The organism is Sanguibacter suarezii NBRC 16159, assembly GCF_001552735.1.
Lineage (GTDB): Bacteria > Actinomycetota > Actinomycetes > Actinomycetales > Cellulomonadaceae > Sanguibacter > Sanguibacter suarezii.
Genome location: NZ_BCRT01000010.1, coordinates 1 through 56,130 on the forward strand (window position 1 = coordinate 1; position 56,130 = coordinate 56,130).

At 69.4% G+C, this 56,130-nt stretch carries 56 protein-coding genes and 2 tRNA genes (1 of these 58 only partly in view); 38 read left to right on the forward strand and 20 right to left on the reverse strand.

Annotation, left to right across the window (positions count from 1 at the left end):
• The first annotated feature begins 58 nt into the window (after positions 1–58).
• Genes gatC through SS2_RS04615 form a run of 4 tightly spaced genes read left to right on the forward strand, consistent with a single transcriptional unit; the run spans position 59 to position 3,987 of the window.
• Positions 59–358, forward strand: a complete 300-nt coding sequence (gatC, locus tag SS2_RS04600; protein WP_066461559.1) for an Asp-tRNA(Asn)/Glu-tRNA(Gln) amidotransferase subunit GatC — start codon at positions 59–61, stop codon at positions 356–358.
• A complete protein-coding gene (gene gatA, locus SS2_RS04605) occupies positions 355–1,869 on the forward strand; it encodes an Asp-tRNA(Asn)/Glu-tRNA(Gln) amidotransferase subunit GatA (RefSeq protein ID WP_066461561.1) in 1,515 nt (504 codons plus the stop codon). The genes gatC and gatA overlap by 4 nt, the downstream gene beginning before the upstream one ends.
• Entirely contained in the window at positions 1,866–3,374 is a 1,509-nt protein-coding gene (gene gatB, locus SS2_RS04610; RefSeq protein WP_066461562.1) for an Asp-tRNA(Asn)/Glu-tRNA(Gln) amidotransferase subunit GatB, read from the forward strand. The genes gatA and gatB overlap by 4 nt, the downstream gene beginning before the upstream one ends.
• A 28-nt stretch (positions 3,375–3,402) precedes the next feature.
• The gene (locus SS2_RS04615) at positions 3,403–3,987 is read left to right on the forward strand and encodes a GNAT family N-acetyltransferase (RefSeq protein WP_066461564.1); all 585 of its coding nucleotides are present in this window, start codon (positions 3,403–3,405) and stop codon (positions 3,985–3,987) included.
• Between the two features lies 1 nt (position 3,988).
• Here SS2_RS04615 and SS2_RS04620 read toward each other — a convergent pair whose 3' ends face one another.
• Entirely contained in the window at positions 3,989–5,395 is a 1,407-nt protein-coding gene (locus SS2_RS04620) for a cryptochrome/photolyase family protein (protein WP_066461566.1), read from the reverse strand.
• Between the two features lie 116 nt (positions 5,396–5,511).
• Here SS2_RS04620 and ilvD point away from each other — a divergent pair, with 116 nt between their 5' ends.
• The 7 genes from ilvD to SS2_RS04655 all read left to right on the forward strand — a co-directional run bounded on the left by ilvD (position 5,512) and on the right by SS2_RS04655 (position 13,133).
• Positions 5,512–7,260: a dihydroxy-acid dehydratase gene (gene ilvD / locus SS2_RS04625; RefSeq protein ID WP_066461567.1), complete on the forward strand. Its 1,749-nt coding sequence runs from the start codon at positions 5,512–5,514 to the stop codon at positions 7,258–7,260.
• A gap of 134 nt (positions 7,261–7,394) precedes the next feature.
• Positions 7,395–8,057, forward strand: a complete 663-nt coding sequence (locus tag SS2_RS04630) for a 4a-hydroxytetrahydrobiopterin dehydratase (protein WP_066461568.1) — start codon at positions 7,395–7,397, stop codon at positions 8,055–8,057.
• Positions 8,058–8,429: 372 nt separating this feature from the next.
• Entirely contained in the window at positions 8,430–10,301 is a 1,872-nt protein-coding gene (locus SS2_RS04635) for an acetolactate synthase large subunit (RefSeq protein WP_066461570.1), read from the forward strand.
• Between the two features lie 18 nt (positions 10,302–10,319).
• A complete protein-coding gene (gene ilvN / locus SS2_RS04640; protein ID WP_066461572.1) occupies positions 10,320–10,844 on the forward strand; it encodes an acetolactate synthase small subunit in 525 nt (174 codons plus the stop codon).
• A gap of 45 nt (positions 10,845–10,889) precedes the next feature.
• Entirely contained in the window at positions 10,890–11,918 is a 1,029-nt protein-coding gene (ilvC, locus tag SS2_RS04645) for a ketol-acid reductoisomerase (protein WP_066461573.1), read from the forward strand.
• An 84-nt stretch (positions 11,919–12,002) separates the two neighbouring features.
• Positions 12,003–12,452 (forward strand): nitroreductase family deazaflavin-dependent oxidoreductase, encoded by a 450-nt coding sequence (locus tag SS2_RS04650; protein WP_066461578.1) that lies wholly within the window; start codon positions 12,003–12,005, stop codon positions 12,450–12,452.
• 81 nt (positions 12,453–12,533) lie between these two features.
• Positions 12,534–13,133 carry an ASCH domain-containing protein gene (locus SS2_RS04655; protein WP_083941767.1) on the forward strand — a complete coding sequence of 200 codons (600 nt, stop codon included), beginning with the start codon at positions 12,534–12,536 and terminating at the stop codon, positions 13,131–13,133.
• Positions 13,134–13,140: 7 nt separating this feature from the next.
• Here SS2_RS04655 and SS2_RS04660 read toward each other — a convergent pair whose 3' ends face one another.
• Together SS2_RS04660 and SS2_RS04665 are read right to left on the reverse strand one after the other, a co-directional pair.
• A complete protein-coding gene (locus tag SS2_RS04660) occupies positions 13,141–13,869 on the reverse strand; it encodes a TetR/AcrR family transcriptional regulator (protein WP_066461579.1) in 729 nt (242 codons plus the stop codon).
• Between the two features lie 168 nt (positions 13,870–14,037).
• Positions 14,038–14,346, reverse strand: coding sequence for an antibiotic biosynthesis monooxygenase family protein (locus tag SS2_RS04665; protein ID WP_066461581.1), 309 nt, complete (start codon positions 14,344–14,346; stop codon positions 14,038–14,040).
• Between the two features lie 131 nt (positions 14,347–14,477).
• Between SS2_RS04665 and SS2_RS04670 the strand changes: the two genes are divergently transcribed.
• The 4 genes from SS2_RS04670 to lplAB all read left to right on the forward strand — a co-directional run bounded on the left by SS2_RS04670 (position 14,478) and on the right by lplAB (position 20,100).
• Positions 14,478–15,521, forward strand: a complete 1,044-nt coding sequence (locus SS2_RS04670; protein ID WP_066461586.1) for a 3-isopropylmalate dehydrogenase — start codon at positions 14,478–14,480, stop codon at positions 15,519–15,521.
• Between the two features lie 115 nt (positions 15,522–15,636).
• Positions 15,637–16,764 (forward strand): branched-chain amino acid aminotransferase, encoded by a 1,128-nt coding sequence (locus tag SS2_RS04675; RefSeq protein WP_066461588.1) that lies wholly within the window; start codon positions 15,637–15,639, stop codon positions 16,762–16,764.
• A 625-nt stretch (positions 16,765–17,389) separates the two neighbouring features.
• Complete coding sequence (cimA, locus tag SS2_RS04680; RefSeq protein WP_066461591.1) at positions 17,390–18,979, forward strand: citramalate synthase; 1,590 nt, start codon at positions 17,390–17,392, stop codon at positions 18,977–18,979.
• Positions 18,980–19,050: 71 nt separating this feature from the next.
• Positions 19,051–20,100, forward strand: a complete 1,050-nt coding sequence (gene lplAB / locus SS2_RS04685; RefSeq protein WP_066461592.1) for a lipoate-protein ligase LplAB — start codon at positions 19,051–19,053, stop codon at positions 20,098–20,100.
• 130 nt (positions 20,101–20,230) lie between these two features.
• On the opposite strand, the gene SS2_RS04690 is transcribed toward lplAB, so the two are convergent.
• From SS2_RS04690 to SS2_RS04705, 4 genes are all read right to left on the reverse strand, one after another.
• A complete protein-coding gene (locus SS2_RS04690) occupies positions 20,231–20,746 on the reverse strand; it encodes a hypothetical protein (protein WP_066461593.1) in 516 nt (171 codons plus the stop codon).
• The gene (locus SS2_RS04695; RefSeq protein WP_066461598.1) at positions 20,733–20,927 is read right to left on the reverse strand and encodes a helix-turn-helix transcriptional regulator; all 195 of its coding nucleotides are present in this window, start codon (positions 20,925–20,927) and stop codon (positions 20,733–20,735) included. Before SS2_RS04695 ends, SS2_RS04690 begins: the two co-directional genes overlap by 14 nt.
• Positions 20,928–20,930: 3 nt before the next feature.
• Positions 20,931–21,800, reverse strand: a complete 870-nt coding sequence (locus SS2_RS04700) for a CPBP family intramembrane glutamic endopeptidase (RefSeq protein WP_066461600.1) — start codon at positions 21,798–21,800, stop codon at positions 20,931–20,933.
• 118 nt (positions 21,801–21,918) lie between these two features.
• On the reverse strand, positions 21,919–22,845 hold the full coding sequence (locus SS2_RS04705) for a hypothetical protein (RefSeq protein ID WP_066461602.1): 927 nt from the start codon (positions 22,843–22,845) through the stop codon (positions 21,919–21,921).
• Between the two features lie 146 nt (positions 22,846–22,991).
• On the opposite strand from SS2_RS04705, the gene SS2_RS04710 reads away from it, so the two are divergent.
• The 3 genes from SS2_RS04710 (at position 22,992) to SS2_RS04720 (ending at position 25,649) form a co-directional block, all read left to right on the forward strand.
• Positions 22,992–23,711 (forward strand): MIP/aquaporin family protein, encoded by a 720-nt coding sequence (locus SS2_RS04710; protein ID WP_245643356.1) that lies wholly within the window; start codon positions 22,992–22,994, stop codon positions 23,709–23,711.
• A gap of 106 nt (positions 23,712–23,817) precedes the next feature.
• On the forward strand, positions 23,818–24,837 hold the full coding sequence (locus SS2_RS04715) for an ATP-binding cassette domain-containing protein (RefSeq protein ID WP_066461606.1): 1,020 nt from the start codon (positions 23,818–23,820) through the stop codon (positions 24,835–24,837).
• The gene (locus tag SS2_RS04720) at positions 24,834–25,649 is read left to right on the forward strand and encodes an ABC transporter permease (protein ID WP_066461607.1); all 816 of its coding nucleotides are present in this window, start codon (positions 24,834–24,836) and stop codon (positions 25,647–25,649) included. The genes SS2_RS04715 and SS2_RS04720 overlap by 4 nt, the downstream gene beginning before the upstream one ends.
• A 23-nt stretch (positions 25,650–25,672) precedes the next feature.
• Here SS2_RS04720 and map read toward each other — a convergent pair whose 3' ends face one another.
• Positions 25,673–26,440, reverse strand: coding sequence for a type I methionyl aminopeptidase (map, locus tag SS2_RS04725; protein WP_066461609.1), 768 nt, complete (start codon positions 26,438–26,440; stop codon positions 25,673–25,675).
• Positions 26,441–26,508: 68 nt separating this feature from the next.
• Positions 26,509–27,237 (reverse strand): YggS family pyridoxal phosphate-dependent enzyme, encoded by a 729-nt coding sequence (locus SS2_RS04730; RefSeq protein WP_066462402.1) that lies wholly within the window; start codon positions 27,235–27,237, stop codon positions 26,509–26,511.
• A 43-nt stretch (positions 27,238–27,280) separates the two neighbouring features.
• Between SS2_RS04730 and SS2_RS04735 the strand changes: the two genes are divergently transcribed.
• Positions 27,281–28,672 carry a DUF2079 domain-containing protein gene (locus SS2_RS04735; RefSeq protein ID WP_169796256.1) on the forward strand — a complete coding sequence of 464 codons (1,392 nt, stop codon included), beginning with the start codon at positions 27,281–27,283 and terminating at the stop codon, positions 28,670–28,672.
• A 17-nt stretch (positions 28,673–28,689) separates the two neighbouring features.
• The gene (locus SS2_RS04740) at positions 28,690–29,091 is read left to right on the forward strand and encodes a YccF domain-containing protein (RefSeq protein ID WP_066461613.1); all 402 of its coding nucleotides are present in this window, start codon (positions 28,690–28,692) and stop codon (positions 29,089–29,091) included.
• Between the two features lie 54 nt (positions 29,092–29,145).
• Here the strand turns inward: SS2_RS04740 and ybaK are convergent, their stop codons facing one another.
• Positions 29,146–29,658, reverse strand: a complete 513-nt coding sequence (gene ybaK, locus SS2_RS04745; RefSeq protein WP_066461615.1) for a Cys-tRNA(Pro) deacylase — start codon at positions 29,656–29,658, stop codon at positions 29,146–29,148.
• A 9-nt stretch (positions 29,659–29,667) separates the two neighbouring features.
• The gene (locus SS2_RS04750; protein ID WP_066461618.1) at positions 29,668–30,111 is read right to left on the reverse strand and encodes a MarR family winged helix-turn-helix transcriptional regulator; all 444 of its coding nucleotides are present in this window, start codon (positions 30,109–30,111) and stop codon (positions 29,668–29,670) included.
• Positions 30,112–30,182: 71 nt separating this feature from the next.
• On the opposite strand from SS2_RS04750, the gene SS2_RS04755 reads away from it, so the two are divergent.
• On the forward strand, positions 30,183–30,551 hold the full coding sequence (locus SS2_RS04755) for a VOC family protein (protein ID WP_066461622.1): 369 nt from the start codon (positions 30,183–30,185) through the stop codon (positions 30,549–30,551).
• Between the two features lie 6 nt (positions 30,552–30,557).
• Here SS2_RS04755 and SS2_RS04760 read toward each other — a convergent pair whose 3' ends face one another.
• The gene (locus SS2_RS04760) at positions 30,558–33,176 is read right to left on the reverse strand and encodes a DEAD/DEAH box helicase (protein ID WP_083941771.1); all 2,619 of its coding nucleotides are present in this window, start codon (positions 33,174–33,176) and stop codon (positions 30,558–30,560) included.
• A gap of 46 nt (positions 33,177–33,222) precedes the next feature.
• Positions 33,223–33,693: a DUF3817 domain-containing protein gene (locus SS2_RS04765; RefSeq protein WP_066461624.1), complete on the reverse strand. Its 471-nt coding sequence runs from the start codon at positions 33,691–33,693 to the stop codon at positions 33,223–33,225.
• A 168-nt stretch (positions 33,694–33,861) separates the two neighbouring features.
• Here SS2_RS04765 and SS2_RS04770 point away from each other — a divergent pair, with 168 nt between their 5' ends.
• Positions 33,862–35,334, forward strand: a complete 1,473-nt coding sequence (locus SS2_RS04770; RefSeq protein WP_066461625.1) for an alanine/glycine:cation symporter family protein — start codon at positions 33,862–33,864, stop codon at positions 35,332–35,334.
• On the opposite strand, the gene SS2_RS04775 is transcribed toward SS2_RS04770, so the two are convergent.
• A complete protein-coding gene (locus SS2_RS04775; RefSeq protein WP_066461627.1) occupies positions 35,318–36,208 on the reverse strand; it encodes a 3-methyladenine DNA glycosylase in 891 nt (296 codons plus the stop codon). The two genes, SS2_RS04770 and SS2_RS04775, sit on opposite strands and share 17 nt — an antisense overlap.
• A 9-nt stretch (positions 36,209–36,217) precedes the next feature.
• On the reverse strand, positions 36,218–37,201 hold the full coding sequence (locus tag SS2_RS04780; RefSeq protein WP_066461631.1) for an aldo/keto reductase: 984 nt from the start codon (positions 37,199–37,201) through the stop codon (positions 36,218–36,220).
• A 370-nt stretch (positions 37,202–37,571) separates the two neighbouring features.
• Between SS2_RS04780 and SS2_RS04785 the strand changes: the two genes are divergently transcribed.
• From SS2_RS04785 to SS2_RS04830, 11 genes are all read left to right on the forward strand, one after another.
• Positions 37,572–37,973, forward strand: a complete 402-nt coding sequence (locus SS2_RS04785) for a hypothetical protein (protein WP_066461632.1) — start codon at positions 37,572–37,574, stop codon at positions 37,971–37,973.
• A gap of 161 nt (positions 37,974–38,134) precedes the next feature.
• Complete coding sequence (locus tag SS2_RS04790; protein WP_066461633.1) at positions 38,135–39,694, forward strand: FtsK/SpoIIIE domain-containing protein; 1,560 nt, start codon at positions 38,135–38,137, stop codon at positions 39,692–39,694.
• Between the two features lie 633 nt (positions 39,695–40,327).
• Positions 40,328–40,867: an FHA domain-containing protein gene (locus tag SS2_RS04795; protein ID WP_066461634.1), complete on the forward strand. Its 540-nt coding sequence runs from the start codon at positions 40,328–40,330 to the stop codon at positions 40,865–40,867.
• 129 nt (positions 40,868–40,996) lie between these two features.
• On the forward strand, positions 40,997–42,436 hold the full coding sequence (locus SS2_RS04800; RefSeq protein ID WP_083941773.1) for an EndoU domain-containing protein: 1,440 nt from the start codon (positions 40,997–40,999) through the stop codon (positions 42,434–42,436).
• A 13-nt stretch (positions 42,437–42,449) separates the two neighbouring features.
• Positions 42,450–42,860, forward strand: a complete 411-nt coding sequence (locus SS2_RS04805) for a hypothetical protein (RefSeq protein ID WP_066461639.1) — start codon at positions 42,450–42,452, stop codon at positions 42,858–42,860.
• Positions 42,861–42,937: 77 nt separating this feature from the next.
• On the forward strand, positions 42,938–43,183 hold the full coding sequence (locus SS2_RS17335) for a hypothetical protein (RefSeq protein ID WP_157607188.1): 246 nt from the start codon (positions 42,938–42,940) through the stop codon (positions 43,181–43,183).
• Between the two features lie 48 nt (positions 43,184–43,231).
• Positions 43,232–43,570: a hypothetical protein gene (locus SS2_RS04810; protein ID WP_066461644.1), complete on the forward strand. Its 339-nt coding sequence runs from the start codon at positions 43,232–43,234 to the stop codon at positions 43,568–43,570.
• A gap of 133 nt (positions 43,571–43,703) precedes the next feature.
• Positions 43,704–44,600, forward strand: a complete 897-nt coding sequence (locus SS2_RS04815) for a methyltransferase domain-containing protein (protein ID WP_083941775.1) — start codon at positions 43,704–43,706, stop codon at positions 44,598–44,600.
• Positions 44,601–44,665: 65 nt separating this feature from the next.
• Complete coding sequence (locus tag SS2_RS04820) at positions 44,666–45,460, forward strand: fumarylacetoacetate hydrolase family protein (RefSeq protein ID WP_066461645.1); 795 nt, start codon at positions 44,666–44,668, stop codon at positions 45,458–45,460.
• A gap of 80 nt (positions 45,461–45,540) precedes the next feature.
• Positions 45,541–47,070: a glutamate--tRNA ligase gene (gene gltX, locus SS2_RS04825; RefSeq protein WP_245643359.1), complete on the forward strand. Its 1,530-nt coding sequence runs from the start codon at positions 45,541–45,543 to the stop codon at positions 47,068–47,070.
• Entirely contained in the window at positions 47,067–47,825 is a 759-nt protein-coding gene (locus SS2_RS04830) for an HAD family hydrolase (protein ID WP_066461647.1), read from the forward strand. The genes gltX and SS2_RS04830 overlap by 4 nt, the downstream gene beginning before the upstream one ends.
• Positions 47,826–47,834: 9 nt before the next feature.
• Here the strand turns inward: SS2_RS04830 and SS2_RS04835 are convergent, their stop codons facing one another.
• Positions 47,835–48,149, reverse strand: coding sequence for a PGPGW domain-containing protein (locus SS2_RS04835; protein WP_169796257.1), 315 nt, complete (start codon positions 48,147–48,149; stop codon positions 47,835–47,837).
• Positions 48,150–48,239: 90 nt separating this feature from the next.
• The gene (locus SS2_RS04840) at positions 48,240–49,175 is read right to left on the reverse strand and encodes a LysR family transcriptional regulator (protein ID WP_066461653.1); all 936 of its coding nucleotides are present in this window, start codon (positions 49,173–49,175) and stop codon (positions 48,240–48,242) included.
• Between the two features lie 69 nt (positions 49,176–49,244).
• On the opposite strand from SS2_RS04840, the gene SS2_RS04845 reads away from it, so the two are divergent.
• Positions 49,245–50,381 (forward strand): YeiH family protein, encoded by a 1,137-nt coding sequence (locus SS2_RS04845; protein ID WP_066461655.1) that lies wholly within the window; start codon positions 49,245–49,247, stop codon positions 50,379–50,381.
• A gap of 81 nt (positions 50,382–50,462) precedes the next feature.
• Here the strand turns inward: SS2_RS04845 and SS2_RS04850 are convergent, their stop codons facing one another.
• On the reverse strand, positions 50,463–51,116 hold the full coding sequence (locus SS2_RS04850; protein WP_066461657.1) for a hypothetical protein: 654 nt from the start codon (positions 51,114–51,116) through the stop codon (positions 50,463–50,465).
• Positions 51,109–52,035, reverse strand: a complete 927-nt coding sequence (locus tag SS2_RS04855; RefSeq protein WP_083941781.1) for a class I SAM-dependent methyltransferase — start codon at positions 52,033–52,035, stop codon at positions 51,109–51,111. The genes SS2_RS04850 and SS2_RS04855 overlap by 8 nt, the downstream gene beginning before the upstream one ends.
• 253 nt (positions 52,036–52,288) lie before the next feature.
• Here SS2_RS04855 and SS2_RS04860 point away from each other — a divergent pair.
• A tRNA-Gln gene (locus tag SS2_RS04860) sits at positions 52,289–52,360 on the forward strand.
• 107 nt (positions 52,361–52,467) lie between these two features.
• Positions 52,468–52,540: transfer RNA gene (locus tag SS2_RS04865), tRNA-Glu, on the forward strand.
• A 735-nt stretch (positions 52,541–53,275) separates the two neighbouring features.
• On the opposite strand, the gene SS2_RS04870 is transcribed toward SS2_RS04865, so the two are convergent.
• Positions 53,276–53,995 (reverse strand): IclR family transcriptional regulator, encoded by a 720-nt coding sequence (locus SS2_RS04870; protein WP_066461661.1) that lies wholly within the window; start codon positions 53,993–53,995, stop codon positions 53,276–53,278.
• A gap of 126 nt (positions 53,996–54,121) precedes the next feature.
• On the opposite strand from SS2_RS04870, the gene leuC reads away from it, so the two are divergent.
• Entirely contained in the window at positions 54,122–55,555 is a 1,434-nt protein-coding gene (gene leuC / locus SS2_RS04875) for a 3-isopropylmalate dehydratase large subunit (RefSeq protein ID WP_066461663.1), read from the forward strand.
• A gap of 34 nt (positions 55,556–55,589) precedes the next feature.
• Positions 55,590–56,130, forward strand: partial view of a 3-isopropylmalate dehydratase small subunit gene (leuD, locus tag SS2_RS04880; protein ID WP_066461665.1) — the 5' portion only. The gene runs 98 nt beyond the window's last position; the window shows 541 of its 639 coding nt (coding positions 1–541); the start codon lies at positions 55,590–55,592; its stop codon lies off the right edge, out of view.

Sequence of the window (56,130 nt, forward strand, 5' to 3'; positions counted from 1 at the left end):
GGGGCGGAGGGGGTGGGGATGAGGGTGGGGAGGGGCGGGCAGGCTCTAGACTGGGGGCATGTCCACTCTCTCCCGTGACGAAGTCGCGCGCGTTGCTGCGCTTGCGCGAATCGACCTACGCCCCGAAGAGCTCGACCGGCTTGCCGGCGAGCTCGTTGTGATCGTCGACGCCATCGCTGAGGTCAGCGCTGTGGCCACGCCGGACGTGCCGGCCACCAGCCACCCGCTGCCGCTGTCGAACGTCTTCCGGGACGACGTACCCGTCGCCCCGCTCGACATCGATGCGGTCATGGCGTCCGCACCGGCCAGTGAAGACGGACGGTTCCTCGTCCCGCAGATCCTCGGGGAGGACTCATGAGCGACCTGACCCGTCTCTCCGCAGCCCAGCTGGCTGCCCACCTGACCACCGGCGAGACCTCGAGCGTGGAGGCCACCCAGGCCCACCTTGACCGGATCGCTGACGTCGACGGTGCTGTCCATGCCTTCTTGCACGTCTCGGCGGAGCAGGCGCTGACCACCGCGCGCGACGTCGACGCCCGACGCGCCGCGGGGGAGGACCTGCACCCCCTCGCCGGTGTGCCGATCGCGATCAAGGACGTCGTCGTCACCCAGGGTGTGCCGACGACGGCCGGCTCCAAGATCCTCGAAGGGTGGATCCCGCCCTACGACGCGACGCTCATCGAGAAGATCAAGGCCGCCGGGCTGCCGATCCTCGGCAAGACCAACATGGACGAGTTCGCGATGGGCTCCTCCACCGAGCACTCCGCCTATGGCAACACGCACAACCCCTGGGACCTCGACCGGATCCCCGGTGGCTCCGGTGGTGGCTCTGCCGCCGCCGTCGCAGCCTTCGAGGCCCCGCTCGCGATCGGCACGGACACCGGTGGCTCGATCCGTCAGCCTGGTGCTGTCACCGGCACCGTCGGCGTCAAGCCGACCTATGGTGGCGTCTCCCGCTACGGCCTCATCGCCATGGCGTCCTCCCTCGACCAGGCCGGCCCGGTCACGCGCACGGTGCTCGACTCCGCGCTCCTGCACGAGCTCATCGGTGGGCACGACCCGCGCGACTCGACCTCGCTCAACGAGCCGGTCCCCAACCTCGTCGACGCCGCCCGGCAGGGCGCCCTGGGCGATCTCACCGGCGTGCGCGTCGGGGTCGTCACCGAGCTCAGCGGTGAGGGCTACCAGGAGGGCGTCTCGGCGCGCTTCGCCGAGTCCCTCGAGCTGCTCAAGTCTGCCGGCGCCGAGATCGTCGAGGTCTCCTGCCCGAACTTCAAGTACGCGCTGGCCGCGTACTACCTCATCATGCCCTCGGAGGCCTCGAGCAACCTCGCCAAGTTCGACGGCATGCGCTTCGGCCTGCGGGTCGAGCCCGAGGAGGGCCCGATCACCGCGGAGCGCGTCATGGCCGCGACCCGTGGAGCCGGCTTCGGCGACGAGGTCAAGCGTCGCATCATCCTGGGCACCTACGCCCTGTCGGCCGGGTACTACGACGCCTACTACGGCAGCGCGCAGAAGGTCCGCACGCTCATCCAGCGTGACTTCGACGCGGCCTTCGCCCAGGCGGACGTGCTCGTCTCCCCGACGGCGCCGACCACGGCGTTCAAGTTCGGCGAGAAGCTCGACGACCCGTTGGCGATGTACCTCAACGACGTCGCCACCATCCCGGCGAACCTCGCCGGGGTGCCCGGCATGTCCTTGCCCAACGGTCTCTCCGACGACGGCCTGCCCGTCGGCTTCCAGATCCTTGCCCCGGCCCGTGCCGACGCCCGTCTGTACCGGGTGGGCGCGGCGCTCGAAGCGGCCCTCGAGAACACCTGGGGCGGACCGATCCTCGCCCAGGCCCCTGAACTGGAGATTGCCCGATGAGTCACGCAGCAGAGGTCGACCTGGTCGACTACGACGACGCCGTTGCGCGCTTCGACCCGGTCATCGGCATCGAGGTGCACGTCGAGCTCGGAACCCTGACCAAGATGTTCTGCGCAGCCGAGGTGGACTTCGGTGGCGCGCCCAACACCCAGGTCACGCCGGTCTCGCTCGGCCTGCCCGGCGCCCTGCCGGTCGTCAACGGCAAGGCCGTCGAGTACGCCATCAAGATCGGGCTGGCGCTCAACTGCCAGATCGCCGAGTCGTGCCGCTTCGCGCGGAAGAACTACTTCTACCCTGACGTCCCCAAGAACTTCCAGACGTCGCAGTACGACGAGCCCATCGCCTTCGACGGCTATCTCGACGTCGAGCTCGACGACGGGGAGATCTTCCGCGTGGAGATCGAGCGCGCGCACATGGAGGAGGACGCGGGCAAGAACACCCACGTCGGTGGCAGCACGGGCCGCATCCACGGCGCCGAGTACTCCCTCGTCGACTACAACCGGGCCGGGATCCCCCTCGTGGAGGTCGTCACCCGCCCGATCGAGGGCGCCGGCGCCCGCGCCCCCGAGGTGGCCCGCGCCTACGTCCAGACCCTGCGGGACATCTTCCGCGCCCTGGACGTGTCCGAGGCACGGATGGAGCGCGGCAACGTGCGCGCCGACGTCAACCTCTCGCTGCGTGCCACGCCGGAGTCCCCGCTGGGCACCCGCACGGAGACGAAGAACGTCAACTCCTTCCGCTCCATCGAGCGCGCCGTGCGCTACGAGGTCTCCCGCCAGGCCGCCGTGCTCGACGCCGGTGGCACCGTCATCCAGGAGACGCGTCACTGGCACGAGGACACCTCGACCACGACGTCGGGCCGCGTGAAGTCCGACGCCGAGGACTACCGGTACTTCCCCGAGCCGGACCTCGTCCCCGTCGAGCCGAGCCGTGACTGGGTCGAGCAGATCCGTGCGACCCTGCCGGAGATGCCCGTGCAGCGCCGTCGGCGGTTGCAGACGGAGTGGGGCTTCACCGACCCGGAGATGCGGGACGTCGTCAACGCTGGGGCCATGGAGCTCATCGAGACGACCATCGCCGCCGGGTCGAGCCCGGCCGCCGCGCGCAAGTGGTGGATGGGCGAGCTCGCCCGTACCGCCAAGACGAGCGACGTGGAGCTGGCTGACCTGCCGGTGACCCCCGAGCAGATCGGGCAGCTGCAGCGTCTGGTCGACTCCGGTCGCATCAACGACAAGATCGCCCGCCAGGTCCTCGAAGGCGTGCTCGCCGGTGAGGGCTCGCCGGAGGAGATCGTCGTGTCCCGCGGCCTCGAGGTCGTCTCCGACGACGGCCCGCTGCTCGCAGCGATCGACGTGGTCCTGTCCGCTCAGCCTGACATCGCCGAGAAGATCCGCTCCGGGAACCTCGGGCCGATCGGCGCGGTCATCGGTGCGGTCATGAAGGCCACGCGTGGTCAGGCCGACGCCGGCCGCGTGCGCGAGCTCGTGCTCGAGCGCATCGGATGACATCCGCCGCCGGGCCGCGGGTCGAGCGATGACCCGCGGCCCCGAGCTGCACGGGGAGATGGTCCGGTTGCGGCCGATGGCAGCCACCGACGCCGACCGCGTGTGGGAGTCCCTGCAGGACCCGGAGGCCATGCGGCTGACCGGGACCACGACGGACTTCACGCGCGAGCAGATCGACGAGTGGGCAGCGACCGTCGCCGACCGTCCGGGGCGGTATGACTGGGCGATCACCTCGGCCGCCGAGCGTGACGGCCGTCTGGTCAGCGACGAGATGATCGGTGAGATCGTCCTCAATGACATCGACGACCACGCGCGGTCGGCGAACATCCGCCTGGTGCTGCTGCCCAACTACCGGGGCCGCGGCTACGGGCGCGACGCGATCTTCCAGGTGCTGCGGTGGGCGTTCGCGCAGGGCGACGGCGGGCTCGACCTGCACCGGGTGTCCCTGGACGTGCTGAGCATCAACCCCCGCGCCCAGATGCTCTACGAGTCGCTGGGTTTCCAGGTCGAGGGGCGTCTGCGCGAGGTCTACTTCGACGGCGCCCACTACTCCGACGCGATCGTCATGGGGATCCTCGAGGACGAGTTCCGGGCCCTGGTCGACCAGGGCTGACCTACCGGTCCTTGCCACGGGCGTAGTCGTCGAGGGTGACGGCACGCTCGTGGGCGTGGTCGACCATCCGCTCGGGGTAGCCCGGGGGCGGTGCGGGGAGCTTCCACGGCTCGTGCACCGCCCGACCGGGCACCTCCCGCAGCTCAGGGACCCAGCGGCGCACGTAGTCGCCGTCGGGGTCGAAGCGCAGCCCTTGCGCCACCGGGTTGAAGATCCGGAAGTACGGTGCGGCGTCGTGCCCGGTGCCGGCCACCCACTGCCAGTTGAGCTGGTTCTGGGACACGTCCGCGTCGAGCAGGTGGTCCATGAAGTGCTGCGCCCCGCGCTGCCACGGCAGGTGCAGGTCTTTCACCAGGAAGGACGCCACGACCATCCGGGTGCGGCCGTGCATCCAGCCTTCGGCGAGGAGCTGACGCATGCCGGCGTCGACCATCGGGTAGCCCGTGCGGCCCTGGGCCCACCGGGTGAACCACTCCTGCGCGAGCGGCTCGGGGGTCCAGGAGTCGTCCGGCAGCACCGGGCGCAGCGAGGACCGGGCCGCCGACGGCGCGTGGAAGAGCACGTCTGCGTGGAACTCTCGCCACGCCAGCTCCGAGCGGTAGGAGGCGGCTCCCACGCCGGGCCGTTCGGCGAGGTCCGCCAGGAGGGTCCGAGGATGGATCTCGCCCCACTTGAGCGCGGTCGAGAGCCGGGAGGTCAGGTCCAGGTCGGGGCGGTCCCGGTCGCTGTCGTAGCTGTCCACCCGCTCGAGGAACTCCTGCCAGCGGGCGAGCGCTGCCTGCTCCCCGGCGGCGTCCGCAGTCTCGGAGCCGTCGTTGCCGGCCGTGGGGTCGTCCGGCAGCGCGTCAGAGCCGAGGTCGAGCCAGCGCACCCCCTGCGGCCGGGGCGCCGGGCGCCGCCACCCGTGAGCCAGCCACGCGGACCGGAACGGGGTGAACACCTTGTAGGGGTTCCCCGCCTGGGTCACGACGCGGCCGGGGGAGACCGCGTAGGGCGAGCCGAGGGGCACGAAGCGGGCACCGGCGTCGTGCAGGGCGTGGGCGGTGCGGGCGTCTCGCCAGCGGCCGTAGGGCTCGAAGGACTCGGAGACGTGCACCTCGGCCACCTCGATCTCACGGACCAGGCGAGGCACGACGACGGTCGGGTCGCCCGTGCGCACCACGAGGGCACCGCCCATGCTCGCCGAGAGCGCGGCGAGGCTGGCGCGCAGGTGACGGCGACGCGGGGGACCGGCGGCCTCCCAGAGCGCCGGGTCGAGCACGTACAGCCCGACGACGTCTGCACCCCCGCCGGCCCTGCCGCCAGTGCCGCCAGTGCCCCCAGTGCCGCCCGAGGAGCCGGCTGCGGCAGCCAGGGCGGGGTTGTCCGCCAGGCGAAGGTCGCGGCGGAACCAGTGCAGCGCGGTCATCCGCCCACCCTAGCTTCCGCAGGGCCATCGCTGACGGGCAGAGGAAACCGCCAGGTCGCGTCCGAGGACTGACCCTCTGGCTTTGTCACGGTCGGTGCAGTCATACACTCGTTGCCATGACCGCAACGACTCAGAATGTCAACGAGAACCCCGCCGGAGACGAGTCCTCCACATCCGGCGTCGACATCAAGCCCCGTTCCCGCAAGGTCACCGATGGCATCGAGGCGACGGCCTCGCGCGGAATGCTCCGCGGCGTCGGACTCGGCGACGAGGACTTCGCCAAGCCCCAGATCGGTGTTGCCAGCTCGTGGAACGAGATCACCCCCTGCAACCTGTCGCTGGACCGGTTGGCCAAGGCCGCCAAGCAGGGTGTGCACGCCGCGGGCGGGTACCCGCTCGAGTTCGGCACCATCTCCGTCTCCGACGGCATCTCGATGGGCCACGAGGGCATGCACTTCTCCCTCGTCTCCCGGGACATCATCGCTGACTCGGTCGAGACGGTCATGGAGGCCGAGCGCCTGGACGGTTCCGTCCTGCTGGCCGGCTGCGACAAGTCGCTGCCTGGCATGCTCATGGCCGCCGCGCGCCTGGACCTGTCCTCCGTCTTCCTCTACGCCGGCACGATCATGCCCGGCTGGGTCAAGCTCGAGGACGGCACCGAGAAGGACGTCACGCTGATCGACGCCTTCGAGGCCGTCGGCGCGTGCGCCAAGGGCCTCATGAGCGAGAAGGACCGCGACTCCATCGAGCGCGCGGTCTGCCCGGGAGAGGGCGCCTGCGGGGGTATGTACACCGCCAACACCATGGCCTCCGTCGCCGAGGCGATGGGCATGTCGCTGCCGGGCTCCGCCGCACCGCCCTCGGCCGACCGCCGCCGTGACGCCTTTGCGCACAAGTCCGGCGAGGCCGTCGTCGAGCTGCTCCGCAAGGGCATCACCGCCCGTCAGATCATGACGAAGAAGGCCTTCGAGAACGCCATCGCGGTGGTCATGGCCTTCGGTGGCTCGACCAACGCCGTGCTGCACCTGCTGGCCATCGCTCACGAGGCCGAGGTCGAGCTCACCCTCGCCGACTTCACGCGCATCGCGGAGAAGGTGCCGCACCTGGGTGACCTCAAGCCCTTCGGCCGCTACGTCATGGCGGACATCGACCGCGTCGGCGGCGTGCCCGTGGTCATGAAGGCGCTGCTCGACGCCGGGCTGCTGCACGGCGACTGCCTCACTGTGACCGGCAAGACCGTCGCGGAGAACCTCGCAGACATTGCACCGCCCGACCCGGACGGCAAGATCCTGCGCGCGCTGACCAACCCGATCCACAAGACCGGTGGCATCACGATCCTGCACGGCTCCCTCGCCCCCGAGGGTGCGGTCGTGAAGTCCGCGGGCTTCGACTCCGACGTGTTCGAGGGCACTGCTCGCGTCTTCGACCGTGAGCGCGCCGCGATGGACGCGCTCGAGGACGGCACCATCGTGGCCGGCGACGTCGTCGTCATCCGCTACGAGGGCCCCAAGGGTGGTCCGGGAATGCGCGAGATGCTCGCCATCACCGGCGCGATCAAGGGCGCAGGCCTGGGCAAGGACGTGCTGCTGCTGACCGACGGCCGGTTCTCCGGCGGGACCACCGGTCTGTGCGTGGGGCACGTCGCCCCCGAGGCCGTCGACGCCGGACCGATCGCCTTCGTCAAGGACGGCGACCGGATCCGTCTGGACGTCTCCAACGCCACGCTCGAGCTGCTGGTCGACCCGGCCGAGCTCGAGACGCGCAAGGTGGGCTGGGAGCCGCTTCCGCACAAGTACACCCGCGGTGTGCTGGCCAAGTACGCCAAGCTCGTGCACTCCGCCTCCCAGGGCGCCGTGCTCTACTGAGCCGGCTCTCCTGAGAGATCAGCTCACGCAGCAGGCGGCGGGCCATCGACCCTCACGGGTCGGTGGCCCGCCGTCGTCAGGGCGCCTGTCCCGTTGCGCAGGTGCGACGGCGCAGTCGGTGCCACAGTGGACACATGGCACTGAGCACAGCTGAGATCGAGGAACGTCTGGCCGGCACGCCGTGGCACCTCTTCGTGGGGCGGCTGCACGCGCACTTCGACACGGAAGACTTTGCCGGCGCAGTCGAGCTGGTGCGCCGGATCGGCATCGCCGCCGACGCCGCCAACCACCACCCCGACGTCGACGTCCGCTACGGCTACGTCGCCGTGGTCCTGGTCAGTCATGACGAGTTCGCCGTGACTGAGCGCGACCTGTCGATGGCTGAGCAGATCACGGTGATCGCCCTCGAGCTGGGGGCCCGTCCCGCACCCGGGTCTCCGTTGTCTCTCGAGATCGCCGTCGACGCGATGGACATCCCGGCGGTCCGCCCGTTCTGGAAGGCTGCGCTGGGATATGCCGACCCCTCGGTCGTGGACCCCGACGACGACGCGTGGCTGATCGACCCGCACGGGCGGGGACCGAAGGTGTGGTTCCAGCAGATGGACGTACCCCGTACCGACCGCAACCGGATCCACTTCGACATCACCGTCTCCCGCGCCGACGCTCCGGGCCGGATCCAGGAGATCCTGGCCGCGGGTGGGCGCGTGGCCTCGGACCACGCCGCTCCACGCTTCGTGGTGCTGGCCGACCGGGAGGGCAACGAGGTGTGCATCTGCACGCCACCGGGCTGGGAGTGAGCTGCGGGGAGTGAGGGGCTGAGCGGTCTTGTCCCACCCTGTGAGACCAGATGGACGGTAAGTGACATTGCCATCGCCGAGGCGTACTGTGCTTGCTGTGCAGACAATCACTCTCGTAGTACTTCCTGAGCGCGCCGGCTGAGGCCCAGCACTTAGGTCTCGTCAGCGCGCTTACCCCTCGAAGAGCCCACCCGGCTGCGAGGGGTTTTTTCGTGTCATCACCAGTTCAGACCGGCCAGCAGCCCACAAGGCTCCGTGCCACAGTGCACATCCGGCCGAGGGGCCACGCCCCTCGACCCGCAGCATCCGACGAGCTCGACCAGCCTGACCGGTAGCACCTCCCTTATTTGTTTCAGCACAGAGGAGAACCCGATGGTCCAGGGCCCCATCCCCGCGCCGCCGCGCAGCGCGACGCCGGCCGACGCCGCGACGTCGTCCAGCGCGCCGAAGCCGGACGCCGCGAGGCGACCCACCCCCCGCGCCCATGTCGCTTCCGAGGAGATGACGGGCGCCCAGTCCATCGTCCGCTCGCTCGAAGAGGCCGGTGTCGAGGTCGTCTTCGGGATCCCGGGCGGGGCGATCCTTCCCACCTACGACCCGCTGATGGACTCGAAGAAGGTCCGCCACATCCTCGTCCGGCACGAGCAGGGCGGAGGGCACGCCGCGTCCGGCTACGCCCACGCGACCGGCCGGGTCGGCGTCACGATGGCGACCTCCGGTCCGGGTGCGACGAACCTCGTCACCCCGATCGCTGACGCGAACATGGACTCCATCCCCATGGTCGCCATCACCGGTCAGGTCGGCGCGTCCCTCATCGGGACCGACGCCTTCCAGGAGGCGGACATCGTCGGCATCACCCTGCCGGTGACCAAGCACAACTTCCTCGTCACCGACCCTGACGACATCCCGCGGACCATCGCCGAGGCCTTCCACATCGCCTCGAGCGGACGCCCCGGTCCGGTCCTCGTCGACATCGCGAAGTCGGCCATGCAGTCCCGCACGACCTTCAACTGGCCGACCGAGCTCAACCTGCCCGGATACCACCCGGTCACCAAGCCGCACAGCAAGCAGATCCGCGAGGCGGCCCGCCTGCTGGCCACCGCGCGTCGTCCGGTGCTGTACATCGGCGGTGGCGCGATCCGCTCCGGTGCCGCGGCCGAGCTCCGCAAGCTCGTCGACCTGTCCGGCGCGGCTGCGGTCACCACCCTCATGGCCCGCGGTGCGCTGCCCGACTCCCACCCCCAGAACCTCGGCATGCCGGGCATGCACGGGACGGTCCCGGCCGTGTCCGCGCTGCAGAAGGCGGACCTGGTCTTCGCCCTCGGCGCTCGCTTCGACGACCGGGTGACCGGCAAGCTGTCCAGCTTCGCCCCGCACGCCACGATCATCCACGCGGACATCGACCCGGCCGAGATCGGCAAGAACCGCGTCGCGGACGTGCCGATCGTCGGTGACCTCAAGGAGGTCATCGCCGACCTGCTCCCCGAGCTCGAGCGTGAGCAGGCCCAGCACGGCAAGCCGGACCTGGAGGCCTGGTGGCGCCAGATCGACAGCTGGCGCGAGACCTACCCCCTGGGCTTCTCCGAGCCTGACGACGGTCACCTCGCCCCCCAGCACGTCATCAGCCGGCTCGGTGAGATCTCTGGACCGGACTCGATCTACGTCGCCGGTGTCGGCCAGCACCAGATGTGGGCTGCCCAGTTCATCAAGTACGAGCGCCCCAACACCTGGCTCAACTCCGGTGGTCTGGGCACGATGGGCTACTCCATCCCCGCTGCCATGGGCGCCAAGGTCGGCCAGCCGGATCGCACGGTGTGGGCGATCGACGGCGACGGCTGCTTCCAGATGACCAACCAGGAGCTCGCGACCTGCACGATCAACGAGATCCCGATCAAGGTCGCCCTCATCAACAACTCCTCGCTGGGCATGGTCCGTCAGTGGCAGACCCTGTTCTACGAGTCCCGCTACTCCAACACCGACCTCAACACCGGGCACGGCACCATCCGCGTGCCAGACTTCGTCAAGCTCGCGGACGCCTACGGGTGCGTGGGGATCCGGGTGGAGCACGCCAACGAGGTCGACGCCGCCATCAAGCGGGCCGAGCAGATCAACGACCAGCCGGTCGTCATCGACTTCAACGTCTCACGTGACGCGATGGTCTGGCCGATGGTCGCCAGCGGCGTGAGCAACGACGACATCCAGTACGCACGCGGCATCTCGCCCGCGTGGGACCGCGAAGACTGACAGGGAAGGCAGAAGGAAATGACTCGTCACACCCTCTCAGTGCTCGTGGAGAACAAGCCCGCCGTGCTCGCACGTGTCGCCGGCCTGTTCGCCCGGAGGTCGTTCAACATCCACTCCCTCGCAGTCGGACCGACTGAGCACGAGGAGCTCTCGCGGGTCACCGTCGTCGTCGACGTCGACGGACTCCCGCTGGAACAGGTGACCAAGCAGCTGAACAAGCTGATCAACGTCATCAAGATCGTCGAGCTGGACCCGGCAGCGGCGGTACAACGAGAACTCATGCTCGTGAAGGTTCGGGCCGACCTCACCACCCGCACGCACGTGCTCGAGGTCGTCCAGCTGTTCCGCGCCCACGTGGTCGACGTCGTCCCGGACGCCGTGACCATCGAGGCGACCGGAAACCCGGAAAAGCTCGCCGCGCTCCTCGCAGCGCTCGAGCCCTTCGGGGTCCGGGAGATCGTCAAGTCCGGCACGGTCGGGATCGGGCGCGGAGCCCGGTCGATCACTGACCGGGCGCTCGAACGCACGACGCGTTCGGCCTGAGACACTTACATCAACTGATACACCCAAGAAACAAGGAGATCCACGGTGGCTGAGCTGTTCTACGACGACGATGCTGATCTGTCCATCATTGCCGGCCGCAAGGTTGCGGTCATCGGCTACGGCAGCCAGGGGCACGCGCACGCGCTGAACCTGCGCGACTCCGGCGTCGACGTCCGCGTCGGCCTGCGCGAAGGCTCTGCCTCGCGTGCCAAGGCAGAGAACGAGGGCCTGCGCGTCGTGACCGTCGCCGAGGCCGTCAAGGAGGCCGACGTCGTCGTCATCCTCGCGCCGGACCAGGTCCAGCGTCACCTCTACACCGAGGAGATCGCCCCGAACCTCAACGAGGGCGCCGCTCTGGTCTTCGGTCACGGCTTCAACATCCGCTACGGCTACATCAAGCCCGAGCCGGGCCACGACGTCGTCATGGTCGCCCCCAAGGGACCGGGTCACCTCGTGCGTCGCGAGTTCCTCGACGGCCGCGGCGTCCCCGTGATCGTCGCGGTCGAGCAGGACGCCTCCGGCGGCGCCTGGGAGCTCGCGCTCTCCTACGCCAAGGCGATCGGTGGCCTGCGCGCCGCCGGTATCAAGACGACCTTCACCGAAGAGACCGAGACCGACCTGTTCGGCGAGCAGGCTGTGCTGTGCGGTGGCGCCTCGCAGCTGGTCATGTACGGCTTCGAGGTCCTCACCGAGGCCGGCTACCAGCCTGAGGTCGCCTACTTCGAGGTGCTGCACGAGCTCAAGCTCATCGTGGACCTCATGTGGGAGGGTGGCATCGCCAAGCAGCGCTGGTCCGTCTCCGACACCGCTGAGTACGGCGACTACGTCTCCGGCCCGCGCGTCATCACCCCCGAGGTGAAGGAGAACATGAAGGCTGTCCTCGCGGACATCCAGAACGGTGCCTTCGCCGAGCGCTTCATCAACGACCAGGACAACGAAGCTCCTGAGTTCAAGGAGCTGCGCGCCAAGGGCGAGCAGCACCCGATCGAGGCCACCGGCCGCGAGCTGCGCAAGCTCTTCGCGTGGGTCAAGCCGTCTGACACCGACTACGTCGAGGGCTCCGCAGGACGCTGATCGCCCCGCTGTCCCTGAAGCACCACCGCACCCCGCACGGCCTTCCGGTCGTGCGGGGTGCGGTGTTTCTGCTGTACTGAGGAGATGCCGCTCCAGGGAGTCTACGAACCCAGCCCCGATGACCGATCGCGCACGCAGGTCGAGCTCTACGAGAGCTCCGGCGGGACGCAGGGCACCACGCTGCGCGGGATGCCCGTGGTCATCCTCACCACCGTGGGTGCGCACTCCGGCAAGCTGCGCAAGACGCCGCTCATGCGGGTCGAGCACGCGGGGGAGTACGCGGTGGTCGCCTCTCTCGGCGGCGCCCCCAAGCACCCGGTCTGGTACTACAACGTCGTCGCCCACCCTCACGTGGAGCTGCGGGACGGCACGCAGAGCTGGGACATGATGGCCCGCGAGGTCACCGGCGACGAGCGCGCCCTGTGGTGGGAGCGGGCCGTGGCGGCCTACCCGCCCTACGCCGACTATCAGCGCTCGACCGACCGGGAGATCCCGGTCTTCGTCCTCACGCGGATCGAGCCCGACGAAGCGTGACCGGCGCCCAGCGGAGGGGGCGTCGAGTCTCAGTGCGCGGCGCTGCTTCCCCGGGTGCGGGCGATGCGCGATGATCTACCCATGACCGCAGCCGAAGAGACCGACCTCGCCTCCGCCGACACCGTGGACACCGCCGTGTCTCCGTACGCGGCTGCCGAGGCGGCGCAGCAGGAGATCGAGCAGGACAGCGTGCTCGACGACGAGATCACCTCCTTCTGGGAGACCTCCCGCGGGCATGCTGGCCTGGGCAAGATCGCGGTCGTGGGCGGCCTGACGGTGGCCGCCGGGATCCCGCCCGTGGCCTGGGCCTTCGGAGACAACCCCGTCCTGGCCGACGAGCTGCTCGCGCTGGTGCTCGCCGGGACGAAGACGGCTACGTCGTCGGCGCTGGCGGACTACGACGCGGAAGACACCCCGATCCCCGTGGTGGGCGAGCTCTCCATCATCCTCGACGGGGAAGGCCACCCCGCGGCGCTGATCCGCACCACGCACGTTCAGGTCGTGGCCTTCGAGGACGTGGACGCCGACTTCGCGGCTGCCGAGGGCGAGGACGACCGGTCGCTGGAGTCCTGGCGCGCCGGGCACACGAGGTACTTCCAGCGCACGCTGGGGCTGGATGCTCTGCCGGCGGACTTCCAGGTGGTGACCGAGCGGTTCGAGCTGCTCTACCCCACGCGCTGAGCCTCGCTCAGGCGTCCGTGGCCTCGCGGGGGACGTAGGGGACGCCCAGCGCGATCGCCGCGTCCTCGAGCTCGCTCTCGAAGTACGGCGTGACGTCGTCGAACATGAACGCCAGCTGCCCGAACACCTCCATGGTGATGACCCCGTAGAGGCGGACCCAGGTCTGGGCGAAGACGAAGAGCGCGCCGGGCGGCAGGTCGGCACGATCCGTCTCTGCCACGCTTGCGAACCGTGCCATGTGGGCGCAGCTCGCCGCCGACGCCTCGGTGAGCTCGGGCACGGGGAAGGCCTGGGCGTGCCACATCTTGACGTAGAGGCCGAAGAAGACCTCGGCGAGCTTCTGGCTGCCTGTGCACGTCCCCGCGCCCGGTGCGACCTGGTCCGCGCCGTCGCGGAGCATGAGAGTGAACTCGCCCGTGTGACCGGTCGCCCAGTCCCGGAGAGTGCGGATGGCGGCGTGCATGGCGTGCCCGGGGGCGTCTGACGACTCGGTGATCGCCTGCGAGATGGCCTCGGTGACCTCGACGAAGAAGTCCTGGCACAGCGAGGCGACGAGGTCGTCGAGACTGGGGAAGTAGCGGTAGAGAGCTGGCGCCGTCATGCCCATCGCGCGGGCGATCCCGCGCAAGGTGACCTGCTGGACGCCGTCGACGGACAGCTGCTTGCGAGCGACCGCCTTGATCTCCAGCTCGATCGCCATGCGCTGCATCTCGCGCTGGCTGGTCTGGACGGACATGGACGCTCCTGGGACGAGGGCCCGACGTGACAGGCGTTGACAAGGATGAAGACGGCCGACGCTCCAGCCATCGCCGCGACTGAACGGCGTTCACGCAAGTGATAGAGCCTACGCCAGGGCGACCCTGATCGTCCCGGCCCGTAGCTGCGTCACCCGCGCGGCTGGCGGTCAGGACCCGGCGCTGAGCACGACCTCGAACGCGAGCAGGTTCGCTCCGGTGGACACCGGCGCGGGCCGCTCGCCCGAGCCGGCGTGAGCGGCGCGGGCCGGGCCCTCGGCCCAGGCCTGGTAGTGCTCCTCGGTCTCCCACCGGGTGTAGACGAAGTAGCGGGTCTCGCCGGCGACCGGGCGCAGCAGCTCGAAGCCGAGGAAGCCTGGGGAGTTCTCCACCGCCCCCATGCGCGCGGCGAACCGCTTCTCGAGCTCGGCTCCGGCGCCCTCGGGGACGTCGATGGCATTGATCTTCACGATGGTCATCGCCCCAGCGTGGCCTTGGGGGGCGCGGTTGCCAAGTCGGCATGCGCACCACCTGGCAGGCTGTCAAATACCATGCTCAACATATGAGATGAACGTCCGCACACTGGGACTGCGGGAGTAGCATCCCGGGCATGACGAGGAACATCGAACTGGCAGTAGTGGCAGGCGACGGCATCGGGATCGAGGTCGTCGAGCAGGGGCTCGCCGTGCTCGACGCCGCGCTGGAGTCCACGGACGTCAAGGTCACCACGACGCCCTTCAACCTGGGCGCCCAGCGCTGGCACGCGACCGGTGAGACGCTCACCGACGCCGACCTCGACGCGATCCGCACCCACGACGCGATCCTCCTCGGAGCGATCGGCGACCCGTCCGTGCCCTCCGGCGTCCTCGAGCGCGGGCTGCTGCTCAAGCTCCGCTTCGCCCTCGACCACTACGTCAACCTCCGTCCGGGCAAGCTCTACCAGGGCGTCAAGTCGCCGCTGGCCGAGCCCGGCGAGATCGACTTCGTCGTCGTGCGTGAAGGCACCGAGGGCCCATATGTCGGCAACGGCGGCGCGATCCGCGTGGGAACCCCGCACGAGGTCGCCAACGAGGTGTCCGTCAACACGGCCTTCGGCGTCGAGCGCGTCGTCCGTGATGCCTTCGCCCGGGCCCAGGCCCGCCCGCGCAAGCACCTCACCCTCGTGCACAAGCACAACGTGCTCGTCCACGCCGGTCACTTGTGGCGACGCACGGTCGAGGCCGTCAACGCGGACTTCCCGGACGTGACCACCGACTACCTGCACGTGGACGCCGCCACTATCTTCCTCACCACGAACCCGTCGCGCTTCGACGTCATCGTCACCGACAACCTCTTCGGTGACATCCTCACCGACCAGGCGGCCGCGATCACCGGCGGCATCGGCCTGGCCGCGTCGGCGAACATCAACCCGGACCGCACCGCACCGTCGATGTTCGAGCCGGTCCACGGTTCCGCCCCGGACATCGCCGGGCAGGGCAAGGCCGACCCGACGGCCACCGTGCTGTCGGTCGCCATGATGCTCGACCACCTGGGCCTGCCGGCCGAGGCCGCTCGCGTCGAGGCAGCCGTCGCCGCTGACCTCGTCGAGCGCGGCGGGCGAGTACGGTCGACGGCCGAGGTTGGCACCGCCCTCGCTGACCGCGTGCGCGGCTGATCACCAACCCCGACCGTCTTCACCGGTAACTCTTCCCAGACTGTTCCCCACGCCGCGACCGATCTTCGGTCGCGGCGTGGGAAAATGAATGGTCGCCAGGTGAAAGGCCTTGATCATGAGCTCCACTCTCGAAAACTCCTCCCAGACCACCGAGGACGCCACCGAGCGCTTCGCGGTCACCCTCTCTGACGCGCTGCTGCCGGCGCCTGACCGGGAGGAAGCCCTCGCTGCCCCCAAGTTCGGCACCGTCTTCACCGATCACATGGCTCGGGTGACCTGGACGTCAGAGACCGGATGGGGCAACCACCGCGTCGAGAAGTACGGCCCGCTGCTGCTCGACCCGGCCAGCGCCGTGCTGCACTACGGCCAGGAGATCTTCGAAGGGCTCAAGGCGTACCGGCACGCGGACGGGTCGATCTGGACCTTCCGTCCCGAGGCCAACGCCAAGCGCTTCCAGCAGTCGGCTCGCCGACTGGCTCTGCCTGAGCTCTCCGTCTCCGACTTCATCGGTGCGATCACCGCGCTCGTGCGGACGGACGTCGAGTGGGTCCCCTCCGGTGACGAGGCGAGCCTGTACCTTCGCCCGTTCATGTACGCCTCCGAGGCGTTCCTCGGAGTGCGCCCCACGCTCGAGGCGGAGTTCCTCGTCATCGCCTCCCCGGTGGGCCCGTACTTCTCCGGCGGGGTCAAGCCCGTCTCCATCTGGGTCGCCGAGGACTACCACCGCGCCGGCGCGGGCGGCACGGGTGCGGCCAAGTGCGGCGGCAACTACGCCGCGAGCCTGCTCCCGCAGATGTACGCCTACGAGAAGGGCTGCGACCAGGTCTGCTTCCTGGACGCCTCCACGAACACCGCGATCGAAGAGCTCGGCGGGATGAACGTCTTCTTCGTCCGGGCCGACGGCACGGTCGAGACGCCGGAGCTGAGCGGGTCGATCCTCGAAGGTGTCACCCGGTCCTCGATCCTGCAGCTCCTCGCCGACCGCGGGCACACGATCGTCGAACGCCGGATCTTGCTCACCGAGGTCCAGGAGGGCCTGCGCGACGGATCCATCACCGAGGTCTTCGCCTGCGGCACGGCCGCTGTGGTCACCCCGATCGGGCGTCTGGCTGGCGAGGGCTTCGACCTGACGATCGCCGACGGCGGCGCCGGCGAGGTCACGATGGCGGTGCGCACCGAGCTCACCGACATCCAGAACGGCCGCGCAGCCGACCGCCACAACTGGCTCACCCGCCTCGTCTGACCCCATCCCTCCACCCTCGCCCGCCCACCCCCTCGACCCCGCCCCCGTGTACCCGTCCCCCCCGCGAACTCGTGAGCGGGCCCGACTTACGCCCACCCACGAACTCGTGAGTCATCTCGCGAACTCGTGACCGAGCCCGCGAACTCGTGAGCCACCCGCCTGTGCGGTGCCCAGAACCCGTCTGGCTCACGAGTTCGGGGAAGGGTTCACGAGTTCGGGGTGGGGGCGGGCGGCGGAGCGAGGGGTGGGGAGCGGGAGGTCGGGCGGAGAGGGCTCCGGAGGGGAGCGTCGGATGGGGATGGCGCTGGCGCCCGGGGGTGTGTCATGATGTGTGACATGACACACACCGTCGCCTCTGCGCTCATTATCGTGTAGCGCGCCCGGTCAGTTCGCCGGACGCGCAAACCTCCCGTACCCGGGGGGTTTTTTTGTTGCCCGGCACACCCCAGCCGGAGCGGCAGCGCAGACGGCGAGGCTGGTCACAGTCACCCAGGACCCCGTGAGTTTCTTGTGGTGGACGCCAACGCCGTCGTCCGGCGGCGTCGAGCACAATGCTGTGGGGAGCTGTTCGGCCTGCTCAGGCCGTGTCCGTCCCGCCCAGAACTACCGAGAGAAGAGCAGTCGAGTGACCTTCCACGTCTACGACACCACCCTGCGCGACGGCGCACAGCAAGAGGGCATGAACCTCTCCGTCGCGGACAAGCTCGCGATCGCCCCGCTGCTCGACGAGCTCGGCGTCGGCTTCATCGAGGGTGGGTGGCCAGGAGCTGTCCCTAAGGACACCGACTTCTTCTCCCGCGCTGCCAAGGAGCTCACGCTCAAGAACGCTGTGCTGGCTGCCTTCGGGGCCACCCGGAAGGTGGGGCTGCGTGCGAGCGAGGACCCGCAGGTGCTCGCCCTGCTCGCCTCCGAGGCCCCGGTCATCACCCTCGTCGCGAAGTCGGACGTCCGCCACGTGGAGCGGGCGCTGCGCACCACGCCGCAGGAGAACCTCGCGATGATCACGGACACCGTGGACTTCCTCGTCGGTGAAGGCCGCCGGGTCGTCATCGACGCCGAGCACTTCTTCGACGGTTTCCGCTACGACCCCGCGTACTCCACCGCTGCGGTTCAGGCGGCCTTCGCTGCAGGCGCCGAGGTGGTGGCGCTGTGCGACACCAACGGTGGCATGCTGCCCAACTGGGTGGGTGAGATCGTCACCCAGGTGCGCGCCGCCGTCGGGCCTGAGGCGATCTTGGGGATGCACGCGCACAACGACACCGGCTGCGCCGTCGCGAACTCGCTGGCCGCGGTCGAGGCCGGCTGCGCGCACGTGCAGGGCACGGTCAACGGCTACGGCGAGCGGACCGGCAACGCCGACCTCATCACCGTCGTGGCGAACCTCGAGCTCAAGGGCGGCCGGACGCTGCTGACCGGGGGAGGGCTGGAGGAGTCGAGCCGGATCGCCCACGCGATCAGCGAGATCACCAACATCTCCCCGTACGCCCGCCAGCCGTACGTCGGTGCGAGCGCCTTCGCGCACAAGGCCGGGCTGCACGCGAGCGCCATCAAGGTCGACCCCGACCTCTACCAGCACATCGACCCCACCCGGGTGGGCAACGACATGCGCATGCTCATCTCCGACATGGCCGGACGCGCCTCGATCGAGCTCAAGGGCAAGGAGCTGGGCTTCGACCTCTCGGGCCAGGGTGAGCTGCTCACCCGGATCACCAACCGGGTCAAGGCCTCCGAGGCCAACGGCTATACCTTCGATGCCGCCGACGCCTCCTTCGAGCTGTTGCTCATCGACGAGGTGCACGGCGAACGACCGCCGTACTTCGCGGTCGAGAGCTGGCGCACCATCGTCGAGCGCACCGGTCACCGCGGGACCGAGGCGACGGCCGAGGCCACCGTCAAGCTCATCGCCGGCGGGGAGCGGGTCGTGGTGACGGGGGAGGGCAACGGTCCGGTCAACGCCCTCGATCACGCGCTGCGCAGCGCCCTGACGACGGTCTACCCCGAGATCAAGGCCTTCGAGCTGATCGACTTCAAGGTCCGCATGCTCGACCAGATGCAGGGGACCGACGCGATCACCCGGGTGCTCATCGAGACGACGGACGGGCACACGAGCTGGTCGACGGTCGGAGTGGGCCCCAACCTGCTCGAGGCCTCCTGGGAAGCGCTGACGGACTCCGCGATCTACGGCCTCATCCACGCCGGCGTCACGCCGCGCTGACACCAGACGTCGACGACGTGCGTGAGCAAGCGCACACCCGCCCCGCGCGTCGTCGCGTCTAGGCTGTAGCCGTGAGAGGCGAATATAAAGTTCCTGGCGGCAAGCTCGTGGCGATCGACCTGGAGGTCGACGGCGACCGGTTGGCAGAGGTGGCCGTCAGCGGCGACTTCTTCCTCGAGCCCGACGACGCCCTGCTCGACATCAACTCCGCGCTGAACGGCATGCCGGCGACGGCGCCGGTCGCGGTGCTCGCCGAGGCGATCACCCGGGCACTGGACCCGGGGGCCACGCTCATCGGGTTCACCCCCGAGGCAGTGGCGATCGCCGCGCGTCGGGCGCTCGGGCACGCCACCGGCTGGCACGACCACACCTTCGAGATCATCCACGACGGTCCCCAGGACCCGGCCATGCAGATGGCCCTCGACCAGGCGATCTCGGAGTCGGTCGACGCCGGCACCCGTGCGCCCACCCTGCGCATCTGGGAGTGGGGCGCCCCGGCCGTGGTCATCGGCTCCTTCCAGTCGCTGAAGAACGAGGTGGACCCCGAGGGTGCCGCCAAGCACGGCATCACCGTGGTGCGCCGGATCTCCGGCGGCGGCGCGATGTTCATCGAGCCCGGGAACACGATCACGTACTCCCTCACCGTGCCCAGCTCCCTCGTGGAGGGGCTGAGCTTCGAGAAGTCCTACGCCTTCCTCGACGACTGGGTGCTCGGCGCCCTGGCCGACCTGGGCGTGCACGCGACGTACCAGCCGCTCAACGACATCGCCTCACCGGCCGGCAAGATCGCCGGCGCCGCGCAGAAGCGCTTCGTCGGTGGCGCGGTGCTGCACCACGTGACGATGGCCTACGACATCGACGCGGACAAGATGCTCGAGGTGCTGCGCATCGGCCGCGAGAAGATGAGCGACAAGGGCACCAAGAGCGCCAACAAGCGCGTGGACCCGGTCCGGTCGCAGACGGGCATGTCCCGCGCCGACGTCATCGAGGCCTTCAAGGCCCACTTCCGCTCCCGCTACGACACCGTCGAGGGCACAGTCACCGAAGCCGAGTGGGCCCGAGCCCGCGAGCTCGCCGAGACAAAGTTCAGCACCCCCGAATGGACCGCCCGAGTCCCCTGACCCTCCCGGTCTCCCCCCACCCCACCCAGCCCCTCCGCTGAGTGCACGAAAAAAATGCGCGTGTCGCACCGGCGCGTCGCGTACAGAATCGTGCACTCAGCGGGGGAGGGGAGGGGAGGGAGGGTGGGGGTTAGGTGCGGCGGTCGGTGGTGATGAAGGTGACTACTCCAGTGGTGATGAGCAGGTAGGGGAGTGAGCCGAGCGCCACGTCCCCGTCCAGCCCGAGGTTGACCGCCGCAGGCAGCAGAGCCGCGGTGATGAAGGCGACGTAGCCGACGACCGCCATCGTGGTGAGGTAGACGCGCTTGTCCCGCTCGTCGCCGCGGCCGGAGAAGACGCGCTCGGCCGTCGCGGCGTCGACGCCCCGGCTGCTCGCGCGCCACCCGGCGAACCACATGAGTCCGAGGACGAGCCCACCGCCGCAGAGCACGCCCGCTGCGGTCGACCACTCGTCGAAGGCTGCGTACGTGCCGGCTATCGCGAGCAGCAGCCCGAGGGTCGCGAGCAGGATCGCGCGCTGGCGCTTCGGCGAGACCGTGGAACGCGACGGTGAGCCGCGCCGGGCGGGGCCGGGCTGTACATGGCCGGGCTGTACGGGGCCGGTCTGCGCGGGGCCGGGCTGCGCGGGGTTCTCAGGCATCGACATGGAAGATCTCCTCGACGGTCGTGGCGAAGTGGCGGGCGATGGCGATGGCGAGCGGGAGCGACGGGTCGTACTTGCCGGTCTCGATCGAGTTGATGGTCTGGCGCGAGACGCCCAGCAGGGCGCCGAGCGCACCCTGGGAGAGCCCCGCCTCCTCGCGCAGTGCGCGAACGTCGTTGAGCATGGTTCAGGCTCCTCGGGCAGTCTCGTGGGACGTCTGATCAGAGGCGATGCCCGACGCCGGGGCCTGGGCAGCTGGCTCCGTCGCCAGGGCGCCCGCTCCGGTCGGCAGCAGCAGTGCCCGCAGGTCGATCAAGGTGTGCAGGACCATCGGGAGGAGCAGGCTGCCGGTCCCGAGGTAGAGCACGGTCAGCGCGGCTCCGGCGAGCCCGGTGGCGACCATGCCCGCCCGGCCTTGGTACCAGTGCGCCACGCCGAACAGCACGGCTGCGAGGGCGACGATGACGGCGGTCGGGGTCTGTGACGGGAGGGCGACCGCGAGCGTGAGGACGAGCAGACCGCGGTAGGTGATCTCCTCGGTGACACCGGCGCTCAGGGACAGTGCCGACCATCCCCACCGCCCGCGCCCGGTCCGGGGCAGCATCGGCTGGACGGCGGCCAGCTGCGCCGGTCCGCCGGACGTGCCTGACGTGGGCCGGCGGCGCATGACGAGTGCCATGCCGATCACCGCGACCGCAGCCCCGGTGACCATCCCGGCGATCGTGCTGGCCCCGATGGAGCCGTCGGACAGCCCGAAGCGGTCCAGCCCGCTGGCATCGACGGCCCGGAAGCCGATCTCGGCCAGGCCGACCCCGGGCAGCGCCAGCACGAGGAGGATCCCCAGGAGGGCGGTCACGCAGCCCTGGATGATCCACGAGCGGTAGAACCGCAGCCGGGCAGGCTCGCCCTGGACGGCTTCGGCCTGCAGGAACCTCGCGTAGCTCCGCTTGCCGGAGACCGGCTCGTAGACGACAAGCGCGACGACGGCGATCACCAGCGCGGCGACGACGAGCGGCGCAGGACTGAGGTTCTGCAGCTGGGACAGGTGGCTAGGCATGAGGTCTCCCCGAGGCTCCGAGTGTCAAGCATCCTTGACGTGTGTCAAGGATGCTTGACTGGAGCAGCGCTGTCAAGAGTCCTTGACAGTCGGGTTGGCCCTCCCGTGAGAGCAGCGGCTACCGCCCGGCGAGCATCTCCTCGACAACCCCGCGCGGCTCGGTCATGACGACGAAGTCGACCCGCGTCCCCTCGAACTGGTCCTCACCGTCCTCGAACATCTTCTCGGTGAGCGGTCCCACCGCGTCCTCGTTGACGACGACCGTCAGCCACACCGGGTGGTCCGCAGCCGCCTCGGCGGGGATCTGTGCTCGGGTCTCAGGGGCAGCCAGTGCGGCGATGGTCAGCTCGACGAGGGTGCGGACGTCGACCTGGGTCTGGGCGTCCGCGCCCGAGGCGCCGAGGTAGACGATCTCCGCGCGCAGGCGCTCGTTGTCGGCATCCCAGGTGTAGGCGGCGGGCGTCAGCCCCGGCGTCACCGCGGGTTCGACGACCGAAGGCGTGACGACGGCGGGGGCCTCGTCCGTGGCCTCGTCATCGACCTCGTCAGCGGTTGAGTCGGCGCCCGGACCTGTCACCGTGGGCTGATCCGACGCCGCAGCAGCCGCACCGGCCGCCCCAGTCACCCCAGCAGCCCCGCCCTGTCCGGCCCCAGCCTTCTTCCGCTTGCCCTTGGGCGCCCTGACGGCCGGAGCGGGCTTCGCGGTCACGACCGAGAGCGGGATCGACTGCCCGAGGTGCTCGCGCAGGATCTCCAGCCCGTGCTCGGCCAGCGGTGGCAGCGGCGTCGTACCGGTGTCCACCTGGATGCGCACCCCGGCACCGGTCGCGCCGTCGGGGATGCAGTGGCCGAACAGGCCTGCCTGCACGGCGCCGACAGTGGCGATGACCCGCTCGGAGAGCTGGTCGGCGACGAGGCTCGTGTCGGGGATGGAGGCGTCGATCGGGACGTGGATGACGACGGCGTTCTCCTGCTCCGACCAGGTCTCCGTGACGCCTTCGGGGATGGACGCGGCACGCTGCTTGCGGGAGAACGGCATCTTCATGTCACTGACAATCGCGTATCCGATACGCAGGAGCAAATCCGCCGCGTTCAGGCTAGGTTGCTCTGCAGACCCCGACCGTGACCGTGACCTGCGTCAGGACCGGTCCCAATCGACGGAGAGCGAGTGCGCTGATGGACGAGTACAGCATGACAGTGAAGGTCCTCTGCGAGTTCATCGGGACCGCGATCCTCATCATCATCGGCAACGGGACGGTGGCCAACGTCCACCTCAAGGGCAGCAAGGGCTACCACGGTGGGTGGAGCCTCATCGCGATGGGCTACGGCTTCGGCGTGATGATCCCGGTGATGATGTTCGCCGGGATCTCCGGTGCTCAGATCAACCCCGCCATGACCCTCGGGCTCGCGATCAACGGCCACCAGGGCTGGGACGTCGTGCCGTGGTACATCCTCGCCCAGCTGCTCGGGGCGATGGCAGGTCAGATGGCCATCGTCGTCACGCACAAGCCGTACTACGACCGCACCGAGGACCCCGAGGACATCCTCGCGACCTTCTCTACGATCAACGCAGCCAACAGTCGCGTCAACGGCTTCGCCAACGAGTTCCTCGGCACCATGGTGCTCACCTCCTGCGCGCTGGGCATCCTCAACTCCCCGAGCTTTGCCGGGGAGTCCGGGGCCGCGGCGCTCGGCGTCGGGTTCCTCGTGTGGGCGCTCGTCGTCGGCCTCGGCGGGCCCACGGGGCCGGCGCTCAACCCTGCCCGTGACCTCGGTCCGCGCATCCTGCACGCCCTGCTGCCGCTGAAGAACAAGGGCACCTCGGACTGGGGCTACTCCTGGGTCCCGGTCGCTGCTCCGATCGCCGGAGGCATCGTCGGCGTGGCTGGCTACACCGCTCTGCTCGGCTAGCGACCAGCCCGACGCCGCGGCTCGCCCAGGACGCACCCCGGCGTCACCCGCCCGGCATGCGGATCAAGGGTCGCACCGCGGCGGGACCGGTCGTAGGTTAGGAAACGTGACCTACGCCACATCTTCTCGCCGTCACGAGGCCGGGACCGCCCCGGTCATCCAGGCGCGCGGTCTCACCAAGCGCTACGGCAAGGTCGTTGCCCTGGACGGCGTGGACCTCGACGTCCACGCCGGGACTGTCCTGGGCCTGCTCGGCCCCAACGGTGCCGGCAAGACGACGATCGTCCGCATCCTGGCCACGCTGCTGGCGGCTGACGAAGGCGCCGCCACCGTCGCCGGGATCGACGTCCGGGCCGATCCTCGCGAGGTGCGCCGCCACATCGGCCTGTCCGGGCAGTACGCGGCCGTCGACGAGTACCTCACCGGCTTCGAGAACCTCGACATGATCGGCCGGCTCTACCACCTGGGCAAGGCGCACAGTCGCAGCCGGGCGCGTGAGCTGCTCGCCCAGTTCGACCTCGAGGACGCCGGTGACCGGCCCACGCGCACGTACTCCGGCGGCATGCGCCGCCGACTCGACCTCGCCGGCGCCCTCGTGGCCCACCCGCCAGTGCTCTTCCTCGACGAGCCGACGACGGGCCTGGACCCCCGTGGACGCATCCAGATGTGGGACGTCATCCGCAGCCTCGTCGCCGAGGGCACCACCCTCCTGCTGACCACCCAGTACCTGGAAGAGGCTGACGTGCTCGCCGACGAGATCGTCGTCATCGACCACGGCAAGGCCATCGCCCGGGGCACCGCCGACCAGCTCAAGCTCCAGGTGGGTGGGGAGCGCCTCGAGGTCACCATCCGTGACCGGGAGCGCCTGGCCGACGCCGAAGAGCTCATGTCCCGCCTGGGCACCAGTCCGCAGAACGACCTCGAGCGGCGCACCTTCGCCGTCTCGGCAGACCTGGGCGTGGCGACGCTCACCGCCGCGCTGCACGCCTTCGAGGGAGCCGGCATCGAGCTCGACGACGTGGGGCTGCGCCGGCCCACCCTCGACGACGCCTTCCTCACCCTGACCGGCCGGACGACCGAGGAGACGGTCGCCCCCGAGGACGTGAAGGGAGGAGCAGAGCGATGAAGGTCCCCTACGTCCTGGCCGACGCCGCGGTGGTGGCCAAGCGCAACATCATCAAGATCAAGCGCGTCCCCGACCTGCTCGTGTTCACCACACTGTCACCAATCATGTTCGTGCTGCTGTTCGCCTACGTGTTCGGCGGGGCGATCGACGTGGGCGGCTCGGACGAGACCAGCCAGGCCTACCGGGAGTTCCTCATCGCCGGGATCTTCGCCCAGACGGTGATCTTCGGTTCGACGATCACCGGCGCCGGGCTGGCCGAGGATGTGAAGAAGGGGGTGATCGACCGCTTCCGCTCCCTGCCCATGGCGCCGTCGGCGGTGCTCAGCGGCCGGACCTTCTCCGACGTGGTGAACAACATCCTCGTGCTCATCGTCATGTCCCTCACCGGGCTGCTCGTGGGGTGGCGGATCAACACCTCGTTCTGGGAAGCGGCGGCTGGCTTCGGGCTGCTGCTCGTCTTCGCCTACTCGATCTCGTGGATCATGGCGTGGATCGGGATGCTCGTGCCGAGCCCTGAGGTGGTCAACAACGCCTCCTTCATCGTCATCTTCCCGCTCACCTTCGTCGCGAACACCTTTGTGCCGCTCGAGACGCTCCCCACTGCTCTGCAGACCTTTGCCGAGTGGAACCCGGTCTCCTCGGTCACTCAGGCCGCACGCGAGCTCTTCGGCAACATCCCGCCCGGCACTCCGGCGCCCACGGCGTGGCCGCTGCTGCACCCGGAGGTCTATACGCTCATCTGGTCGGTCGCGATCCTGGCGATCTTCATCCCGGTGGCCAACGCCCAGTACCGCAGGTCCACGAGCCGCTGACCGGTCGCGTCAGGGCAGGGGCGTCAGCGCAGCGTGAGGATCTCCGCGCCGTCGTCGGTGATCACGATCGTGTGCTCGCTGTGCGCGGTGCGGCAGCCGGTCGCGCTCTTGAGGGTCCAGCCGTCGTCGTCGGTGACGAGCTCGGCGGTGTCAGCCATGACCCACGGCTCGAGCGCGAGCAGCAGCCCAGGACGCAGGGTGTAGCCGCGGCCGGGGCGCCCGGTGTTGGGCACGTGCGGGTCCTGGTGCATCGTCGAGCCGATCCCGTGGCCGCCGAACTGCGTGTTGACCGGGTACCCCGCCGCGCCCAGCACCTCACCGATGGCGTGGGAGATGTCGCCGATGCGCGCCCCTGGCCGGGCCGCGGCGATGCCGGCGGTCAGCGCCCGCTCGGTCGCGGTGATCAGGGCGACGCTCTCCGAGGGGCGCGAGGTGCCCACGATGAAGGTGAGGGCGGAGTCGGCAGCGATGCCGTCCAAGGAGACGGCGAGGTCGAGGGTCAGCAGGTCACCGTCGGCCAGGGTGTAGTCGTGGGGCAGCCCATGGAGCACGGCGTCGTTGACGGAGGTGCAGATGTAGTGGCCGAAGGGCCCGCGACCGAAGGAGGGCGCGTAGTCGACGTAGCAGGACTCGGCGCCGGCATCGGCGATCATGGCCTGCGTCCAGCGGTCGATCTCCAGGAGGTTGGTGCCCACAGTGGTGCGGTCCTTGACCGTCTGCAGGATGCGCGCAACGAGAGCGCCGGTCGCGCGCGCCCGGGTGATCTCGCTCGGGCTGAGGATCTCGATCATGCGGCACCTTCTCCGTGGGACCAGTAGCTGTCCTGGCAATCCTATTCGCGGGACGGAGGAGCCCACGGCTACCGCGGACGCGCCCCGAAGACCGCCGACCCGACCCGGACGATCGTGGACCCCTCGGCGACCGCCCACTCGAGGTCTCGGCTCATCCCCATGGACAGCTCCTGGGCCTGCGCCGTGCCCGCGGCCCCCGACCCGGCGACCTCGTCGCGGACCCCGCGCAGCAGCGCGAACTCCGCCCGGGCGGTCCCTTCGTCCCGGGTCGGTGAGGCGATGGTCATGAAGCCGCGCAGGGTGAGCCCGGGCAGCTCGCCGACCCCATGGGCGAGGTCGAGCGCGCGGTCCGGGGCCACCCCGGCCTTGGACTCCTCACCGGAGACGTTGACCTGGATCATGACGTCGAGGGGATCGAGCGGTCCGCCCACGACCCGGGCGGAGAGCTTCTGGGCCAGGGCGAGGGAGTCGATCGTCTCCACGCATGCGTGCCCGTGCAGGGCGAGGGCGCGCAGGGCGTGGTTGATCTTGTTGGACTGCAGCGGCCCGATGAGGTGCGCCGCCACACCGAGGTCGGCCAGCGCCGGTGCCTTGTCCGCGAGCTCCTGCACCCGGTTCTCCCCGATGAGCACCGTCCCGGCCGGTGCGCCGGCCAGCGCCTCCCGCACGACGTCGGCCGGCTGTGTCTTGGTGGCCAGCAGCAGCCGGACACCGGCTGCGTCCCGGCCGGCGGCACGGCAGGCGGAGTCGATGCGCTCCTGGACGCGCGCGAGAGCGTAGGCAACAGTGTCGGGCATGGACAGCATCGTAGTTGGGTCGCCGATACGCCAGACTGTGCCGGTGAGACACGTACGCACCCACTGGCCGGTCGCGCTGCTCACCGTCGTGGCCTTCCTCGCCTACCTCGTGCTGTCCCTGGCGCGCTGGCACCGGTGGGCCAACCCGTCGTGGGACCTGGCGATCTTCGAGCAGGCGGTCAAGGGCTATGCCCACCTGGGCGCGCCGATCGTGAGCATCAAGGGACCGGACTTCAACCAGCTCGGTGACCACTTCTCCCCGCTGCTGGTGGTCCTGGCGCCGTTCTACCGGATCTTCCCCTCCCCGGTCACCCTGCTCGTGGCGCAGTGCGTGCTGGTGGCCGTCTCGATCATCCCGATCACCGTGACCGCCCGCCGGATCCTCGGGCCGTGGCCTGGGTTGGGGGTCGGCGTCGCCTATGCGTTCTCCTGGGGCATCCAGTCCGCGATCGACGTCCAGTTCCACGAGTACGCGCTCGCGGTCCCGCTGCTGGCCTTCGGGATGGCGGCGTTCCTCACCGAGCGGTGGCGGGCGAGCGCCATCTGGGTCGTGCTGCTGCTCGGGGTCAAGGAAGACCTCGGGCTGACGGTCGCAGCCTTCGGGGCGGTGCTGTGGCTGCGCGGGCAGCGCCGTCTGGGGTGGATCGTGGCAGGGACCGGGGTGGTCGCCATGGCGCTCATCGTCGGTGTCTTCGTGCCGGCGCTCAACCCGCACGGCCGCTACGACTACTGGGGCAAGCTCGGTGAAGGGAGCGGGGAGAACGCCGGCCTGCTGGCCGGCATGAGCCGGTTGGTGACGGAGTTCCTCAGCCCGTCGGTCAAGATCCAGACGATCGTGCTGCTGCTGGTCATCACGGCCTTCGTCGCGCTGCGCTCGCCGGTGACGCTGGTCATCGTGCCGACGATGATCTGGCGCTTCGCCGGGTCCACCGAGTTCTACTGGGGGACCACCTGGCACTACTCGGTCATCCTCATGCCGGTGCTGTTCGCCGCTGCGATCGACGGGCTGCGTCTGCTGCGCTCGTCCCCGCGGAGCTGGCTGCGCACCTATGCGAGGGTCGCGCCCGCCCTCATGGTGGTCGTCGCCGTGGTGCTGAGCTTCCACTACCCGCTCAAGGACCTCTGGGACCCCGCCACCTACGAGCGCGGTGACCGCGTCGCGGTCGCCGAGCGGGCCGTCGCCGCGATCCCGGACGGAGCGAGCGTGGCCAGTGACCGCGGTCTGATCGTCCAGCTGGCCACCGACCACGAGGTGTACTGGATCGCCACGGACCCCTCGGTGCGTCCGGACTACGTGGTCATCGACACGCAGACCTGGGGTGGCAACCCTCCCCAGGACGTGGTCGCCTACACCGAGGGCCTGTTCCCGGGGGCCACCTACGAGGTGGTCTTCGACGAGTGGGACTACGTCGTGGTGCGGCGCGTGGACGGCTAGACCTCTAGGGTCGTGTCATGAAGACGCTGCTGAATATCATCTGGCTCGTGCTGTCGGGGTTCTGGCTGGCGATCGGGTACGCCGTCGCCGGGATCATCTGCTGCATCCTCATCGTCACGATCCCCTTCGGCATCGCCTCCTTCCGCATGGCCAACTATGTGCTGTGGCCCTTCGGACGGGTGGTGGTGGACAACCCGCAGGCGGGGGCGTGGTCGACGATCGGCAACATCATCTGGCTCATCGTCGCCGGGTGGTGGCTTGCCCTGGGGCACCTCGCCACGGGCATCGCGATGTGCGTGACGATCATCGGCATCCCGCTGGGCATCGCCAGCTTCAAGATGATCCCGGTCTCCCTGCTGCCGATGGGCAAGCTCATCGTCTCCAGCGACCAGCGCTACCCCGGGTACCAGCACGCCTGAACGGCGTTCAACAGCACTGAACGGCGTTCAGGCTGAGCATCTGGACGTCCCTGGCTAGTCCCGGGAGATCGGCGCGGTCGTCGCGCGGGTGGCGGCCACCAGGTCCGCCGGGGACAGCCCGACGTCGAGCCCGCGCCTGCCTCCCGAGACGTACACCGTGTCGAAGCCGAGTGCGGACTCGTCGATGATCGTGGTGTGCGCGGTGCGCTGCCCGAGCGGGGAGATGCCGCCGACGACGTACCCGGTGGCACGCTCCGCGTCCCCCTGGTCGGCCAGGGTCGCCTTCTTCGCGCCCGCGGCGTGGGCGAGGGCCTTGAGGTCGAGCTTGCGGTCCACCGGCACGACGGCGACGACGAGGTGCCCGTCGACCGAGGTCATGAGCGTCTTGAAGACCTGCGGGGCGTCGACGCCGATCGCCTGCGCTGCCTCCAGGCCGTAGCCCAGGTCGCTCAGCGGGTCGTGCTCGTAGGGGTGGACCGTGTGCGCGATGCCGGCCTTCTCCAGAGCCACGATCGCCGGCGTCGCGCCGTGGGAGGACTTGCCTGCCTTCTTCGCATTCTTCGACATGCCCCCACGCTATCCCTTGAGGGCCGCGATGCAGGAGGACAGCAACCGTGTCAGCTGTTCGTCGTCGCCAGGGGCGAGGCGTGATCGCATGCGGTCCTCGACCGACCGCACGGCGGCGCTCGCGCTGGCCAGCTGCTGCTTGCCCGACGCGGTGAGCCGGGTGGGCAGTGCTCGCCCGGTCGTCGGAGTCTCCGCGCGGGAGACGAGGCCGTCGCTCTCGAGCGACTGCAGCAGCACGTTCATCGCCTGCCGGGACACGAAGGCGCCGCGCGCGAGCTCGGAGTTCGTGAGGCCTGGGCGCTGTGCCAGGAGCTCCAGGCAGGAGTAGTGGGTGATGGTCATGTCGAGGGGGCGCAGTGCGGCCTCCATCTCGGACCGCAGCGCGCTCGCCGCCTCCTTCAGGAGGTAGCCCAGCGACGTGCTCAACTCGATTCCGGGGGCTTCTTGACTCATGTCAACATCTTGACATAGCCTGACACGTGTCAACCAGTTGACACCCACGCTCCCGCTCAAAGGACCCTTCCATGCCGGTCACCGGACCCGACTTCATCTCCCTGCAGGTACGCAATCTCGAGCGGTCTGCCGCCTTCTACGAGCAGTACCTGGGGCTCACGCGCTCCCCGGCCGGGCCGCCGCACGCGGTCGTGTTCGACACTCGTCCGGTGGCGTTCGCCGTGCGGGACGCCGTCCCCGGGGCCGACCTCGACGCGAACCCGCAACTGGGCCACGGCGTCGGCCTGTGGCTGCTGGCCAGCGACACCCAGGCGATCCACGACGCCCTCGTCGCGGCGGGCACGCCGATCACGGCGGCCCCGGTCGACGGACCGTTTGGCCGGACGTTCACCTTCGCCGACCCCGACGGCTACCAGATCACCCTGCACGACCGTCCCTGACCGGACCTACATCGGCGCGACGCCGGTCACCTGCAGCACGACCGCCCCGGCCTCGTCGCTCGCGTCGAGGTCCACCAGGGCGGTGATCGCCCAGTCGTGGTCGCCGTCGGGGTCGTCGAGGACCTGCCGGACGCTCCACAGGCGGGGGTTGCCGTCCACGCCCTCGGTGACGGTCACGAGCTTGGGGGAGCGGGCGGCGGGGTCGATGCCGATCGCGTCGTCGCCGTAGTGCTCGAACATCGGGTCGAGGGCGTCAGCCCACGCGTCCGCGTCCCAGCCGTCCTTGCCGTCGAGGGCGCCGAGGGCGGAGTACGCCTCGCGGGCGGCGAGCTCGACGCGCTTGAACAGGGCATTGCGCAGCAGCACACGGAAGGACCGCAGGTTCCCGGTGACCGGGCGCACCGGCGCCTCGGCGCTCGTCCCGTTGAGGGCGGACTCCCCGGTGAGGGTGTCGGCGTCGTCGTCGACCGGGTTGGACAGGCGCTCCCACTCGTCGAGCAGGCTCGAGTCGACCCCGCGCACGAGCTCACCGAGCCACTCGATGATCTCCTCGACCTCTTCGGTGCGGTGCTCGTTCGAGACGGTCTGGCGCAGCGTCCGGTAGGCGTCGGCGAGGTAGCGCAGCACCACACCCTCGGTGCGGTCGAGCTGGTAGGTGGAGACGAACTCGTTGAAGGTCTGCGCCCGCTCGACCATGTCCCGGACCACGGACTTGGGGGAGAGCTCCTGGTCGGCGATCCACGGGTTGGACTTCTTGTATGTGGCGAAGGCCGCCTGCAGCATCTCCTCGAGCGGCTTGGGCCACGAGACGTCCTCGAGGGCGGCCATCCGCTCGTCGTAGTCGTAGCCCTCGGCCTTCATGGCGCCGATGGCTTCGCCGCGGGCAGCGCGCTGCTGGCCGTAGAGCACCTGACGCGGGTCGTCCAGGGTCGCCTCGATAACGGAGACGACGTCGAGGGCGTGGGTCGGTGAGGTCGGCTCGAGCAGGTCCAGGGCCGCCAGGGCGAAGGGAGACAGCGGCTGGTTGAGTGCGAAGTCGCGGGGCAGGTCGACGGTCAGGCGCACGGTGTACGTGCCCGGGCCGGTGCGCACCTTCTCCACGATGCCCGCCTGGCGCAGGGAGCGGTAGATCCGGAACACCTGGCGCACGTGCGCGGCCTTCTGCGGCTCGGTGTCGTGGTTGGCGGTGAGCAGGTGACGCATGGCGCTGATCGGGTCGCCGCTGGTGGCGGTGCTGCGGGCCAGGACGTTGAGGACCATCGCGTGGCTGACGGTGAAGTGGCTGGTGAGCGGCTCCGGCTCGGCGTCGCGCAGGCGCTCGAAGGTCTTGTCGGTCCAGTTGACGGCCCCGGCGGGGGCCTTCTTGCGGACGATCTTCTTGAGCTTCTTCGGGTCGTCGCCGGCGCGCTCGAGCAGCTTGCGGTTCTCGATGACGTGCTCGGGGGCCATGACCAGCACGTCGCCGACGGTGTCGTAGCCGGCACGCCCGGCGCGTCCGGCGATCTGGTGGAACTCGCGCGCGGAGAGGTGACGCATGCGCTCGCCGTCGAACTTCACCAAGGAGGTGAGCAGCACCGTGCGGATGGGCACGTTGATGCCGACGCCGAGGGTGTCGGTCCCGCAGACGACCTTGAGCAGGCCTTTCTGGGTCAGGCGCTCCACCACGCGGCGGTACTTGGGCAGCATCCCGGCGTGGTGCACCCCGATGCCCTGGCGCAGGAACTTGCTCAGCGACTTCCCGAAGCCGGAGGTAAATCGAAAATCACCCAGCTCCTCAACAATGGCGTCCTTCTCGGCCCGGCTGGCCACGTTCATGCTCATGAGCGCCTGCGCGCGGTCGACGGCGTCCTTCTGGGTGAAGTGCACGACGTACACGGGGGAGCGGTGGGTGTGCACGAGGTCTTCGATGACCTCGCCCAGCGGCTCGACGACGTAGCTGAAGTTCAGCGGCACGGGGCGCTCGGCGCTGGTGACCACCGCGACGGGGCGGCCGGTGCGCTCTTCGAGATCCTTCTCGAACATCTCGGTGTCGCCCAGGGTCGCGGACATGAGCAGGAACTGCGCCTGCGGCAGCTCCAGCAGCGGCACCTGCCAGGCCCAGCCGCGCTGGGGGTCGGCGTAGAAGTGGAACTCGTCCATGACCACCTGGTCGACGCCGGGGTTCTCCGCCTCGACGCCGCCGGAGCGCAGCGCGATGTTGGCGAGGATCTCCGCGGTGCAGCAGATGATCGGGGCGGTGGGGTTGACCGAGGAGTCACCGGTCATCATGCCCACGTTCTCCGAGCCGAAGGCCTCGACGAGGGCGAAGAACTTCTCGCTCACCAGGGCCTTGAGCGGCGCGGTGTAGAAGGACCGCTTGCCCTCGGCCAGGGCCACGTAGTGCGCCCCGATCGCCACGAGGGACTTGCCCGACCCGGTGGGGGTGCTGAGGATGACGTGCGAGCCGGAGACCAGCTCGATGAGCGCCTCGGACTGGGCGGGGTAGAGGTCCAGCCCGCGGTCGGTGGCCCAGGAGGTGAAGCCCTCGTACAGCTCGTCAGGGTCCGGGGCCTGGCCGTCGACGGCGGGCGGGATGTGGCTGAGGAGACTGATGGAGGCAGGCGCAGGGGTGGTCACCTGGACCATTCTCCCAGGTTCCCCGCCCGCCCGGTGCGGGCGGGGGACCCGGCGGTCAGGCGCCCCAGGATCCGGGAGGGCCCAGCACCAGGAGCACGGCCATGATGACCACGGCACCAGCCACGAACACCCCGGCGAAGGCTGCCGGGCGGGCGAGCATCCACCGCAGCAGGGTGTCCACCCGTCCCCGGTCACGAGCGTCGTCGGAGGCGGCGGTGCGCCATCCGCCGTCGAGCAGGCCCTTGCGGTCCACGGAGAGGTCGAAGGGGATGGTCGCGTACGGCACGACGGCGGTGAGCACCGCCAGCGCGGTGCGCCGGTGGCGCCAGCGCTGGTTGAGCCCGACGACGAGGGCGGTGAGCGCGTAGGTGATGAAGACGAAGCCGTGGATCGGTCCAGCGATCTTGACGGGCACCGGACCCGCGTCGAAGCCGTACTTGGCGATCATGGCGACGATGAGCAAGGTCCAGGTCACCGCCTCGGCGAAGGCGACGACGCGGAAGAACGACCTGGGGGTGAGGGACACGCAAGCTCCGATGAGTGAGGGGACGACCGGGATGGCCCCATTCTTGCGTGTCTACCTGGGAGCGGGATCAACCGAAGGGTTGACCGCCCCGACCGGCCTCGGCCGGCCTCGCTCCGGCGAGGTCCGCCCGAGTGGGGAGGTGCCGGTCCACCGCATACTGTTCACGACATGGACGTCATCACCACCAATCTCATCGACCCGGTGAGCAACTTCCTCTACTCCTACGTGCTCATCTACCTGCTCGTGGGTGCGGGGATCTACTTCACGGTGCGGACCCGCGCGGTCCAAGTGCGTCTCGCGCGGCAGATGTGGCGCCTCATCGCGGGGTCGCGAGGGAACGCGGCCGGGGGGATCTCGTCCTTCCAGGCCTTCTGCGTGGGGCTCGCCTCGCGGGTGGGGACCGGGAACATCGTCGGGGTCGCGATCGCCCTGACCTTGGGCGGGCCGGGGGCGATCTTCTGGATGTGGGCCGTGGCCTTCCTGGGGATGGCCACGGCCTTCATCGAGTCGACCCTGGCCCAGATGTACAAGGTCCGAGACCCTGACGGCAGCTACCGAGGCGGGCCCGCCTTTTACATCCAACGTGGCCTGGGCTCGCGACCCTTCGCGATCCTCTTCGCGGTGCTGCTCATCTTCGCCTTCGGCTTCGCCTTCAACATGGTCCAGGCCAACACGATCTCCGACGCACTCGCTGGCCACGGGGTGAGCACCTCGTGGACGGCCGTCGGGCTCATGGTCCTCGCGGCTCCTGTGCTCTTTGGTGGCGTCCGCCGAGTGGCCTCCGTCGCCGGGGTCCTGCTGCCGATCATGGCAGGGGCCTACGTGCTGCTCGCCCTGGTCGTGGTGGCTCTCAATGTCACCGAGATCCCGCACGTGCTCGCCATGATCATCGAGGGCGCCTTCGGGCTCAACCAGGCGGCCGCCGGAACAGCGGGCGGTGTGGTGGCCGCCTTGCTCAACGGCGCCAAGCGCGGGCTGTTCTCCAACGAGGCCGGAATGGGCTCAGCTCCGAACACGGCTGCGACGGCGACGGTGAGCCACCCCGCCAAGCAAGGTCTCATCCAGTCGCTCGGGGTGTTCGTGGACACCATGGTCGTGTGCTCGGCGACCGCCTTCATGATCCTGGTAGCCGGTCCCACCATCTACGACCCGGGGACCACCACCGAGGCCGTCGGCGCGTCGCTGACCACCTCCGCCATCGCTGAGGCGCTCGGCACCTGGACGACGCCGGTCATGACCGTCTTGATCTTCTCCTTCGCCTTCTCCTCTGTGCTGGGCAACTACTCCTACGCCGAGGTGAACCTCACCTTCCTCGGTATCCACGGCAAGGCGCTCACTGCCCTGCGCACCCTCGTGCTGGCAGCCATCGGGGCGGGGGCGCTGCTCAGCCTGGACGCCGTGTGGGCGCTCGCGGACGTCGCGATGGCGCTCATGGCGATCGTCAACCTCGTGGCGATCTCGTTGCTGGGGAAATGGGCCTTCGGCGCGCTGCGGGACTACGAAGGCAAGCTCCGCGAGGGGCACGGGGACGACCGGTTCGTCGGCGCCGGCAACGCAACGTTGCCGGGCGACCTGCCCGGGGACGTCTGGGCGCCGGGCGGCACCGACGCCCAGCAGGAGACTGTCACCGTCCAGGGTTGAGCGCGGCGTCGCAACGCTCGACGATCTGCGCTCGCAGCGGCGCGGCGCGATCGGCGAAGGTGCGCTGGCGTCGGGAGTACTCCGCCTTGCCCTCAGGGGTCTCGATCATCACGGCGTCCTCCCCGAACCGGGAGACGTCGTAGGGCGAGGCCTGCATGTCCAGCAGCCGGATGTCGCGGGCCAGCTCGAAGCAGTCCAGGACGAGCTCGCTGGGCAGCAGCGGCAGGAGCTTGTGGGTCCACTTGAACAGGTCCATCCCCGCGTGCAGGCAGCCGGGCTGTTCAAGTGCCGGCTGGTCGTCGCGGGTGGGCTGGAGCCGGTTGAGCGGGGCCGCCTCGGGAGTGAAGAAGCGGAAGGCGTCGAAGTGCGAGCAGCGGATCTGGTGCGCCTCGACCACCTCGTCGGTCCCGGCGGCGCCCAGCCGCAGCGGGAGCATGTGCCGGGTGTCGTCGCCCTGCTTGTAGACCATGGCCCACTCGTGCAGACCGAAGCAGCCCACGTTCGCCGGCCGCCCGGCAGTGGCGGCGATAAGGTCGCGGACGTAGGTGACCGTGCCCCCGCGCTCGGTGAGGAAGGCTGCGGTGTCGACGGTCACGCCGCCGTCGGGTGCGCGGGTGTGCCAGCGCCAGGTCAGACGCTCGTCGATCTGCCCGGGGGCGCCGGCGTCGTCGTGCAGGGAGATGCCGACGCCGGGGTGCCAGCGGCGCAGCGGGCCGGGGCGAGTCTTGTAGTACGTGAAGAGGAAGTCGTCGATCTCGTGCTTCTCACCGGTGAGGCGGCGCGCACGCCAGCCGGCCGTCGCGGCGTCGGCACGCTCGGCGTGCGCGGCCTGGCGGGCGGACCACTGGGGGTGAGAGAGGGGGGAGAGGGACATCCGTCCAGCCTAGAACAGCGCGATCTTGCCCGGTGCCGGGAAGATCGCATCGAGCTCGGCGAGGTCCGCCGCGCTCAGTGGGTGCACCGCGGCCGCGTTCTGGGCGACCTGCTCGGGGCGGGTTGCCCCGGCGATCACCGAAGCCACGACCGGCTGCGCGGCGAGCCAGGAGAAGGCGACCTCCACCTCGGTCAGCCCGCGCTCGCGGGCGAAGGCGGAGAAGCGCTCGAGCGCCTCCCACGGCGCGGACTCGAGCAGCGCCGGCTTGGAGTGCGTGATCCGCCCGTCCGCCGGCCCGCCCGACGCCGCGTACTTACCGGTCAGCAGCCCGTTGGCGAGCGGGAAGTAGGGCAGCAGGCCCAGCCCGTAGGCGCTCGCGGCCGGGACCACCTCGAGCTCGGCGCGGCGGTCGATGAGGTTGTAGTGGTTCTGGGCCGAGACGAACCGTTCGGTGCCCAGCTGCCGCGCGACGAGCTCAGCCTCCGCGATCTGCCACCCGGCGCGATTGGAGTGCCCGATGTAGCGGACCTTGCCGCTGGTGACCAGCGCGTCCAGGGCGTGCAGGGTCTCCTCGATGGGGGTGCCGGGGTCCGGGGTGTGGAACTGGTAGAGGTCGATCCAGTCCGTGCCGAGGCGGCGCAGCGACGCCTCGACGGAGTTGATGATGTAGCGGCGTGAGCCGCGGGCGCCGAGGTCCGGGCCGTTGCCGCCGGCCATGTCCATGCCGAACTTGGTGGCCACGACGACGTCCGCGCGGCGGGCGCCCAGGGTGGCGCCGAGGATCTCCTCGGACAGCCCAGGCGTGGCCCCGTAGACGTCGGCGACGTCGAAGAAGGTGATCCCCGCGTCCAGCGCAGCGTCGACGACGCGCTGGCTGCCCTCCAGGGACTCGGTCGCGCAGCGAGGCCGGCCGAGGTTGTTGCACCCGAGGCCGACGACGGAGACGGTCAGGCCAGAGGTGCCGAGGTGGCGCAGGGCAGGGGAGGTGGTCATGGGTCGAATATATGCCGCCAAGCTACGGGGGCGAGGCGCACGGTGGCGCTTCGCGGCTCACCGGACGTCCGCGTGGCCCCGCACTATTGACCGGTTCGGACGGGTCGGGTACTTTCGCGGAGATCTTTGGCTCACGCACGATGAGGCAGCGCCGCCGTGCTTGGCGCAGCGGTGCGGGCGCATGAAAAGGACGCCCGAGCCAACTGACCGAGAAACTACCAGTTCGACCTATCACTGCCCGTATTGGAACGGTCGACGGTGTGCGGGTCGAGGTTATTGTCATAGACAAGTCGATCACCGCTGGCTACCCGATTGGGAATTCGCAACCAGCGCTGGATTTTGATCGAATTGTCGAGTAGAGGAGACGAGAGTGTATTTCGAAGAGTTTGATAGGTTCATCGCACTCGATTTTTCAGTAGACCAGTGGAGTGATCATTCCATGGATATTGCTACATCCACCGTGAAGGATTTCACTGCCGACGACTGGCAGAAGCTGCTTGAGGTGGTGGGGCGTCGGGACGGAACTTGGCGAGTGAAGCTTGCGCAATCCCTAGGGGAGGTGAGGAGTGACGCGGCGTTCCACTGCTTGTGTCTGCTTCTGGACACTTCTGACACCGAGGTCTTTGTTGCAGCGGCCGATTCTCTTCGAGAGTTCGATTCTCTCGCCTCCGCGCCGCTCGATGTCGAGGAGTTGAAGCAGAGATATGCCGCTCTCGAATCGAAGGATTCCATCGATGACCTAGTGGTGGCGGACTTCTTCCGCAGGTTCTAGCCTCGATCTTTCATCGATCCCCTGAGGCCAGTCGTTCGGGCGTCGAGGAGGACACTTGGTCGCCGGGGCCTTGGCGGACTGGGCGAGGGAATCAATATCCCTGGCTGCCGGCGCTGGACAGCGACGTCAGCCTGGCTGATCTCCACGAGCGGTTCGCGGACATGGTGGACCCGCACCGCCCCGAGATCTGGTTCGGTGTCCAAGACCTGCCCAAGGAGCAGAAGCAGCGCCCGCTCGCCCTCGCCCCCGACGACTGCGGCCACCTGTACGTCGTGGGGGCTGCGCGGACGGGGAAGACGTCGACGCTGCGGAGCATCGCGGTGGCGGCCGCGCAGGCGTTCTCGACCGCTGACGTGCACATCTACGGCATCGACTGCGGCAACGGTGGGCTGCTGCCTCTGCAAGCTCTGCCGCACGTCGGGTCCGTCGTGCAGCGTCACCAGGTCGACCAGGTGAGCCGGCTGCTGGCGAAGGTGCGAGGCGAGCTGGGCCGCAGGCAAGAGCTCCTGGCCGCAGGCGGGTACTCGAACCTGTCCGAGCTGCGAGCGGGCGCTACCGGAGAAGCGCGGCCCTCCCAGATCTTCGTGCTGCTCGACTCCTGGGACGGGTTCCTCAACGCCCTCGAGGAGGCGGAGGGCGGCAAGCTCGTCGAGACGGTCCAGTACCTGCTGCGTGAAGGCGCGAGCGCGGGCATCCACATGGTGCTCTCCGGCGACCGTCAGCTCATCACCGGACGGATGTCGATGCTGTCGGAGAGCAAGCTCGCCTTCCGGCTGATCGAGCGCTCCGACTACACGTCCATCGGCCTCAACCCGAGGTCCATGCCCGACGAGATCGGCGACGGACGAGCGTTCTCCGCTGACGGCGGGATCGAGACGCAGATCGCGCTCGTGGCCACGGGACTGAGCAGCCAAGAGCAGGCCGCCCACATCCGCGACCTCGGAGCCGCGCTCACTCGGCGCGACGCGGCAGTCGCGCGACCGAACCGGCCGATGCGTATCGAAGAGATGCCGGTCCAGCTCACCTACGAGCAGGCTGCGGCCAAGTACCAGGTCCTCGAACTGACCCCCGGGGACATCTTCCTCGGCCTCGGCGGGGACGACATCGAGCCGCTGAGAGTCAACCTGCTCACCGGGGCGCCGACCCTCGTCATCGCGGGACCGCCGAAGTCCGGACGGAGCACCGCACTGGCCGCCGTCGCGTTCTCCGCGATGGGCAACGGCTACGACCTCGTCGTGGCGGCACCGCGGATGAGCCCGCTGCGCCAGCTCGCCGGCCACTCCCAGGTGCGCGCCCTGCTCACCGACGCTGACGAGCTGACGCAGGAGAGGCTCTCGCCGCTGCTGACCGGGGTGAGCCGCCCCACGCTCTTCCTGGCCGACGACGCAGACCTGCTGCGCAGCATCGAGGCCGACCTCTGGTTGCGCGGCCTCATCCCGCACGCGGCAGGGTCGCAGGTGGGCTTCGTCGTCGCCGGGGACACCGAGTCCATCGGCAAGGGCTTCTCCGGCTGGTTGGTCGAGATGCGCAAGAACCGCCAGGGCGTGCTGTTCCGACCGCAGTCGATGACCGATGGCGACGTCGTGGGAGCACGCCTCAAACGATCCGACGTCGGCGTCGACCTGCCCGTAGGCCGGGGCCACTTCCAGTCCGGAGACGGCGTGCTGTCCGTCATCCAGATCCCGCACGTCCACGACCTGAGCGAGAGAGTCCCCCGATGAGCGCAACCACAGACCTCCCGGAGACGAAGACCATCTTCGAGCTCACGATCCCCTCGTTCTGGAGCGAGCTGGACGTGCGACCGGCGACCCGCGACCGTGCGATCCGCACGGTGCTGGAAGAACGGCTCGCGCAGGTGCCTCAGCTGCACCCCAGACGCTCGGAGATCGTCCGGTACTACCGCGACCTCGTCCGCGACGCCTGGGACAACGGGGCCAGGTACTGCGCCTCGTTCGTCGCACCTGCCGGGGACGGCTTCCTCATGGGGGCGCTCACCGTCAACATCCTGCCGTCCGCGCCGCCGCTGGCTGGCGGGTCTGCGCTCGACGCCGTCGTCGAGCAGGTCCAGGAGGTCCAAGGTGCCCAGGGCGCGGGGTTGTGGCGGTCGGTGACAACTGAGACGCTCCCCGGAGCCGGCCCCGCCGTGCGGGTCTTCGGTGTGCAGAGCGTCCAGATCGACAAGCACGGCACCCAGGCCGTCGTGGTCTTCATGCACACCTACGTCCCCCTGGACAACGCGGTCCTGCTAGTCGCCTGCGCCTCGCCGGCGGTCGATGTCGCCGACTCGATCCTGGAGCTCTTCGCCTCGGTCTCGAACTCGCTGGGTCCTCACCAAGGACGAGGACGCCTGAGCCATGGGCCCTCGCAAGACACCGGACGAGACCGTGACCAAGCGCGCGAAGAAGCGCGGACGGCGCAAGCAGGCGCCCGACGCCGCCGCGCCTGTAGCGGAGCTGGCCCGGGTCTACCGGACGCCCCCACCATTGCCGGTCCGCAGGGAGGTGGAGCCTGCCCAGGCGCCGGACACGTGGCCAGCTCAGTCCCACCCCTCGGCAGCGCTCGTGACCGTCCGGTACTCGCTCTTGTTCACCGACGGACAACAGGTGCAGGTGAGCGGGGACGGCGTCGTGGGACGCAACCCCAGGCGAGACGGGGCGTATGTGCACGTCATCAAGGTGAGCGACACCCACCGGATGCTCTCGCGCGAGCACTTCGAGTTCGGGTTGACCGCCGACCACCAGTTCTGGGCCGCAGACCTGGGCTCGACCAACGGCACCTTCGCGCTGACCGGGCAGGATCAACAGCTGCTCGCTCCCCATCAACGCACCGCGATCGCCGCTGGGTCGACCATCCTGTTCGGGGACAGTGCGGCGACTGTCGTGGGCAGGGCGTGAGCGCGGTGGTAACAGCCTGGCCGCAGTCCGCGGCAGTCGGTCAGGTCGAAGGTGAGGAATTGACCTATTCGATGGAGCCATCTACTTTCCGCATAATCGTGCCGTAAACGTCAAGGGGGAGTTAAAGGTATGGGCAGGCCTTCGGATTGGTATGTCGTTGACCTGGGTGGTGATCCGACGCCGGGTGAGGCGTGGGGTGTGCGGTCGTTGGCGCGGGAGTATGGGGAGATCGCGGCCTCGGCGCGCAGTGCGTCGACGGTGTTGACGCGGGTGCAGTCGTCGGGGTCGTCGGCGGTGTGGGTGGGTGAGGCTGCGGAGGTGTTCCGGGAGAAGCTGGAGGACTTCCCGGAGAACATCGCCAAGTGTGCTGCGTCGTTCGAGATGGTGCGGGACGCAATGTCCTCGTGGGCGTCCAGTGTGGAGTCGTGGCAGAGCCAAGCTGATACGAATCTGAACAAGGCGCGGCTGGCACGGGCCGATATCGAGGCCGCGCAGGCGGTGTTGGAAGCAGCGCAGACCGCCGCGGCGAGCGTGCAGGGGGACCTGGACCGGGCGCTACGCACGGTCAACCAGTACCAGTACGTCGAGCCGCCGGCGAGTATCAAGGTGCCTTCGGCGTCTCAGATCAGTCAGCTGCGGTACCGGGCGACGGGGGCGTCGAGCTCGACGACGAGCGCGTCGGGGACCGTCCAAGAAGCCCAAGACCGGTTCGACGCGGCGAAGGCGTTGGTGCTGGCCGCCGCGGAGGAGTTCACCGCGGCGGCCAAGACGGTCGTGGGCACGATCGAGGCAGCGAAGGACGCCGGGGTGGAGGCGGACTCCTGGTGGGAGAAGATCTACCACTCCGACGCCTGGCAGGTCATGGTCACCATCGTCACCGTCGTGGTCATCGTCGCGGCCATCGCGGCGTTCTTCGTCACCGGACCTCTGGCGTTGATCATTTCCGCGGTGGCCATCGTGGGGAACGTCATCCTCAACGCGCAAGACATCATGTCTTTCGCCGCCGGGGACATGCTTGCAGCAGAGTTCTTTACCTTGTTGGCGATGGCTTTCGTTCCCGGCGGCCGCGCAATGAAATCGCTCGGCGACGCTGCCGACGAAGCTGCCGCAGCCGCACGCAGGCCAACTCTCTCCCCTCGAACTCGGGAGAAAGTCCTCTGGGGGGAGCGTAAACTTGACGCCACCGGCAAGCCGAGAGACGGAATGGTTGGAGGGCATTCACCTCGGATACTCAATCACCCCGACTACGAGGTAAAAATGGGCGCTCTTAACGCAGATGGAACGCAGGCGGTGAGGTATCGTGTGCGCTTCTCGGACGGGATGACCACTAGGTTCAAACCCACCATTCTCTTTCCGAAGTCGTGGACCGATGATAAAATGGTTCATTCAATCAAGGAGGTCGCTGCCATGCCTCCCTGGGGTGTGCGTAAACATGATCAGGCAATGAACTATGTCGGAACGATAGATGGTGTGCGGATTCAAGTGATCGCCTTAGACGGGTCAATCACAGCGGGCTACCCCCTAGGCGTAGGCGCTCCGCCTTCCGATTTCATCCAGATTGCTTACTGAAGGAGAAGGTGCCGTGGCGTTCAAGCAATTCGACGAGTTTATCTCGATTGAAAGAGGTATCAACGACTGGAGCGACGACGCGGTCCTTATCGCGGAATCCATCATGTCGGACTTCGTGGACTGCGATTGGAAAGCTCTGATCGAGGTTTTGGGGCGGCGCGACGCAGCATGGCGAAAGAATCTGGCAGATTGCCTAGCCAGTGCCGAGCGGGACGAGTCCCTGGCCTGTCTCTACCTCCTCTTGGACACTGATGATCCAGGTGTCTTCTTTGCCGCCGCCGAGTCTATCCAACGATTCGATGCACTAGATCCGCAGCGGATCGATATCGAAGCCTTGAAGAAAAGGTATGCCAGTTTTCGGTCGGCGGGTTCTGCGGACGAGGCGGATGTCGTGATTTTCTCCGAGTTGCTGGACAAACTCTGAGTAGTCGGATCCTGACGATCGCACCGAAGGCTACAGAGAGGTCCCAGGTGACGAACCGCCCAGGTCACAGTGAGGGGATGAGCATGGCGGACACTGCTCTTGGTCGGTTGGTCTTTCGGAATGAGATGGTTGTCGTCTACGAGGTTCGTGAGAATCCCGAGGCTGACCTGGAGTCAACTTTCGTCGTGCCGGTTGACAATGTGGAGAACTGGCACGTGTTCGCCGGCGACCTCGGAGCGCGGCGGGCGAACGCCATATTTTCCAAGGCTCGACGCGCATCGAGGCAGGGCGATTGGCCCACAACGGTCGCTTTCCATTCCTGAGGGTGCGGGCGCCCAGGCCGGTCGTTGGCGACGCATGTGCTGGGGGCTATGGAGGCCGTGGACGGCGAGAATGAGGTGGATATGGAGTTTTCAAGTTCGCAAGAGGCCCTCCGGCGTGCCAGTGAGATCTGCGGGGTTCCACCAGCGCTTCTGCGGGTATACGAGATGACCGAGATCGGCGCCTACAGGGTTTATCAGCCGACTCGGGGAGGTGTGAGGGTGATCATCGGCCGTGACGGTTCGTTGATGTTCGCGGCCTCGGCGTTGAGTACCGATCAGGCGACGGAACTCTACAAGGCGGGTAGGCGGACCACGGTTCAGGAGTTCGACGACCTTCGGGAGCTCAACCGCAAGAGGTATGCGGACGCCGAAAACCGCGACGGCTGAAGACCTCGCCCGTCGTTGCGGCGGCGAGGCTGGCCCGTGGATCTGAGCCGGTCGCCCGGCTCCGTCCCACCGCCGTGCCCACGATCTGAGCACGGGGTCTCATTTTTGTCACGATCCGCCTACGGTCATACCTATGAACCCGACCACCCCGGAGCGCACCGCCGCATCGATCGACTCTCAGCGCGAGGCGCCCACAGGCGCCCACGGCAGCGAGCAGTCCCGCGAGTCCGAGTCCTACACCCACGGCCACCACGAGTCCGTCCTGCGCTCGCACAAGTCGCGCACCGCGGCGAACTCCGCAGCGCACCTGGTCCCGTTGCTGCGTGAGGGGATGTCCATCCTCGACGTCGGCTGCGGCCCGGGCACGGTCACCGTCGACCTGGCCCGCCTCGTCGGCCCCGGCAGGGTCGTCGGCGTGGACGCCGCGGCCGCGGTCCTCGACTCCGCGCGCGAGCTGGCTGCGTCGTCGGGCGTGGAGAACGTGACCTTCGAGTACGCCAACGCCTACAAGCTGCCCTTCGAGGACGACAGCTTCGACGTGGTGCACGCCCACCAGCTGCTCCAGCACCTGTCTGACCCGATCGCGGCGATCGCCGAGATGCGCCGCGTGGCCAAGCCGGGCGGCATCGTCGCGGCCCGCGACGCCGACTACGGCGCCATGACGTGGTACCCAGAGTCCGCCGGGCTGACTGAGTGGAACGCGCTCTACCACGAGGTCACCGCCGCCTACGGCTACCAGGCCGACGCGGGCCGGCGTCTGCTCAGCTGGTTCCAGGAGGCGGGCTTCGCCCCCGACACCCTCACCGCATCCGCCGGCGTCTGGTGCTACGCCTCACCTGAGTCGCGTGCTTGGTGGGGCGGGCTGTGGGCCGAGCGCTGCATCGCCTCCAACTTCGCCGTCCAGGCCAAGGAGTCCAACCTCGCCGACGACGTCGCCCTCGAAGACCTCGCCCACGAGTGGCGCCACTGGGCCGAGCAGCCCGACGGCTGGTTCTCGGTGCTCAACGGAGAGATCCTCGCCCGGGCGTGAGCCACGCGACGGCTCACCACCGGTCGACGATGCGCCCGGGAGCAGGCCTCACGTAGGCTTGCCCCGTGCGTATCGCTAGATTCACCACCGGTAATGACCCGCGTTTCGGCTTTGTGCAGACCGAGAACGGCAAGGACTTCCTCGCCGTGCTCAGCGGAGACCCGCTGTACATGCCCGTCAAGCCCACGGGCGAACGCATCGAGATCGGCGACGGCGTGCGCCTGCTCGCCCCCGTCATCCCGCGGTCCAAGATCATCGGGGTGGGCCGCAACTACGCCGACCACGCCGCGGAGATGGGCAACGACGTGCCCGCCAACCCGTTGCTGTTCTTCAAGCCGAACACGTCGGTGATCGGCCCGGACGACCCCATCGTGCTGCCCGACTTCACCAGCGAGGTCAGCTACGAGTCTGAGCTCGCCGTCGTCATCGGCAAGGTCACCAAGAACGTCACCCCCGAGAGCGCGCTCAAGCACGTCCTCGGCTACACCGTCGCCAACGACGTGACCGCCCGCGACGCCCAGCGCACCGACGGGCAATGGGCCCGAGCCAAGGGCTTCGACACCTCGTGCCCGATCGGTCCGTGGATCGTCACCGACCTCGAGACCGACGAGCTGCGCGTCACCTCCCGCGTCAACGGTGAAGATCGCCAGGACGGCAACACCCGGGACATGGTCTTCGACGTGGCCTTCCTGGTCTCCTACATCTCGGAGGCGTTCACGCTGCTGCCCGGGGACATCATCCTCACCGGCACGCCGGCCGGCGTCGGGCCCATCGTGGCCGGTGACCGGGTCGAGTGCGAGGTCGAAGGCATCGGGGTGCTGAGCAACCCCGTGGTGCGCCGTAGCTACGACGAGGACTGACCCGGACGGGATGGGTAGTCTTAGGGGGGCCCTCACCGGCCCCCCTTCGTCGTTCCTCGAGCCGAAACCCAGGTGTGTTCGTGTCTGCAGAGACCACCCCCGCTGTGCCCAGCTCCACCCCCGCGACCGGCAGCGACATCCGTGTCCGCTTCTGCCCGTCCCCGACCGGGACGCCGCACGTCGGGCTCATCCGCACGGCGCTGTTCAACTGGGCCTACGCCCGCCACACCGGTGGGACCTTCGTGTTCCGCATCGAGGACACCGACGCCGAGCGTGACTCCGAGGAGAGCTACCAGCAGATCATCACGGCGCTGCGCTGGCTGGGCCTGGACTGGGACGAGGGCATCGAGGTCGGTGGGCCGCACGAGCCGTACCGCCAGTCCCAGCGCGCCGACATCTACCAGGACGTCATCGCCAAGCTCGTCGAGGGCGGCTACGCCTACGAGTCCTTCACCACGCCGGAGGAGACCGAGGCGCGCAACGTCGCAGCCGGACGCCCCAAGGTCATGGGCTACGACGGCTACGACCGCGACCTCACCGACGCCCAGAAGGCGGCCTTCCGCGCCGAGGGGCGCGAGCCGGTGCTGCGTCTGCGCATGCCCGACGAGGACGTCACCTTCACCGACCTGGTGCGCGGGGACGTGACCTTCAAGGCCGGCACGGTGCCGGACTACGTCATCGTCCGCGCCAACGGCCAGCCGCTGTACACCCTGGTCAACCCGGTCGACGACGCGCTCATGGAGATCACCCACGTGCTGCGCGGAGAGGACCTGCTCTCCTCGACCCCCCGCCAGGTCGTCTTGTACAAGGCCTTGCTCGAGCTCGGCGTCGCAAAGGTCATGCCGGCCTTCGGTCACCTGCCCTACGTCATGGGCGAGGGCAACAAGAAGCTGTCCAAGCGCGACCCCGAGTCGAACCTCTTCCTGCACAAGGAGCGCGGGTTCATCCCCGAAGGGCTGCTCAACTACCTCGCGCTGCTCGGCTGGTCGATCGCACCCGACAACGACATCTTCTCCCTCGAGGAGATGGTCGCCGCCTTCGACATCACCGACGTGCTTGCCAATCCCGCTCGCTTCGACCTGAAGAAGGCCGAGGCGATCAACGCCACCCACCTGCGCATGCTGGACCCCGAGGACTTCCGGGGCCGCCTCGTGCCCTACCTGCACGCCGCAGGCCTGGTCCCGGCCGACTCCTTCGCCGACCTCGACGCCCCGCGTCAGCGGCTCATCGCCGCAGGCGCCCCGCTCGTGCAGGAGCGCATGACGCTGCTCGGGGAGGCCCCGGGAATGCTGGGCTTCCTCTTCGTTGCCGACGACGCCGTCGTGATCGAGGACGAGGCTCGAGCCGCGCTGCGCGAGGAGGCTGCCACGGTGCTCGACCACGCGATCGAGACGCTGGCCGCCCTCGAGGACTTCAGCCCCGCCGCCCAGCAGGACGCGCTCAAGGCGGTGCTCGTGGAGGAGCTCGGCATCAAGCCGAAGTTCGCCTTCGCGCCGCTGCGCGTGGCGATCACCGGTCGCCGCGTGTCTCCGCCGCTCTTCGAGTCGATGGAGATCCTGGGCAAGGACGCGACCCTGACCCGTCTGAAGACGCTCCGGGCCAGCCTGTGACCGCAGTGGACTTCGCGGGCCTCGGGCCCGTCGACGGGGTGCTCTTCGACATCGACGACACCTTGGTGAACACGAGGTCGGCCTTCGGGGCGGCGATGACCGCCGTCGCCGAGGTCTACCTGACCGACCTCCCGCGCGAGCGCTACGACGAGGTGCTCGCCGTGTGGCGCTCCGACTCTGACGGCAACTACCGCCGGTACACCCGGGGTGAGCTGACGCTGCGCGAGCAGCGGCTGATCCGGGCGAACCAGCTGCAGTCCGAGTTCGGCGGCGGGGCCCTCGCGGACTCCGACTTCGAGGCGTGGGACGCCGTCTTCGAGGCAGGCTTCCAGCAGGGCTGGGCCGCGCACGACGACGCCGTAGCCGCAGTCGCCGCCGTCCGCGAGCGTGGCCTGGCTGTGGGCGCGCTGTCCAACGCGGCCTTCGACTACCAGGAGCTCAAGCTCGCTCGCACCGGTCTGGGGCACGTCCCCATGCTCGTGGGGCTGGACACCCTGGGCGTCGGGAAGCCCGACCCGCGCGTCTTCCTGGAGGCGTGCACCCGGCTGGGCACGGACCCGGCGCGCACCTTGTACGTGGGGGACGAGCTGGACCTGGACGCCCGGGCGGCCATCGCCGCCGGGCTCTACGGTGCCTGGATCGACCGGCCAGGCACCCGGCGCGGGGGAGTGCACCAGGAGGACCCCGCCGCGGCCGCCGCGGACGGCGTCGTCGTCATCTCGGCGCTGGACGAGCTGGCAGCGTTGCTCGGCTGAGGGGGCTGCCTAGGTGGGCTCGGTGCTGCCCGGGGCTCGACGCGGGATCCGCCCACGCACCGCGATCCACAGGCGCGTCGCCACCGAGCGCATGCGCCCGAGGAGCGTGGCCGCCCACGTGAACTCCGCGGCGAGGACAGTCACCCCAGCGAAGATGGCGAGCCATCCGGGGCCGGGGAGCACGAGCATCGCGATGCCAGCCAGGACGAGTGTTGACCCGACGATGGCGACGGCGATCCACCGGATGGGCTTGGGCAGCGAGCTGAGCGCGGTCCTGATGCGTGCGGGCAGCCCGTTCTCCGGCTCGTGGGGGGTGGTGTTCACCCCCTGATCGTGCCAGGCCGGCCCGGCAACGACCAGCGACATCGCCGAATCGCTGCACGTCATGACCAGAACCACCACGACCTGCGGATCTCAGGCTGGCCGCGTGGCCGTCACCAGCGCGGCGATCTCGCGGACCGGGGCGCTCAGCTCGGCGCCGTCCTTCCACACCAGGCGCAACCGCCGGTCCAGGGCCAGCCCAGGGACCTCGATCCTCACCAGCGACCCGCGCGCCAGGTCGTCGGCGACCGCGAGCTCGGAGAGCACCGTCACGGTGTCGGAGTACTGCACGGCGGTCTTGAGCGCGGCCGTCGACCCCAGGTGAGGCAGGTGGTCGGGCAGGTGGACGCCGGCTGCCGCAAGACCGTGCTCGAGGATGTCCCGCGTGCCTGACCCTTCTTCACGGATCACCAGCCGCGCCGCGACGAGCTCGGCGAGCGAGGCGCGCGGCGTGCGTCGTCGGGCCCACGGGTGCTGAGGACCGACGATGACGACGAGGGTGTCGCGCATGATGGTGCGGCTGCGCAGGCCGCGCCGGACCGAGGCTCCCTCGACGAAGCCGAGGTCGGCGTCGTCGGCCAGGACGAGGTCCATGACGTCGTGGGAGTTGCGCACGATGAGCTCGACGTCGGGACGCCGGGAGGTCTCCGCGCCGATCTGGGTGAGCCAGCGCGGCACGAGGTGCTCGGCGATGGTCATCGACGCTGCGAGGCGCACCCGCGGGGTCGGTGCCTCCCGGAGGGCGGCGACGCCCTGCTGGAAGCGGTCTGAGGCGTCCAGGACGGTCTGCGCCCAGGTGGCCACGGCACGTCCGGCGTCCGTCAGGGTCGTCCCGCGCGACGTCCGGGCCACGAGCTCGAGGCCCAGATCGCGTTCAAGACGGCGCATCGTGGCTGAGGCGCTCGGCTGGGAGATGCCCAGGGCGCGCGCCGCGGCGCTGATCGAGCCGTGCGCGTCGCTCGCCACGAGCACCTCCAGCGCGGCGAGGGAGGCGCGCTGCGGTCGTCCCACTGTCTGATCCTGGCCCATAGCCTGAGCCTATATCAGGCGAAGGAACTGAGGGTTCTGCGAGGTCCCACGGTGCGCCAGGCTGGAGCCATGAACGTCGCACCTCGGATCAACGCCCTCACACCCGGGCTCACACCCGCCCTCGGACCCGGGCTCGCGCTCGCCCTCGTGGCGACCGCGGTGAGCTCGGTGACGTCCTGGGCGCTCGGAGAGGTCTCCGGCGCTGTGATCTCACCGCTCGTGGTGGCCCTCGTCCTCGGCGCCGTTCTCGGCTCGCTGCGGCGCACTCCCGCCACCGCCTCGGACGGGCTCGCCTGGACCACGAAGCACGTGCTGCGCGCCGGTGTGGTGCTGCTCGGTCTCAAGCTCTCCCTCGGCCAGGTGGCCGAGCTCGGATGGCGCGGCGTCGCGGTCATCGCTGCCACCGTCGCCTGCACGTTCCTCGGGACCCTCGTCGTCGGCAAGATCATGGGCGTGGCTCGGCTGACCCGGTTGTACGTGGCCACCGGATTCTCGATCTGCGGGGCTGTGGCCATCGCAGCGATGGCCGGGACGGTCCAGCCCCGCCAGCGCGTCTCAGCGGCACCCAGTGATGCAGGAGGGGCCTTGGGCAGCGGCGCTGCGGGCGCAGACGGCGCCGGCGTCGCCCTGGTGGACGAGCACGAGTCCGCCGACGCGCTCGGTACCTCCCTCGCCCTCGTGACCATCTACGGGTCTCTCGCCATCTTCGTGCTCCCTTGGCTGGTCTCTCTCCTGGGGCTCGACGACGCCCAGGCCGGCCTGTGGATCGGTGCCAGCGTGCAGGAGGTGGGCCAGGTCGTCGCCGCCGCCGGCGTGGTCTCGACCACGGCGTTGGCCGCCGCCACTGTCGCCAAGCTCGCTCGCGTCGTGCTGCTCGCGCCGCTGACCGCAGGGGTGGCCCTCGGGCGCCAGGCCGGCGACGGTGCCCAGCCTGGCGACCGTGCCAAGGTCGCCCCGATCCCGCTCTTCGTGGTGGGCTTCCTCGCCGCCGTCCTGGTGCGCTCGACCGGGGTGCTCCCGACCGGCCTGCTCACCGTCGCCGAGACCGCGAGCAACCTCATGCTCACCGCCGCGATGTTCGCCCTCGGCACCGGCGTCGACCTCCGCCGGCTGGTCACCACCGGCGGACGGCCGCTCGCCCTCGGCGCGATCGCGACGATGATCGCCGTCGGGGTCAGCCTCGCCGGAGTGCTGCTGCTCGGCTGAGCGGGCGCTCGGCTGCGCGGGGGCCCGGCTGCTGAGCAGATGGTGGCCGGAGGGCGCTGGGCGGCCCGGGGGTGACCTTCCTCACCGGACGGTGGAGTCCCACCGCCACCGCGTCTGCCGGGCGCGGCCCGGCAGCGCTATGCGACCCGTGCACCACAGCAGCGCCGCTGCCGGCCGGGCGCCCGGGGGATGAGCGAAGAGCCGGGTCACTGCCCGCAGGGCGGGACCTTCCGGGATCGGCAGGTCCCCTGCGGGGGTGACGTCCACGCCGAGCCCGCGTGCGACGTCGAACCCGTGCGCGAGCAGCTCGATCACGCCCATGGCGCCGAAGCCGGGGCCGTCCGAGAGGCCGTGCGGGTGGAAGGCGCGGGCCTCCGGGCGCGCGCACGCCACCTGGGTGGCGAGCAGCTCGGCGGAGGCCAGCAGAGTGTCGGTGAGCCCCCCCACGCCGCTGGACCGGTCCACCCGGGCCACGTCGTCGCCGCCGTCGGCAGCGACCAGAGGGAGGTAGTCGTGCTGAGGCTGGCCGGCCAGCTGGAGCGCGTAGGCGAGCATGTCGTCGACGACGTGCTCACCGGTGCGCCAGCAGGTCCACGTCACGTCGCCGGCCGGAGCGTCCAGGTCACCGCCCTCGCCGGCGCGCAGCACCTGGGCGAACCAGTGCGCGCTGGTGCGCACGTCGTCGGCCGTGACGGGGCCGGGCGCGGGCTGGTCGCCCACGAGGAGGTCAGCCATGGTTGTCCCCTGGTGTGTGAGAGGCCGGCAGCCGGTCGGCGCGCCAGCACTGGGCATCGTAGGGCAGCTCGATGACATCCCTGCCGCGCAGGTCAGGGTGCGTGCTCGTGAGGTGGTCGACGGCGTCGAGCAGCTCCTCGCGGCTCGCCTCGTCGAGGGTGAGGAGGTAGCTGCGGGAGGCGGCCAGGGCGCGCAGGTCCGCGGGCGTCATGGTGGCGTGCCAGCGGAACGTCGTGTGCTCCAGCGGCCCGAAGCGCGCACCGGTCGCCGCGAGGCTGCCGGGGGCAGCCTCGGACGTCCCCAGGTCAGGTGGCTGATAGCTCGGGGCGAGGGTGTCTCCGCGGTGGATGATCTCGGTGAACTCGCGCACCCAGTCCGTCGTGTTGTCCCGCACGTTCCACACCACGCCCAGCCGCCCGCCCGGGCGCAGCACCCGGGCGATCTCGGCGGCTGCCGGGTCCGGTGAGAACCAGTGCCACGCCTGCCCGACGACGACCGCGTCCACGCTGGCGTCCGGCAGCGGGATCGACTCGGCGGTCCCTGCCACGGCGGTGGCCCGGGGGAGCGTCCGCTCGAGCTCGGCGCGCATGGCCGGCGACGGCTCGACCGCTGTCACCTGCAGGCCGCGCTCGAGCAGGCTCCGGGTGAGCTTCCCGGTGCCGGCGGCGAGATCGAGCACATGGGTGGTGGGCCCGGCGTCGGCGGGGAGCAGCCAGGCGACGGCCTCGGGCGGGTACTCGGGGCGGACCTGGGCGTAGACCTGCGCGCCGAGCTCGAAGGACTTCGCACGGTCGTCACGCGAGGCTGGGTCTGCGGCGGGGCGGACGGGTGCCACTGGGTCTTCGCTGGCGCGGACGGGCGCGGTTGGGGAGCCGGGCCCGGCCGGTTCCGGGGTCTCGCCTGCGAGGTTCGAGGTCATGGTCTGACCGTGCCACGCCGACGGGCTGCGGTCTACCGGATTGTGGCGCCTGGTGGGGGCGGGCGGGGGGCGGCTGGCGGGTGGGTGTCCGTCGGAGCGAGGCGTCCGGTGGGAGGGGCGGCTGGTGGGGGTGCAGCGGTGCGAGGCAGGGCCGGTTTGGTGGATCGGCCGAGCGTCCGGTAATGTTTCCGTTCGGTGCGGCACACGGAAACGCCCTGCGAGAGCGGGACGATTCGGTGGAAGTCAGCATCATTGGGGTATGGTGTAATTGGCAACACATCGGTTTCTGGTACCGACATTCTAGGTTCGAGTCCTGGTACCCCAGCGCAGAATTTCTACGCTTTTCACGGTGTCACAACCGCGAATAACATGATGTAGAGTTCTCAATCGGAAGTTGATCACCGGCTGCAAAGCAGGAGATCACGTCCATAGGCCCCCATCGTCTAGCGGCCTAGGACGCCGCCCTCTCACGGCGGTAACACGGGTTCAAATCCCGTTGGGGGTACAACGCAAGGCCCGACCGGTTCGCCGGTCGGGCCTTTCTTGTGTCCCCACCGGACCCGCCGCCACAGGTCCCCGCCCCCGGCCGCCCCGAGTGCCACACATCACACTCCCGCCACCCCTCGCCCCCTCCCTCCCGCCCCCTGCCCCCGCCCAACTCGTGACCCGCTCGCCGAACTCGTGAGCCATCCGCCGAACTCGTGAGCCAGGGCAGTTCTCGGGGCCGTGAGCCGGGCTGACTCACGAGTTCGCGAGGTGGCTCACGAGGTGGAGGGCTCGGTGATGAGCTTGCGGGGATCAGCCCGGCGCGCCCAACCTGCATCCAGCCCCGAATCGCGCCGTGGCGACCCGTGAGCTGGTGGGTCGCCCGCCGAACTCGTGAATCACCTGCCGAACTCGTGAGCCAGGGGCGTTTCAGGGGCTGTTGGCGGGCCTGGCTCACGAGTTCGCGGGGTGGTTCACGAGTTCGTGGGGAGAGGTGGGCGTGGGGTGGTTCACGAGTTCGCGGGGTGGTTCACGAGTTCGTGGGGAGAGGTGGGCGTGGGGCGTCGGGCGCGGGGGAGTGGTGGCGGCGGAGACTGCGGCGGGGAAGTCTCCTGGGGGCATCCATGGGGTGCTCCCAGGGGGAATGGCGACGGGGCGTGCTGGGGACCGGGGCGGGGTGTCCCGCCTGGGGTCTTCAGCACGCCCCGTGGGGTGGCGCGGTGGGTTCGGCCTCGAGGGCCGGGCCGGTGGTGGACTATTCGCCGGAGCGGCGCAGCACTTCGGTCAGGCGGTTCGCGGCGGCGACGACGGAACCGGCGTGCAGACGGCCGGGCTGGCGGCTCAGACGCTCGACGGGACCGGAGATGGACACTGCGGCCACGATGCGTCCAGACGGCCCGCGTACGGGCGCGGAGACGGAGGCGACCCCCACCTCGCGCTCGGACACCGACTGCGCCCACCCGCGGCGTCGGACGCCGGAGAGGATGGTCGCGGTGAACTTCGCACCCTGCAAGCCGCGGTGCAGGCGGTCGGGCTCTTCCCAGGCGAGGAGGATCTGGGCTGCCGAGCCGGCGTGCATGGTCAGGGTCGCCCCGACGGGGATCGAGTCGCGCAGACCCACCGGGCGCTCGGCCGCCGCGACGCAGATGCGCTGGTCGCCCTGGCGGCGGTAGAGCTGGGCGCTCTCGCCGGTGTGGTCTCGCAATGCGGTCAGCACCGGGTTCGCCGCGGCGAGCAGACGGTCCTCGCCAGCCGCGGTGGCGAGCTCGTTGAGCCGCGGTCCGAGGACGAACCGACCTTGCATGTCTCGGGTGACGAGACGGTGGTGCTCCAGTGCGACAGCCAGTCGATGGGCCGTTGGGCGGGCCAGCTGGGTGGCCGCGACGAGCTGTGCGAGGGTGGCCGGTCCTGCCTCAAGAGCACCCAAAACGGATGCTGCCTTGTCGAGCACTCCGACTCCGCTAGAATTGTCCATAGGTCGATATTGCAGTCTCGAAGGCTGAGACGCAAGTGGACTCTCCGGAAAGCCCCCCAAAAACCGCACATGTCATCCTCACAGGCCACTGACGGTCGCGGGTGACGGTGTACGAGAGGAACAGTGATGGCCGGCACGCTGGCAGAGAAGGTCTGGGATGCGCACCTGGTGCGCCGAGGTAGTGATGGTGCACCTGACCTTCTCTACATCGACCTCCACCTCGTCCACGAGGTCACCAGTCCGCAGGCGTTCGAGGGGCTGCGGCTCGCCGGGCGCCAGGTCCGTCGTCCCGATCTGACGATCGCGACCGAGGACCACAACACCCCGACGCTCAACATCGACCTGCCGATCGCGGATCTCACGAGCCGCACGCAGATCGACACGCTGCGCAACAACGCCAAGGAGTTCGGCGTCCGCCTGCACTCCCTCGGTGACGCTGACCAGGGCATCGTGCACGTCGTCGGCCCGCAGCTCGGCCTGACCATGCCCGGTCTGACCGTCGTGTGCGGCGACTCCCACACCTCCACCCACGGCGCCTTCGGCGCGCTGGCCTTCGGCATCGGCACCTCTGAGGTGGAGCACGTGCTCGCCACCCAGACGCTGCCGCTCGCGCCGTTCAAGACGATGGCGATCACCGTCAACGGCGCCCTCCCCGAGGGCAGCACGGCCAAGGACATCATCCTGGCCGTCATCGCCAAGATCGGCACCGGCGGCGGCCAGGGCTACGTCCTGGAGTACCGCGGCGAGGCCATCCGGGCGCTGTCGATGGAAGGTCGCATGACCATCTGCAACATGTCCATCGAGGCTGGCGCCCGCGCCGGCATGATCGCCCCGGACGAGACGACCTTCGAGTACCTCAAGGGCCGTCCGCACGCCCCCGAGGGCGCCGACTGGGACGCCGCCGTGGAGTACTGGAAGACGCTCAAGACCGACGACGACGCCGTCTTCGACACCGAGGTCGTCCTCGAGGCGAGCGACCTGGAGCCCTTCGTCACCTGGGGCACCAACCCCGGCCAGGGCCTGCCGCTGTCCGCCAACGTCCCGATCCCCTCCGAGATCGCCGACGAGAACGACCGTGTCACCGCCGAGCGTGCCATCGAGTACATGGGCCTCAACCCGGGCACCCCGCTGCGCGACATCGCGATCGACACGGTCTTCATCGGCTCGTGCACCAACGGGCGCATCGAGGACCTGCGCGCCGTCGCCGAGATCATCGAGGGCAAGAAGAAGGCCGACACGCTCCGCGTGCTGGTCGTCCCCGGCTCCGCCCGGGTGCGCCTGCAGGCTGAGGCCGAGGGCCTGGACAAGGTGTTCCTCGACTTCGGTGCCGAGTGGCGCAACGCCGGCTGCTCGATGTGTCTGGGCATGAACCCCGACCAGCTCGCACCGGGGGAGCGCAGCGCCTCCACGTCGAACCGCAACTTCGAAGGACGCCAGGGCAAGGGTGGCCGTACCCACCTCGTCTCACCGCTCGTGGCTGCCGCAACCGCGATCCGCGGAACCCTGTCCTCGCCGTCCGACCTGGCCAAGGACGCAGCAGCCGCCCTCGCGTCGGTCTGACCGCGCCCCGAACACAGAAGTTTCTGGAGTCATCATGGAGAAGTTCACCACGCACACCGGAGTGGGCGTCCCGCTGCGTCGCAGCAACGTCGACACCGACCAGATCATCCCCGCCGTCTACCTCAAGCGCGTCACCCGGACGGGCTTCGAGGACGCGCTGTTCGCCGCCTGGCGCAGCGACGAGTCCTTCGTCCTGAACCAGCCGGCGTACTCCTCGGGCACCGTCCTGGTGGCCGGCCCGGACTTCGGTACCGGGTCCTCCCGCGAGCACGCCGTGTGGGCGCTCAAGGACTACGGCTTCAAGGTGGTGCTCTCCACGCGCTTCGCCGACATCTTCCGCGGCAACTCCGGCAAGCAGGGCCTGCTCGCCGGTCAGGTCGCCCAGGAGGACATCGAGATGCTGTGGAAGGTCCTGGAGACCAAGCCCGGCACCGAGGTGACGGTCAGCCTCATCGACCGCACCGCTACCGCCGACGACGTCGTCGTGCCCTTCCAGGTCGACGACTACACCCGCTGGCGCCTCATGGAAGGTCTCGACGACATCGGTCTGACCCTCCAGCACGAAGAGGAGATCA

Coding starts and splice junctions, on each gene's coding strand:
- gatC (WP_066461559.1), top strand. CDS start 59: ATGTCCACTCTCTCCCGTGACGAAGTCGCGCGCGTTGCTGCGCTTGCG.
- gatA (WP_066461561.1), top strand. CDS start 355: ATGAGCGACCTGACCCGTCTCTCCGCAGCCCAGCTGGCTGCCCACCTG.
- gatB (WP_066461562.1), top strand. CDS start 1,866: ATGAGTCACGCAGCAGAGGTCGACCTGGTCGACTACGACGACGCCGTT.
- SS2_RS04615 (WP_066461564.1), top strand. CDS start 3,403: ATGACCCGCGGCCCCGAGCTGCACGGGGAGATGGTCCGGTTGCGGCCG.
- SS2_RS04620 (WP_066461566.1), bottom strand. CDS start 5,395: ATGACCGCGCTGCACTGGTTCCGCCGCGACCTTCGCCTGGCGGACAAC.
- ilvD (WP_066461567.1), top strand. CDS start 5,512: ATGACCGCAACGACTCAGAATGTCAACGAGAACCCCGCCGGAGACGAG.
- SS2_RS04630 (WP_066461568.1), top strand. CDS start 7,395: ATGGCACTGAGCACAGCTGAGATCGAGGAACGTCTGGCCGGCACGCCG.
- SS2_RS04635 (WP_066461570.1), top strand. CDS start 8,430: ATGGTCCAGGGCCCCATCCCCGCGCCGCCGCGCAGCGCGACGCCGGCC.
- ilvN (WP_066461572.1), top strand. CDS start 10,320: ATGACTCGTCACACCCTCTCAGTGCTCGTGGAGAACAAGCCCGCCGTG.
- SS2_RS04650 (WP_066461578.1), top strand. CDS start 12,003: ATGCCGCTCCAGGGAGTCTACGAACCCAGCCCCGATGACCGATCGCGC.
- SS2_RS04655 (WP_083941767.1), top strand. CDS start 12,534: ATGACCGCAGCCGAAGAGACCGACCTCGCCTCCGCCGACACCGTGGAC.
- SS2_RS04660 (WP_066461579.1), bottom strand. CDS start 13,869: ATGTCCGTCCAGACCAGCCAGCGCGAGATGCAGCGCATGGCGATCGAG.
- SS2_RS04665 (WP_066461581.1), bottom strand. CDS start 14,346: ATGACCATCGTGAAGATCAATGCCATCGACGTCCCCGAGGGCGCCGGA.
- SS2_RS04670 (WP_066461586.1), top strand. CDS start 14,478: ATGACGAGGAACATCGAACTGGCAGTAGTGGCAGGCGACGGCATCGGG.
- SS2_RS04675 (WP_066461588.1), top strand. CDS start 15,637: ATGAGCTCCACTCTCGAAAACTCCTCCCAGACCACCGAGGACGCCACC.
- SS2_RS04690 (WP_066461593.1), bottom strand. CDS start 20,746: ATGTCGATGCCTGAGAACCCCGCGCAGCCCGGCCCCGCGCAGACCGGC.
- SS2_RS04695 (WP_066461598.1), bottom strand. CDS start 20,927: ATGCTCAACGACGTTCGCGCACTGCGCGAGGAGGCGGGGCTCTCCCAG.
- SS2_RS04700 (WP_066461600.1), bottom strand. CDS start 21,800: ATGCCTAGCCACCTGTCCCAGCTGCAGAACCTCAGTCCTGCGCCGCTC.
- SS2_RS04705 (WP_066461602.1), bottom strand. CDS start 22,845: ATGAAGATGCCGTTCTCCCGCAAGCAGCGTGCCGCGTCCATCCCCGAA.
- SS2_RS04710 (WP_245643356.1), top strand. CDS start 22,992: ATGACAGTGAAGGTCCTCTGCGAGTTCATCGGGACCGCGATCCTCATC.
- SS2_RS04720 (WP_066461607.1), top strand. CDS start 24,834: ATGAAGGTCCCCTACGTCCTGGCCGACGCCGCGGTGGTGGCCAAGCGC.
- map (WP_066461609.1), bottom strand. CDS start 26,440: ATGATCGAGATCCTCAGCCCGAGCGAGATCACCCGGGCGCGCGCGACC.
- SS2_RS04730 (WP_066462402.1), bottom strand. CDS start 27,237: ATGCCCGACACTGTTGCCTACGCTCTCGCGCGCGTCCAGGAGCGCATC.
- SS2_RS04740 (WP_066461613.1), top strand. CDS start 28,690: ATGAAGACGCTGCTGAATATCATCTGGCTCGTGCTGTCGGGGTTCTGG.
- ybaK (WP_066461615.1), bottom strand. CDS start 29,658: ATGTCGAAGAATGCGAAGAAGGCAGGCAAGTCCTCCCACGGCGCGACG.
- SS2_RS04750 (WP_066461618.1), bottom strand. CDS start 30,111: ATGAGTCAAGAAGCCCCCGGAATCGAGTTGAGCACGTCGCTGGGCTAC.
- SS2_RS04755 (WP_066461622.1), top strand. CDS start 30,183: ATGCCGGTCACCGGACCCGACTTCATCTCCCTGCAGGTACGCAATCTC.
- SS2_RS04760 (WP_083941771.1), bottom strand. CDS start 33,176: ATGGTCCAGGTGACCACCCCTGCGCCTGCCTCCATCAGTCTCCTCAGC.
- SS2_RS04770 (WP_066461625.1), top strand. CDS start 33,862: ATGGACGTCATCACCACCAATCTCATCGACCCGGTGAGCAACTTCCTC.
- SS2_RS04775 (WP_066461627.1), bottom strand. CDS start 36,208: ATGTCCCTCTCCCCCCTCTCTCACCCCCAGTGGTCCGCCCGCCAGGCC.
- SS2_RS04780 (WP_066461631.1), bottom strand. CDS start 37,201: ATGACCACCTCCCCTGCCCTGCGCCACCTCGGCACCTCTGGCCTGACC.
- SS2_RS04790 (WP_066461633.1), top strand. CDS start 38,135: ATGGTGGACCCGCACCGCCCCGAGATCTGGTTCGGTGTCCAAGACCTG.
- SS2_RS04795 (WP_066461634.1), top strand. CDS start 40,328: ATGGGCCCTCGCAAGACACCGGACGAGACCGTGACCAAGCGCGCGAAG.
- SS2_RS04800 (WP_083941773.1), top strand. CDS start 40,997: ATGGGCAGGCCTTCGGATTGGTATGTCGTTGACCTGGGTGGTGATCCG.
- SS2_RS17335 (WP_157607188.1), top strand. CDS start 42,938: ATGAGCATGGCGGACACTGCTCTTGGTCGGTTGGTCTTTCGGAATGAG.
- SS2_RS04810 (WP_066461644.1), top strand. CDS start 43,232: ATGGAGGCCGTGGACGGCGAGAATGAGGTGGATATGGAGTTTTCAAGT.
- SS2_RS04815 (WP_083941775.1), top strand. CDS start 43,704: ATGAACCCGACCACCCCGGAGCGCACCGCCGCATCGATCGACTCTCAG.
- SS2_RS04840 (WP_066461653.1), bottom strand. CDS start 49,175: ATGGGCCAGGATCAGACAGTGGGACGACCGCAGCGCGCCTCCCTCGCC.
- SS2_RS04845 (WP_066461655.1), top strand. CDS start 49,245: ATGAACGTCGCACCTCGGATCAACGCCCTCACACCCGGGCTCACACCC.
- SS2_RS04850 (WP_066461657.1), bottom strand. CDS start 51,116: ATGGCTGACCTCCTCGTGGGCGACCAGCCCGCGCCCGGCCCCGTCACG.
- SS2_RS04855 (WP_083941781.1), bottom strand. CDS start 52,035: ATGACCTCGAACCTCGCAGGCGAGACCCCGGAACCGGCCGGGCCCGGC.
- SS2_RS04870 (WP_066461661.1), bottom strand. CDS start 53,995: ATGGACAATTCTAGCGGAGTCGGAGTGCTCGACAAGGCAGCATCCGTT.
- leuC (WP_066461663.1), top strand. CDS start 54,122: ATGGCCGGCACGCTGGCAGAGAAGGTCTGGGATGCGCACCTGGTGCGC.